This is a genomic window from Nocardia sp. CA-135398 (assembly GCF_050955845.1).
Lineage (GTDB): Bacteria > Actinomycetota > Actinomycetes > Mycobacteriales > Mycobacteriaceae > Nocardia.
This window is the reverse complement of sequence record NZ_CP192084.1, coordinates 5,225,931-5,281,423: the sequence shown is the minus strand read 5'-3', so window position 1 is coordinate 5,281,423 and position 55,493 is coordinate 5,225,931. Positions and strand designations below refer to the sequence as shown.

Annotated in this window: 56 protein-coding genes (2 of these 56 cut by a window edge); 32 read left to right on the top strand and 24 right to left on the bottom strand. The window is 66.5% G+C overall.

What is annotated here, in order from left to right; translation table 11 throughout:
- From ACQP1T_RS22905 to ACQP1T_RS22890, 4 genes are all read right to left on the bottom strand, one after another.
- Positions 1-330 carry the 5' portion of a BlaI/MecI/CopY family transcriptional regulator gene (locus ACQP1T_RS22905; RefSeq protein ID WP_040689937.1) on the bottom strand. 63 nt of this gene lie to the left of the window's left edge, so only the first 330 of its 393 coding nucleotides appear in the window; its start codon is at positions 328-330; its stop codon lies off the left edge, out of view.
- A gap of 72 nt (positions 331-402) precedes the next feature.
- Positions 403-1,218: an ABC transporter ATP-binding protein gene (locus ACQP1T_RS22900; RefSeq protein WP_433755081.1), complete on the bottom strand. Its 816-nt coding sequence runs from the start codon at positions 1,216-1,218 to the stop codon at positions 403-405.
- Positions 1,215-2,366 (bottom strand): FecCD family ABC transporter permease, encoded by a 1,152-nt coding sequence (locus ACQP1T_RS22895; RefSeq protein WP_433755080.1) that lies wholly within the window; start codon positions 2,364-2,366, stop codon positions 1,215-1,217. The genes ACQP1T_RS22900 and ACQP1T_RS22895 overlap by 4 nt, the downstream gene beginning before the upstream one ends.
- Before the next feature lie 43 nt (positions 2,367-2,409).
- Complete coding sequence (locus tag ACQP1T_RS22890; RefSeq protein ID WP_433755079.1) at positions 2,410-3,483, bottom strand: FecCD family ABC transporter permease; 1,074 nt, start codon at positions 3,481-3,483, stop codon at positions 2,410-2,412.
- 108 nt (positions 3,484-3,591) lie between these two features.
- Here ACQP1T_RS22890 and ACQP1T_RS22885 point away from each other — a divergent pair, with 108 nt between their 5' ends.
- The 6 genes from ACQP1T_RS22885 (at position 3,592) to ACQP1T_RS22860 (ending at position 8,346) form a co-directional block, all read left to right on the top strand.
- The gene (locus ACQP1T_RS22885) at positions 3,592-4,305 is read left to right on the top strand and encodes a hypothetical protein (protein ID WP_433755078.1); all 714 of its coding nucleotides are present in this window, start codon (positions 3,592-3,594) and stop codon (positions 4,303-4,305) included.
- A gap of 387 nt (positions 4,306-4,692) precedes the next feature.
- Positions 4,693-5,091 carry a PaaI family thioesterase gene (locus ACQP1T_RS22880; RefSeq protein WP_062993890.1) on the top strand — a complete coding sequence of 133 codons (399 nt, stop codon included), beginning with the start codon at positions 4,693-4,695 and terminating at the stop codon, positions 5,089-5,091.
- Between the two features lie 67 nt (positions 5,092-5,158).
- Positions 5,159-5,461: an urease subunit gamma gene (locus ACQP1T_RS22875; RefSeq protein ID WP_433755077.1), complete on the top strand. Its 303-nt coding sequence runs from the start codon at positions 5,159-5,161 to the stop codon at positions 5,459-5,461.
- 7 nt (positions 5,462-5,468) lie between these two features.
- Positions 5,469-5,786 (top strand): urease subunit beta, encoded by a 318-nt coding sequence (locus ACQP1T_RS22870; RefSeq protein ID WP_433755076.1) that lies wholly within the window; start codon positions 5,469-5,471, stop codon positions 5,784-5,786.
- A complete protein-coding gene (locus tag ACQP1T_RS22865; RefSeq protein WP_433755075.1) occupies positions 5,783-7,504 on the top strand; it encodes an urease subunit alpha in 1,722 nt (573 codons plus the stop codon). The genes ACQP1T_RS22870 and ACQP1T_RS22865 overlap by 4 nt, the downstream gene beginning before the upstream one ends.
- 161 nt (positions 7,505-7,665) lie before the next feature.
- On the top strand, positions 7,666-8,346 hold the full coding sequence (locus ACQP1T_RS22860) for an O-methyltransferase (protein WP_433755074.1): 681 nt from the start codon (positions 7,666-7,668) through the stop codon (positions 8,344-8,346).
- 24 nt (positions 8,347-8,370) lie between these two features.
- On the opposite strand, the gene ACQP1T_RS22855 is transcribed toward ACQP1T_RS22860, so the two are convergent.
- Together ACQP1T_RS22855 and ACQP1T_RS22850 are read right to left on the bottom strand one after the other, a co-directional pair.
- Positions 8,371-9,351, bottom strand: a complete 981-nt coding sequence (locus ACQP1T_RS22855) for a zinc-binding dehydrogenase (RefSeq protein WP_433755073.1) — start codon at positions 9,349-9,351, stop codon at positions 8,371-8,373.
- Between the two features lie 57 nt (positions 9,352-9,408).
- Entirely contained in the window at positions 9,409-10,086 is a 678-nt protein-coding gene (locus tag ACQP1T_RS22850) for a TetR/AcrR family transcriptional regulator (RefSeq protein ID WP_433755072.1), read from the bottom strand.
- Between the two features lie 90 nt (positions 10,087-10,176).
- Between ACQP1T_RS22850 and ACQP1T_RS22845 the strand changes: the two genes are divergently transcribed.
- The 3 genes from ACQP1T_RS22845 to ACQP1T_RS22835 are packed head-to-tail and all read left to right on the top strand — an operon-like array spanning position 10,177 to position 13,005.
- A complete protein-coding gene (locus ACQP1T_RS22845) occupies positions 10,177-11,637 on the top strand; it encodes an MFS transporter (RefSeq protein WP_433755071.1) in 1,461 nt (486 codons plus the stop codon).
- 50 nt (positions 11,638-11,687) lie between these two features.
- A complete protein-coding gene (locus ACQP1T_RS22840) occupies positions 11,688-12,107 on the top strand; it encodes a hypothetical protein (protein WP_433755070.1) in 420 nt (139 codons plus the stop codon).
- 28 nt (positions 12,108-12,135) lie between these two features.
- Entirely contained in the window at positions 12,136-13,005 is an 870-nt protein-coding gene (locus tag ACQP1T_RS22835) for an SDR family NAD(P)-dependent oxidoreductase (RefSeq protein ID WP_433755069.1), read from the top strand.
- Between the two features lie 3 nt (positions 13,006-13,008).
- Here the strand turns inward: ACQP1T_RS22835 and ACQP1T_RS22830 are convergent, their stop codons facing one another.
- Together ACQP1T_RS22830 and ACQP1T_RS22825 are read right to left on the bottom strand one after the other, a co-directional pair.
- Positions 13,009-14,106: an epoxyqueuosine reductase gene (locus ACQP1T_RS22830; protein WP_433755068.1), complete on the bottom strand. Its 1,098-nt coding sequence runs from the start codon at positions 14,104-14,106 to the stop codon at positions 13,009-13,011.
- 69 nt (positions 14,107-14,175) lie between these two features.
- Complete coding sequence (locus ACQP1T_RS22825; protein WP_433755067.1) at positions 14,176-14,760, bottom strand: phosphatase PAP2 family protein; 585 nt, start codon at positions 14,758-14,760, stop codon at positions 14,176-14,178.
- Positions 14,761-14,883: 123 nt separating this feature from the next.
- On the opposite strand from ACQP1T_RS22825, the gene ACQP1T_RS22820 reads away from it, so the two are divergent.
- The 3 genes from ACQP1T_RS22820 to ACQP1T_RS22810 are packed head-to-tail and all read left to right on the top strand — an operon-like array spanning position 14,884 to position 16,937.
- The gene (locus ACQP1T_RS22820) at positions 14,884-15,540 is read left to right on the top strand and encodes an urease accessory protein UreF (RefSeq protein ID WP_433755066.1); all 657 of its coding nucleotides are present in this window, start codon (positions 14,884-14,886) and stop codon (positions 15,538-15,540) included.
- A 40-nt stretch (positions 15,541-15,580) separates the two neighbouring features.
- Positions 15,581-16,297, top strand: a complete 717-nt coding sequence (ureG, locus tag ACQP1T_RS22815; RefSeq protein ID WP_433755065.1) for an urease accessory protein UreG — start codon at positions 15,581-15,583, stop codon at positions 16,295-16,297.
- A complete protein-coding gene (locus ACQP1T_RS22810; protein ID WP_433755064.1) occupies positions 16,287-16,937 on the top strand; it encodes an urease accessory protein UreD in 651 nt (216 codons plus the stop codon). The genes ureG and ACQP1T_RS22810 overlap by 11 nt, the downstream gene beginning before the upstream one ends.
- A gap of 145 nt (positions 16,938-17,082) precedes the next feature.
- On the opposite strand, the gene ACQP1T_RS22805 is transcribed toward ACQP1T_RS22810, so the two are convergent.
- Together ACQP1T_RS22805 and ACQP1T_RS22800 are read right to left on the bottom strand one after the other, a co-directional pair.
- Entirely contained in the window at positions 17,083-17,799 is a 717-nt protein-coding gene (locus ACQP1T_RS22805) for a hypothetical protein (RefSeq protein ID WP_433755063.1), read from the bottom strand.
- Between the two features lie 165 nt (positions 17,800-17,964).
- Complete coding sequence (locus ACQP1T_RS22800; protein ID WP_433755062.1) at positions 17,965-19,404, bottom strand: NAD(P)/FAD-dependent oxidoreductase; 1,440 nt, start codon at positions 19,402-19,404, stop codon at positions 17,965-17,967.
- Positions 19,405-19,769: 365 nt separating this feature from the next.
- On the opposite strand from ACQP1T_RS22800, the gene ACQP1T_RS22795 reads away from it, so the two are divergent.
- Both ACQP1T_RS22795 and ACQP1T_RS22790 read left to right on the top strand, forming a co-directional pair.
- Complete coding sequence (locus tag ACQP1T_RS22795; protein ID WP_433762321.1) at positions 19,770-19,982, top strand: hypothetical protein; 213 nt, start codon at positions 19,770-19,772, stop codon at positions 19,980-19,982.
- Positions 19,922-20,131, top strand: coding sequence for a cytochrome P450 (locus ACQP1T_RS22790; RefSeq protein ID WP_433755061.1), 210 nt, complete (start codon positions 19,922-19,924; stop codon positions 20,129-20,131). The genes ACQP1T_RS22795 and ACQP1T_RS22790 overlap by 61 nt, the downstream gene beginning before the upstream one ends.
- An 8-nt stretch (positions 20,132-20,139) precedes the next feature.
- Here the strand turns inward: ACQP1T_RS22790 and ACQP1T_RS22785 are convergent, their stop codons facing one another.
- Both ACQP1T_RS22785 and ACQP1T_RS22780 read right to left on the bottom strand, forming a co-directional pair.
- Complete coding sequence (locus tag ACQP1T_RS22785) at positions 20,140-20,856, bottom strand: tat pathway signal sequence (protein WP_433755059.1); 717 nt, start codon at positions 20,854-20,856, stop codon at positions 20,140-20,142.
- A 233-nt stretch (positions 20,857-21,089) separates the two neighbouring features.
- On the bottom strand, positions 21,090-21,287 hold the full coding sequence (locus ACQP1T_RS22780) for a hypothetical protein (protein WP_245567223.1): 198 nt from the start codon (positions 21,285-21,287) through the stop codon (positions 21,090-21,092).
- Positions 21,288-21,550: 263 nt separating this feature from the next.
- Between ACQP1T_RS22780 and recC the strand changes: the two genes are divergently transcribed.
- From recC to ACQP1T_RS22735, 9 genes are all read left to right on the top strand, one after another.
- A complete protein-coding gene (gene recC, locus ACQP1T_RS22775; RefSeq protein WP_433755058.1) occupies positions 21,551-24,898 on the top strand; it encodes an exodeoxyribonuclease V subunit gamma in 3,348 nt (1,115 codons plus the stop codon).
- 154 nt (positions 24,899-25,052) lie between these two features.
- Positions 25,053-28,403: a UvrD-helicase domain-containing protein gene (locus ACQP1T_RS22770; protein ID WP_433755057.1), complete on the top strand. Its 3,351-nt coding sequence runs from the start codon at positions 25,053-25,055 to the stop codon at positions 28,401-28,403.
- Positions 28,400-30,292 (top strand): exodeoxyribonuclease V subunit alpha, encoded by a 1,893-nt coding sequence (gene recD / locus ACQP1T_RS22765; RefSeq protein ID WP_433755056.1) that lies wholly within the window; start codon positions 28,400-28,402, stop codon positions 30,290-30,292. Before ACQP1T_RS22770 ends, recD begins: the two co-directional genes overlap by 4 nt.
- Before the next feature lie 49 nt (positions 30,293-30,341).
- A complete protein-coding gene (locus ACQP1T_RS22760; protein ID WP_174555261.1) occupies positions 30,342-30,821 on the top strand; it encodes an RNA polymerase sigma factor in 480 nt (159 codons plus the stop codon).
- A complete protein-coding gene (locus ACQP1T_RS22755; RefSeq protein ID WP_433762320.1) occupies positions 30,821-31,435 on the top strand; it encodes a methylated-DNA--[protein]-cysteine S-methyltransferase in 615 nt (204 codons plus the stop codon). The genes ACQP1T_RS22760 and ACQP1T_RS22755 overlap by 1 nt, the downstream gene beginning before the upstream one ends.
- A 10-nt stretch (positions 31,436-31,445) precedes the next feature.
- Positions 31,446-32,165, top strand: a complete 720-nt coding sequence (locus tag ACQP1T_RS22750; RefSeq protein WP_433755055.1) for a 2OG-Fe(II) oxygenase — start codon at positions 31,446-31,448, stop codon at positions 32,163-32,165.
- Position 32,166: 1 nt separating this feature from the next.
- Positions 32,167-32,421, top strand: a complete 255-nt coding sequence (locus ACQP1T_RS22745; RefSeq protein ID WP_433755054.1) for an Ada metal-binding domain-containing protein — start codon at positions 32,167-32,169, stop codon at positions 32,419-32,421.
- Positions 32,422-32,485: 64 nt separating this feature from the next.
- Complete coding sequence (locus ACQP1T_RS22740) at positions 32,486-32,998, top strand: methylated-DNA--[protein]-cysteine S-methyltransferase (RefSeq protein ID WP_433755053.1); 513 nt, start codon at positions 32,486-32,488, stop codon at positions 32,996-32,998.
- A gap of 47 nt (positions 32,999-33,045) precedes the next feature.
- Complete coding sequence (locus tag ACQP1T_RS22735) at positions 33,046-33,558, top strand: mycothiol transferase (protein ID WP_433755052.1); 513 nt, start codon at positions 33,046-33,048, stop codon at positions 33,556-33,558.
- 107 nt (positions 33,559-33,665) lie between these two features.
- On the opposite strand, the gene ACQP1T_RS22730 is transcribed toward ACQP1T_RS22735, so the two are convergent.
- Positions 33,666-34,055 (bottom strand): hypothetical protein, encoded by a 390-nt coding sequence (locus tag ACQP1T_RS22730; RefSeq protein WP_433755051.1) that lies wholly within the window; start codon positions 34,053-34,055, stop codon positions 33,666-33,668.
- A gap of 176 nt (positions 34,056-34,231) precedes the next feature.
- On the opposite strand from ACQP1T_RS22730, the gene ACQP1T_RS22725 reads away from it, so the two are divergent.
- Positions 34,232-35,725, top strand: a complete 1,494-nt coding sequence (locus tag ACQP1T_RS22725) for a flavin-containing monooxygenase (protein ID WP_433755050.1) — start codon at positions 34,232-34,234, stop codon at positions 35,723-35,725.
- A 7-nt stretch (positions 35,726-35,732) separates the two neighbouring features.
- Here the strand turns inward: ACQP1T_RS22725 and ACQP1T_RS22720 are convergent, their stop codons facing one another.
- Complete coding sequence (locus ACQP1T_RS22720; RefSeq protein ID WP_433755049.1) at positions 35,733-36,407, bottom strand: TetR/AcrR family transcriptional regulator; 675 nt, start codon at positions 36,405-36,407, stop codon at positions 35,733-35,735.
- Positions 36,408-36,511: 104 nt separating this feature from the next.
- Here ACQP1T_RS22720 and ACQP1T_RS22715 point away from each other — a divergent pair, with 104 nt between their 5' ends.
- Together ACQP1T_RS22715 and ACQP1T_RS22710 are read left to right on the top strand one after the other, a co-directional pair.
- On the top strand, positions 36,512-37,384 hold the full coding sequence (locus ACQP1T_RS22715) for a metal-dependent hydrolase (protein ID WP_433755048.1): 873 nt from the start codon (positions 36,512-36,514) through the stop codon (positions 37,382-37,384).
- Complete coding sequence (locus tag ACQP1T_RS22710; protein ID WP_433755047.1) at positions 37,381-38,451, top strand: PDR/VanB family oxidoreductase; 1,071 nt, start codon at positions 37,381-37,383, stop codon at positions 38,449-38,451. Before ACQP1T_RS22715 ends, ACQP1T_RS22710 begins: the two co-directional genes overlap by 4 nt.
- Before the next feature lie 2 nt (positions 38,452-38,453).
- On the opposite strand, the gene ACQP1T_RS22705 is transcribed toward ACQP1T_RS22710, so the two are convergent.
- Positions 38,454-39,149 carry a TetR/AcrR family transcriptional regulator gene (locus ACQP1T_RS22705; RefSeq protein ID WP_433755046.1) on the bottom strand — a complete coding sequence of 232 codons (696 nt, stop codon included), beginning with the start codon at positions 39,147-39,149 and terminating at the stop codon, positions 38,454-38,456.
- A gap of 165 nt (positions 39,150-39,314) precedes the next feature.
- On the opposite strand from ACQP1T_RS22705, the gene ACQP1T_RS22700 reads away from it, so the two are divergent.
- Both ACQP1T_RS22700 and ACQP1T_RS22695 read left to right on the top strand, forming a co-directional pair.
- Positions 39,315-40,886 carry a succinic semialdehyde dehydrogenase gene (locus ACQP1T_RS22700; RefSeq protein WP_433755045.1) on the top strand — a complete coding sequence of 524 codons (1,572 nt, stop codon included), beginning with the start codon at positions 39,315-39,317 and terminating at the stop codon, positions 40,884-40,886.
- Positions 40,887-40,945: 59 nt separating this feature from the next.
- The gene (locus tag ACQP1T_RS22695; RefSeq protein ID WP_433755044.1) at positions 40,946-41,776 is read left to right on the top strand and encodes an SDR family oxidoreductase; all 831 of its coding nucleotides are present in this window, start codon (positions 40,946-40,948) and stop codon (positions 41,774-41,776) included.
- A gap of 74 nt (positions 41,777-41,850) precedes the next feature.
- Here ACQP1T_RS22695 and ACQP1T_RS22690 read toward each other — a convergent pair whose 3' ends face one another.
- Both ACQP1T_RS22690 and ACQP1T_RS22685 read right to left on the bottom strand, forming a co-directional pair.
- Positions 41,851-42,651 (bottom strand): putative protein N(5)-glutamine methyltransferase, encoded by an 801-nt coding sequence (locus ACQP1T_RS22690; protein WP_433755043.1) that lies wholly within the window; start codon positions 42,649-42,651, stop codon positions 41,851-41,853.
- 118 nt (positions 42,652-42,769) lie between these two features.
- Complete coding sequence (locus tag ACQP1T_RS22685) at positions 42,770-43,642, bottom strand: YdcF family protein (RefSeq protein WP_433755042.1); 873 nt, start codon at positions 43,640-43,642, stop codon at positions 42,770-42,772.
- Positions 43,643-43,847: 205 nt separating this feature from the next.
- Here ACQP1T_RS22685 and ACQP1T_RS22680 point away from each other — a divergent pair, with 205 nt between their 5' ends.
- The gene (locus ACQP1T_RS22680; RefSeq protein ID WP_433755041.1) at positions 43,848-44,702 is read left to right on the top strand and encodes a bifunctional 5,10-methylenetetrahydrofolate dehydrogenase/5,10-methenyltetrahydrofolate cyclohydrolase; all 855 of its coding nucleotides are present in this window, start codon (positions 43,848-43,850) and stop codon (positions 44,700-44,702) included.
- A gap of 103 nt (positions 44,703-44,805) precedes the next feature.
- On the opposite strand, the gene ACQP1T_RS22675 is transcribed toward ACQP1T_RS22680, so the two are convergent.
- A complete protein-coding gene (locus ACQP1T_RS22675; RefSeq protein WP_433755040.1) occupies positions 44,806-45,279 on the bottom strand; it encodes a MarR family winged helix-turn-helix transcriptional regulator in 474 nt (157 codons plus the stop codon).
- A gap of 81 nt (positions 45,280-45,360) precedes the next feature.
- On the opposite strand from ACQP1T_RS22675, the gene ACQP1T_RS22670 reads away from it, so the two are divergent.
- Positions 45,361-47,121: an ABC transporter ATP-binding protein gene (locus ACQP1T_RS22670; protein WP_433755039.1), complete on the top strand. Its 1,761-nt coding sequence runs from the start codon at positions 45,361-45,363 to the stop codon at positions 47,119-47,121.
- Between the two features lie 22 nt (positions 47,122-47,143).
- Here the strand turns inward: ACQP1T_RS22670 and ACQP1T_RS22665 are convergent, their stop codons facing one another.
- Positions 47,144-47,554, bottom strand: coding sequence for a winged helix-turn-helix transcriptional regulator (locus ACQP1T_RS22665; RefSeq protein WP_433755038.1), 411 nt, complete (start codon positions 47,552-47,554; stop codon positions 47,144-47,146).
- A 67-nt stretch (positions 47,555-47,621) separates the two neighbouring features.
- Here ACQP1T_RS22665 and ACQP1T_RS22660 point away from each other — a divergent pair, with 67 nt between their 5' ends.
- Entirely contained in the window at positions 47,622-48,530 is a 909-nt protein-coding gene (locus ACQP1T_RS22660) for an NADP-dependent oxidoreductase (protein ID WP_433755037.1), read from the top strand.
- Positions 48,531-48,533: 3 nt separating this feature from the next.
- Here ACQP1T_RS22660 and ACQP1T_RS22655 read toward each other — a convergent pair whose 3' ends face one another.
- The 3 genes from ACQP1T_RS22655 to ACQP1T_RS22645 all read right to left on the bottom strand — a co-directional run bounded on the left by ACQP1T_RS22655 (position 48,534) and on the right by ACQP1T_RS22645 (position 51,617).
- Positions 48,534-49,934, bottom strand: coding sequence for a hypothetical protein (locus tag ACQP1T_RS22655; protein WP_433755036.1), 1,401 nt, complete (start codon positions 49,932-49,934; stop codon positions 48,534-48,536).
- A gap of 133 nt (positions 49,935-50,067) precedes the next feature.
- Positions 50,068-50,820: a L,D-transpeptidase gene (locus ACQP1T_RS22650; RefSeq protein WP_433755035.1), complete on the bottom strand. Its 753-nt coding sequence runs from the start codon at positions 50,818-50,820 to the stop codon at positions 50,068-50,070.
- 164 nt (positions 50,821-50,984) lie between these two features.
- Positions 50,985-51,617, bottom strand: a complete 633-nt coding sequence (locus ACQP1T_RS22645; RefSeq protein WP_433755034.1) for a cyclodeaminase/cyclohydrolase family protein — start codon at positions 51,615-51,617, stop codon at positions 50,985-50,987.
- Between the two features lie 116 nt (positions 51,618-51,733).
- On the opposite strand from ACQP1T_RS22645, the gene ACQP1T_RS22640 reads away from it, so the two are divergent.
- Positions 51,734-52,774, top strand: coding sequence for an LLM class F420-dependent oxidoreductase (locus ACQP1T_RS22640; RefSeq protein WP_433755033.1), 1,041 nt, complete (start codon positions 51,734-51,736; stop codon positions 52,772-52,774).
- 238 nt (positions 52,775-53,012) lie between these two features.
- Here the strand turns inward: ACQP1T_RS22640 and ACQP1T_RS22635 are convergent, their stop codons facing one another.
- The gene (locus ACQP1T_RS22635; protein WP_433762318.1) at positions 53,013-53,345 is read right to left on the bottom strand and encodes an STAS domain-containing protein; all 333 of its coding nucleotides are present in this window, start codon (positions 53,343-53,345) and stop codon (positions 53,013-53,015) included.
- A gap of 85 nt (positions 53,346-53,430) precedes the next feature.
- On the bottom strand, positions 53,431-55,493 hold the 3' portion of the coding sequence (locus tag ACQP1T_RS22630; RefSeq protein WP_433755032.1) for a SpoIIE family protein phosphatase. The gene runs 265 nt beyond the window's last position; the window shows 2,063 of its 2,328 coding nt (coding positions 266-2,328); the start codon falls outside the window, past its right edge; the stop codon is at positions 53,431-53,433.

Here is a 55,493-nt window from a genome sequence, read left to right as displayed (position 1 = left end):
GTCCGTATCGTCCCTACCGACCTGTTCGACGAAGTGCACGAGTGCCGCCGCGCGGCTACCGGCCACATCGGCTTGCTGCAATGCGTCGACCATCAAGCTGGCCACCAGTTCGTCGCGGGTGTGCACCGGCGCGTAGCGGTGGGCGCGGTCGTCACGGCGCTGAACCACCAGGTTCTTCTTCGCCAGTCGTTGCAGCACCGTCATCACCGTGGTGTACGCGAGCTCACGGCGGGCGGCCAAAGCCTCGTGTACCTGCCGTACGGTCTGCGGCTCGTCGCTGGACCACAGCTGGTCCATGACCGCCTTCTCGAGTTCACCAAGTCCTGCCATTCCTCCAAGTTTACGGACTCAACGACACAATTGCGTACTACACCCCGTCGTAACTACCTGATAGCTGGTGTGTCATTTGTCATACTCCGGCAAAACGTGCCGAGTTCCGATGGGCACGACCATCGGACGACCGGAGACCGGATCCTCGAGCACCGAGGCCTCGAGATCGAAGACCGCGCGCAGCAGCGCGACATCGATGACGTCGGCGGGCGCGCCCTGGGCGACGGTGCGCCCGTCGCGCATCACGATGAGTTGGTCGCTGTAGCGAATGGCCAGGTTGAGATCGTGCAGCACCATCACCACGGTGCGGCCGAGGTCGTCGTGCAGCCGGTCGATCAGGTCCAGCACATCGACCGAATGGGCCAGGTCGAGGTAGGTGGTCGGCTCGTCGAGCAGCAGGATATCGGTGCCCTGGGCCAGTGCCATCGAGATCCAGGCGCGCTGGCGCTGACCGCCGGACAACTCGTCGAGTGCGCGATCGGCCAGCTCGGCGATGCCCGTCGCCGCGAGTGCGGACATGACCTCGGCCTCGTCGGTGGCCGACCACTGCCGGATCCAGGACTGATGCGGATGACGCCCGCGCGCAACGAGATCCGCGACGGTGAGCCCCTCGGGTGCGACCGGCGACTGCGGGAGCATGCCGATGATGCGTGCCACATCCTTGGTCCTCATCGTCGAAATCGCCTTGCCGTCCAACAGGATTCGGCCCTGACGTGGACGCAGCAGGCGGCCGAGCGAGCGCAGCATGGTCGACTTGCCACAGCCGTTCGGGCCGATGACAGTGGTGACGACGCCGGGCGCGATATCGATATCGAGTCCGTCGACGATGATGCGGTCGCCGTAGCCGAGGGTGACTTCCTGTGCGGAGAGCCGCGTATCGCTGGTCATGACAGGGTCGCCTTCCGATTCATGCGCACGAGCAGGTAGAGCAGGAACGGTCCGCCAAGGGCGGCGGTCACGACACCGACCGGCAGGTCGACCGGAAACAGCGTGCGCGAGGCCACATCCGCGCCGATTACCAGGATGGCGCCGATGAGCGCCGAGCCGATGAGCGGTTCGCCGGGAGTTCGCAGCAGTCGGCGCGCGATCTGCGGTGCGGCGAGCGCCACAAAGGTGATCGGACCGACGGCCGCGGTGGCGACGGCCGAGGCCACGACGGCCGCGCCGATCAATAGCGTCTGCTGCGTCTGGATCCGCACACCGAGCGCCCGGGTGGTATCGGTGCCGAGACGCAGTGCGGCAAGGGTTCTCGCGGAGCCGAGCGCGACCACGACGACGACGGCCAGTGCCACCGCGGCCGGGACGAGTTCGGTCCGGTCCGCGCTGTTGAGTGAGCCATTGAGCCAGAGTTGCGCGCGGGCCGCGTCCTGCAGGCTGGCGCGGGTGAGTAGAAAGCTGATGCCGGACAACAGCAATGCGTTCATACCGATGCCGATCAGCACCAGCCGCATCGGCGTGACGCCGGGGTCACCGGTCACGCCGCGGCCCCAAGCGAGCAGGTAGATCACTATCGCGGTGAGCAGGCCACCGGTCAGCGCTGCCAGTGGCGCACCGACGCTCGCGGCGAGTCCTGTTGTCGCGCCGCCGGTTCCGACCAGCACAGCGACCGCGCCGAGGCTGGAGCCGGTGGTGATGCCGAGCATATCCGGCGCGGCGAGCGGGTTGTGCAGGATCGATTGGGTGATCGCGCCCGCGATGCCGAGTGCCGCACCGACGACCGCGGCGGTGAGGGCGCGCGGCAATCGGGACTCCAGCACGATGAAGCGCTGGGAACGGGTGCCACCGCCGCTGAGCACGTCGAGTACCCGGCCGATCGGAATGTGGGTGTCGCCGAAGGCGATATCGAGGCAGAACAGTGTGAGTACGGTCGCGGCCAGCGCCACGACCATGAGCGCCATGGTGGGGCGCAGCACGATCGATATGGGGCCGAGGCGCAAGGCGGGGCGGAGCCAGTCTGAAGGTGCCGCTGTTGCCGCTGGAGTGCGGCCGGTCGCGGTGTTGTCGGGGCAGATTTCGTCCATAATTCGTTCGCTCATGAATGCTTCCTGGCGGCCCGATGCGATCGCTGTGCCATCTCCCTCACAGGCTCACCAACTTCTTACGACGCACGAGCAGAATGAAGAATGGTGCACCAAAGGCCGAGATCATCACGCCGACCTGTAATTCACCCGGTCGCGCCACAATTCGCCCGACCACGTCGGCGACGACCAGCAGCAATGCACCGAGCAGTCCGGAGTACGGGATCAGCCAGCGATGGTCGGGACCGGTGAAAACCCGTGCGACGTGCGGCACTATCAATCCGATGAAGGCGATCGGACCGACGGCCGCTGTCGCCGCGCCGCACAGCAGCACGATCGCGGCCAACCCGAGCGCCCGGCTGCGTCCGATATGCACGCCGAGTCCGCGCGCGACCTCGTCACCCAGGCTCAGCAAATTGAGACCCGGCGCGGCCGCCACGGCCAGCACCACGCCGGTCGCCGAGAACGGCAACACCTGCCAGAACACCTCGGCATCGCGGCCGTTCACCGTGCCGACCACCCAGAATCGATAGGTGTCCAGCGCCGCATTGTCCATGAGCACAATGGCATTCGTCATCGCCTGCAGGAATGCGGTCACCGCGGCACCGGCCAGCACCAGGCTGAGCGGACTCGCCTTGCCACTGCCGATCGCGGACACCCCGAACACCACCAGCCCGGCGATCAGCGCCCCTGCGAAGGCGAACCAGATGTACTGCTCGGGCGCGGTCAGCGCGAACAGGTAAATGCTCAGTGTCGCAAGGAAGGCCGCGCCCGCATTCAAGCCGAGCAGGCCAGCGTCGGCGAGTGGGTTGCGGGTATAGCCCTGGATCAGCGCACCCGCGATACCCAGCGCGAGTCCGGTGACCAGCCCAAGCGCGGTGCGCGGCAAGCGAAGTCCGCGCACGATCTGCTCCGCGGTCGACCCCGCGGGACAGGTGAACGGCCCGCCCGGGCAGGTGAGGGCATTGTGTACGGCGTCGTAGACGGTGCCGGGAGACAGCGAGCGAGTGCCGACGGCGATGCTGGCCGCGCTGGCGACTAGGAGTAGTGCGGTCAGCGCGACGAGTCCGAGCCGACGACGGCGCGCCGTATTCGTTCGTCGCGCCGCCGGCGCGATGGTGCTTGATGCCGTCACGGCGACGAACTACTCCTGACTCGATACCTGGTGTCCGGTTGCTAGGTCTGGTAAGCCTAACCTATCTTTTCGATCCGACCCATCACGGAGCCGACCCGAGGAGGTTCGATGTCCGAGCCGATCACGACCTACATGCCTCGCCAGTCCCAGGTGGCATTCGGTAGGACCTGTGCCCGGTTGCGCTCATTGCAACCCGAACATCCGCGGGTATATGCGGTGGCCGCAATGTCCGAGCAGGGCAAACGACGCTGGTGGCGACTGGCGGACGGATTGCGCGAGGGACGGATCGAACTGATGTACCGGCGGCACGCCGCGGAGATGATCAGCGCCGATACCGCCGCCGAAGTGGTGGCGACCGCATTGATCCACGCGGTGATCGGTCGGGTGGTCGCGCTGTTGGTTGCCGATGGACGAGTCTGGGACCCGGGTCTCGAGAATCTGTGGCTGCATACCGACAACGACGGCGGCATCGACTGGGCGGGCCTGGCGGACACCACGATTCGCGTGCTCGACGGTGATCGCCTGGCTGGGCAGGCCGGGGTGGTCACGTTGCCGTGTGAGCAGGCCATGTATGTCTGGCTCGTGCATCGGTGTGAGCCGTCGCTGCGGTTGATCCAGCGGACATTGGCCGGGTGCGCGGGGCTCGGCGAGCGCCGGTTCTGGTCGCTGGTCGGTGAATCCATTGTCGGCGCGGCCACTTACGTCCCGGATCTGGCGCGGGCGGATTCGTTGGTCGGTGCGCGCCGAGGTGAGGGGTTGCTGTCGGTGTTGGAAGAACGTGGTCTGCCCGTGCGCCGGGTTGTGGGTTGCCCGGCTCGCTAGTTTCCGCCGGTCGAGCTCGGGTGCCGAGTCCGTACTCATCGAGCGTGGAATGGGTTCCGACAGAAAGTGTCTGGAGTCCGCACGGTCTTGATCGAATGCGGCACCGCGCGCGGTGTGTGATTCGACGCGAGTTGCTTACTTAGGTAAGCCTGACCTATACTGGATGCGGCGTTGGGATCGGCCGAGTGTTCCGGAGGGCTGCCGTGAACCCCCGATCCACTGCCGCGGCGGGCTCCACCTACGTGTGGAGCCCGCCGCTCCGTCTCGGTGGCGAACGCCGCGGAGTAGCCGTCGTGCGAGTGCCGAGGCGCCCTGTGTCAAGGTGAATGCATGACACAGCAGGAAGTGGACCGGATCCAGTCGCTGGCCGACGTGACGCCCGAGCTGATGACCGAGCTCAGCAAGAACACCTTCACCGATCTGATCGGCCTCGAATTCACCGAGGTCACGCCGGATCGGGTGCGTGGTCAACTGACCGCGGGGCCGCAGTTGCTGCAGTTGGCGGGCATTGTCAACGGCGGTGTGTACTGCACGATCGTCGAAACGCTGGCCAGCGTCGGCGGCGGGGTCTGGTACAACGCTCAGGGCACCAACGGCACCGTGGTCGGGGTGAACAACAACACCGACTTCCTGCGCTCGGTCCGCGAGGGCAAGGTCTTCGGTGAGGCGACGCCGCTGCACCGCGGCCGCCTGCAGCAGCTGTGGCAGGTCGTGCTCACCGATGACGAGGGACGCACCGTGGCGCGCGGCCAGGTGCGGCTGCAGAACCTGCCCGCCCGGGATTGATCGGCACTCCCGGAACGGGCGTGCCAGAATTACCGTCACTCTGATCCACGAGCGCTGAGGAGCCCGGATGCGACTGTCGCCGCACGAACAGGAACGGTTGCTGCTGAGCTACGCGGCCGAACTGGCGCGGCGCAGGCAGGCGCGCGGGCTTAAGCTGAACCACCCGGAGGCAGTCGCGCTGATCACCGATCACGTGCTCGAGGGTGCGCGCGACGGGCGCACCGTCGCGGAGCTGATGTCTTCGGGTCGAACGGTTCTCACGTGTGCCGATGTGATGGAGGGGGTGCCGGAGATGATCCACGACGTGCAGGTCGAGGCCACCTTCCCGGATGGCACCAAGCTCGTCACCGTCCACCACCCGATCGGTTAGGGCGACCATGATTCCGGGTGAATACTTCTGTGCCGAGGGCACTATCGAGTTGAATGCGGGCGCGGACCGCATCGAGGTCGATGTCGTGAATACCGGCGACCGGCCGGTGCAGGTCGGCAGCCATGTGCATTTCCCGCAGGCCAATGCCGCGCTGCGTTTCGATCGGGAGGCCGCGCACGGACGGCGGCTCGATATTCCTGCCGGTACCGCGGTGCGCTTCGAACCCGGTCTCGGCCAACGGGTTTCGCTGGTTCCGCTCGGCGGCGCCCGCGAGGTCCACGGCATCAGCCTGAATCCCCCCGGACGTTTGGATGGTGCGTCATGAGTGAGTTGAGCCGCGCGCGCTACGCCGAGCTGTTCGGGCCGACCACCGGCGACCGAATTCGCCTGGCGGATACCGATCTGCTCATCGAGATCACCGAAGATCGCAGCGGCGGACCGGGACTCGCGGGTGATGAGGCGGTCTTCGGCGGCGGCAAGGTGCTGCGCGAATCCATGGGCCAGGCGCGCGCGACCCGTGCCGACGGTACCCCCGACACCGTGATCACCGGCGTGGTCATCATCGATCACTGGGGAATCGTCAAGGCCGACGTGGGAATTCGCGACGGCCGCATCAGTGCGATCGGCAAGGCGGGCAATCCGGACACCATGAACGGGGTGCATCCGGATCTGGTGGTCGGCCCGAATACCGAGATCATCGCGGGCAACGGCCGCATCCTCACCGCTGGCGCCATCGACTGTCATGTGCACTTCATCTGTCCGCAGCTGATGGACGAGGCGCTCGGCGGCGGCATCACCACATTGATCGGTGGCGGCACCGGTCCGGCCGAGGGCAGTAAAGCGACCACCGTGACGCCCGGATCCTGGCATCTGGCCCGGATGTTGGAGGCCACCGACGCGTGGCCGCTGAATATCGTATTGCTCGGCAAGGGCAATACCGTCAGCGCCGAATCCATGTGGGAGCAATTGCGCGGTGGCGCAGCGGGTTTCAAGCTACACGAGGATTGGGGCTCCACCCCCGCCGCGATCGATGCGTGCCTCACCGTCGCCGATGCGGCGGGCGTACAGGTGGCGCTGCACTCGGACACCTTGAACGAGGCCGGATTCGTCGAGGACACGCTCGGCGCCATCGCGGGCCGCGGCATCCACGCCTATCACACCGAGGGTGCGGGCGGCGGGCACGCACCCGACATCATCACCGTCGCTTCGCATCGCAATGTGCTGCCCAGCTCGACCAACCCGACCCGCCCGCATACCGTCAATACCCTGGACGAGCACCTGGACATGCTCATGGTGTGCCACCACCTCAGCGCGTCCATCCCGGAGGATCTCGCCTTCGCGGAGAGTCGAATTCGGCCCTCCACCATTGCCGCCGAGGATCTGCTGCACGATCTCGGCGCGATTTCCATGATCGGCAGCGATTCCCAGGCCATGGGCCGCATCGGTGAAGTCGTCATGCGCACCTGGCAGACCGCGCACGTCATGAAGCGCCGCCGCGGCGCGCTGGCCGGTGACGGCGCCGCCGATAACGCTCGCGTGCGGCGCTATATCGCGAAGTACACCATCTGCCCGGCCATCGCCCACGGGCTCGACCACGAAATCGGTTCGGTGGAGGTCGGCAAGCTCGCCGACCTCGTGCTGTGGGATCCCGCGTTCTTCGGTGTCCGCCCGCATGCCGTCCTCAAGGGCGGCGCGATCGCCTGGGCCGCCATGGGCGACGCCAATGCCTCCATCCCCACCCCGCAGCCGGTGCTGCCGCGCCCCATGTTCGGTGCAGCACCGCTGGCGGCCGCCGCGACCTCGCTGCACTTCGTCTCCGAACAGGCCATCGAGGACGGCCTCGCCGACCGTTTGGGTCTGCGCCGAAAATTGGCCCCGGTCAAGAACGTTCGTCGCGTCTCCAAGACGGATATGCCGAACAATGACGCCATGCCACGGATCGAAGTCGATCCGGATACCTTCACTGTGCGCATCGACGGCGAGGTCTGGACCGAGCAGCCCGCCACCGAGCTGCCCATGGCCCAGCGCTATTTCCTGTTCTGATTCTCGGCGGTTGCCGGGCGACGGCGAAATCATGTCCTGCGTGCGGCGCGCGCAGGCGAAACCTCGAAATCAGGTCCGGAGCACGGTGCACGACGCGGGGGCGCAGGTGTCGGCCGCTCAGTTTCGGCGGTATCCGGGCACCCGGTGGCAGACTTCATGGCATGACGACGTTCGAGTGGGCCGACGTGGACAGCTATATCGTGGACTCTCTGGTGGGAGGCGAGGATTCGACCGCGACGGCATTGGCCGCCAATGCGGCGGCGGGGCTGCCCGCCATCGATGTATCGCCAGCGCAGGGGAAGTTTCTGCATTTGATCGCGCGGTCGATCGGGGCGCGGCGGGTGCTCGAGATCGGCACGCTCGGCGGCTACAGCACGATCTGGTTGGCCCGGGCGGTGGGGAAGGACGGCCAGGTCATCACCTTGGAATTCGAGCCGCGGCACGCACGGGTGGCGCGGGAGAATCTGGATCGCGCCGAGGTCGGGGATCGGGTCGAGATCCGAGTGGGTGCGGCGCTGGACAGTCTGCCGGTGCTCGCGGAAGAGGATCCGGAGCCGTTCGATCTGGTGTTCATCGATGCCGACAAGGTCAACAATTCGAACTATGTGCTCTGGGCGCTGCGCCTGACCCGCCCCGGCTCGGTGATCATCGTCGACAATGTCGTGCGCAATGGCGCTGTCGCCGATGATCATTCGGACGATCCGGCGGTTCAGGCCAGCCGCGAGCTGGTCGAGTTGTTAGCCGCCGAACCGAGCCTCGATGCCACCGTCGTGCAAACCGTGGGCAGCAAGGGGTGGGACGGTTTCGCTTACGCCGTGGTGAATGGTGAATTCAACGACTGAGCCGACGCACGTGATCCGCTATCGCTACGCCTGAAGCACCACCTTGCCGACGGTGCCGCGCGTCTCCAGCGCGCGGTGCGCCTCGGCCGCCTCGGCAAGCGCGAAACGCTGGATCGCGGGCCGCAGTCGACCGGCTGCGGCCTCGGCCATGGCCTTGTCCTCCAGCGGGCGCAGATCGCCGCCGGCGCGCTGGAGCATGCGCGGTCCGACGACCATCTCGGAGGTGATCCCGCGGGTGGCCGACTCCTCCTCCGAAAGCGATGGCGGCGCACTGTCGGCCGCGCCGTAGATCAGATGCTGACCGCCCTTGCCCAGCAGATCGACTGCGGCGCGGCTTATTTCGCCACCGACACCGTCGAACAGCACAGTGGCCCTGCGGTCGCCGAGCCGGGTACGCACCTGCTCGGGCCAATCGCGACGTAGGTAGTCGATCGCGATATCCGCGCCATTGCGTTGCACCAGTTCGACTTTCGCGGGCCCACCGGCCAGTCCGACCACCGTCGCCCCGACATTCTTGGCATGCTGAACCAGCAGTGTCCCGATGCCACCCGCGGCGGCGGTTATCACCACAACGCTGTCGGGGCCGAGCTCGGTGAACAACAGAATCCCCATGGTCGTTCGCCCGGTGCCGACGATCGCGACCGCCTCCGCCGGATCGAGATCGGCCGGAATCTCATGCAGCCGAGCGGTTTCCGTCACGGCCAACTCGGCATAGCCACCCGGGGCCTGACCGAGATGAGCGACAACCCGTTTTCCGAGCCAGGCGGCATCGACGTCCGGCCCGATTCGTCGCACAGTCCCGGCGACTTCGCGACCCGGGATGGTCGGCAGCGTGGGCGGCGGATAGGGACCGGCCGCACCGCGACGCAACGCCGTATCGATGAAATGCACGCCGGCAACCGCGACTCGGATGAGCACCTGCCCCTGCCCGGGTACCGGATCGGGAACCGTTTCGTAGCGCAGATTTTCGGCTGGTCCGAAGGTATGCAGTCGGATGGCGTGCACGGTTGCTCCTGATCGTCGGCGGACCAGCCAACCCTGCAACCTGAACCGCCGTTCAGGTCAAGAGGTGGTGGACCTCGCGCACCGTGCCTCGAATCCGTCGCAGAGCGCGGACAATCCGATATACAGCAGATCCTCCGAGGTCAGATCGCTGACACCACTGCCGTTCAGATCCGCAAGCGCGGGCGGAATGGGCAGCTGTGATTTTCCTTCCAGCAGTGCCCGCAGTCCGTTCGAGCCCTCCGGATTCATGCCCTTGCGCGCGACGAGCGCACCGCTGATATGCGGCAGCGTGGCCCCGGAGATGTAGTTCCACACCGCGAAGGCCATGGTGGACGCCTCGCGGGTCGAGACATTCAGCTCGCGCAGCCCCTCGACCAGCCATGCGAAACAGGCCAGACCTTGCGGGCCGAAGCTGTAGCGGGGCATCGCGAAGGTGAGCAGCACCCACGGATGCTTCTGGTAGAGCGCCCAATCGATCTCGGCGGCGATGCGCACTCGGTCACGCCAGGTCCAGTTCTTGCCCTCCGGCGACGGATACGGATTGCGTGCCGAGATCTCGTCCGTCATCAATGCGAGCAGTTCGTCCTTGTTCGCGACGTGCCGGTACAGCGACATCGCGCCGACACCGAGCTGCTCGGCGATATGTCGCATGGACAATCCGTCCAGTCCCGCCTCGTCGGCAAGGGCGATCGCGGTGTCGACAATGGCCGCTCGGGTGAGCTTCGGCTCGGTCATCCCATGACTCGCTTCCAGTTTTGGGACCGCATGCGTACACTGTACCCGGACTGGTGCGTACGCCGTACGCGACACGGGAGAGGAATCGACATGACACAGGTGGAGGTCGCGCAGGCGGCGCCGAGCGGTTCGCGGCGTGCTCGGCTCGGTCTCGCGGTATTGCTGCTGCCGGTGCTGCTGGTGTCGATGGACATCTCGGTGCTGTTCCTGGCCATGCCGACGCTCACCCTCGATCTCGACCCGTCGGCCGCGCAGCAGCTGTGGATTCTCGATATCTACGGCTTCCTCATCGCGGGCCTGCTGATCACCATGGGCAATCTCGGGGACCGGATCGGGCGGCGCAATATTCTGCTCGCCGGTGCGTCGGTGTTCGGTATCGCCTCGATCATGGCGGCTTTCGCGCCGAGCGCCGTGGTGCTGATCATCGCGCGGGCGCTGATGGGTTTGGGCGGCGCGACCCTGTTGCCGTCGAGTCTGGCGCTGATCTCCAGCCTGTTCCCGAACGCCCGCGAACGCGCCGCGGCGATCGGTGTGTGGACCGCATTCTTCGCGGGCGGATCCGCGGTCGGCCCGATCCTCGGTGGGCTGCTGCTGCACCACTTCTGGTGGGGCTCGGTATTTCTGATCAATATTCCGGTGCTGCTGATCCTGCTCGCCTTCGGTCCGTTCGTACTGCCGGAACATCGCGCCGGTGTGGTCGGTCCGCTGGATATCCCGAGCGTGCTGCTGTCGATCGGCGGCATTCTGCCGGTCGTCTACGCGGTGAAACAGATCGCCGCCGAGGGGTTCGATGTGGAACCGCTCGTCATCGGACTCATCGGTGCCGTGCTGCTCGCTGTCTTCGTGCGGCGGCAGCGGCGGCTGGCCGAACCGCTGCTGGATCTGCGCCTGTTCCAGCGCGCGCAGTTCTCGGTCGCGATCGGCTCCAGCCTGGTCGGCATGATGTCGCTGGCCGCCATGAGCTACCTGACCAGCGTCTACCTGCAATCGGTGACCGGACGTGACCCGCTGGCGGCCGCGCTGCTCGGGATCCCGATGGCGATCGCGGTGTTCGTGTGCTCGATGGGTGGTGCGCGAGTCGGGCACCAGCTCGGGGTACGTCCCACCTTCGTGCTGGCGCTACTGGCCGCGGCCGTCGGCAATGTGATGCTGATCGGTGTCGGGGTGGACGGTGGAATCGCCTGGTACCTCGCGGGATCCACGATCGCGGGCATCGGCTACGGCCTGGCGTTCACCCTGGTATCGGATGTGGCGGTGTCCTCGGTGCCGCCGGAGCGGGCCGGATCCGCGGTCGGGATCTCCGAGACCAGTTTCGAATTGGGCAATGCGCTGGGTCTTGCGCTGCTGGGTTCGGTTGCGGCACTGGTCTTCCGGTCCGGTGGCGACTATGCGGACACGCTCGGCGAGACCATCCAGCATGCGGGCGGCAACTCCGCGCTGATCGATGCCGCGCGCGAATCCTTTGTCTCCGGAATGCATGTGGCGACCTCGGTCGGTGCGGTGCTGTTGGTGGTGATGGCGGCGATCGCCGCATTCGCACCCCGGCGCTGACCGGCGCGCCTCCCCGGATTCGGCTGCGATTCGCGATATAATCAGGTGTCATGATTTCGCATGACATCACCTCGATCGAGGGTTTCATCCGCAGCTACGACGAGATCGTCGCGGCATCGGATTTCGCCGCACTGCCAAGCCTTTTCGAACCGGTGATCCTGGTGACCACGCCGACATCGAGTCGCTGTGTGAGCCGAGAGGAATTCGTGGCCGCCGCGCGAGCGCGGGCCGACCAGTTCGATACGGGGTCGGCGCCGAACACCAGGCTGGTCGAGCAAACCACCTTCGAATTGGGCGGACACTGCTGGCTGACCTCGGCAAAGTGGGCGCTGTCGCTCGGCGAGCGTTCCCTCGACGTCTACAGCGACTTCCTGGTGCGCCGCGCCGAAGACGGATTGCGGATCGCGGCCTACCTGCCCCGACAGGATCTGCCCGAGCTCCTGCGTGCCTCGGCGAATGATCGCGAATAGCGGAGTTCCGGCGCATACAGTCGAGAGGGTGAACGACACTCCGGCTTCGAGCAATGGCCGCCCGCTCGCCGAGCGGGTGGCGTCCTGGCTGCTGTACCCGACCTACCGGCCGCGCGAGAAATCCCTGCGCGGGCAGGTTGCGGGCCGGATCGTACTGGTGACCGGCGCATCGCACGGCATCGGCAAGGCGAGTGCGCGCAAACTGGCCGCGGCCGGTGGGGTAGTGCTGCTGGTGGCGCGCTCGGGCGACGCACTGGAGCAGGTGGCGGCCGAGATCATCGCCGAGGGCGGCGTCGCGCACGTGTACCCGACGGATATGACCGATATGGAGGCCGTCGAGAAACTCGGGCGCGATCTGCTAGCCGAGCACGGCCATATCGATGTGCTGATCAATAACGCGGGCAAGTCGATTCGCCGTTCGATCGACGAATCCTACGATCGCTTCCACGATTTCACGCGCACCATCGATGTGAACTATCTCGGTCCGGTCCGGTTGCTGCTCACATTGCTGCCGAGTATGCGCGATCGCAAACAGGGCCATATCGTCAATATCTCCACCTGGGGTGTACGCATGCCGCCCGCGCCGCGGTGGGCTGCCTACGGTGCTTCCAAATCCGCCTTCGACGTCTGGTTACGCAGTGCCGCAGCGGAAATCGCCGCCGACAAGGTGACGACGACCTCCATCTACATGCCGCTCGTGCACACCAGGATGAGCGCGCCGACCGACTTCAGCCGGGTGCCCGGGCTGACCGTCGATGAAGCATCTGATCTGGTCTGTCACGCCGTGACCGCCAAACCACGCGAGATCGCGCCCTGGTGGTCGCCGGGTGTTCAGGCCTGGTCCGATCTGACCCGTGGGCAGGCGCAGCGCTTCATGGAACGGGCATTCCGTCGCTGATCGTCATGCGCCCGGTGTCCGGCGTGGGCGCGGACCGATCTGATCGAGCAGCACGTTGACCTCGTCCGGGAAGCCATTGGTCACCGCCTTCGGCGACTTGTTCGGGAACCGGCGCGTGACGTGTTCTTCCGCGGCCGATCCCGGAAGCACGTAGACGGGTTCGGCTTTGTTCTGCAGCGGACGCACGACATCGTCGAGGTGGGTTTTGCGATCGTCGAGGTATGCGCCGATCACATCCTCCCCGGCCGGGCAGACGGCCATGCAGTACCCGGCTTTGTAGTTGGGTTTGAACGACAGGCTTTGCCACATCGAGAACGATTCACCGGTGGTGACGCGCTCGCGGTACTCGTCGGCGCTATCACTGTCGGCGACGGTTTCGGCCCAATCGGTGAACCCGCCCATGAACTCTCGGTAGTTGTGGGTATAGCAGGCCTGGAAATCGAAGCCGCCGTCGTTGGTGATCGCGCCGACCGGACAGGCCGATACGCACAGCTTGCATTCCAGACACGGATTGAAATCGAGTGCGGTGCTCGGCTCATCGATCACCGCATCGGTGACCACCGTGCCGAGCAGAATGAAATTGCCGAACTTCGGGTGAATCACGTTGCGGTGGATACCCATAACGCCCAATCCGGCGGCCTCGGCCACCACCTTGTGCGCGATCACCCAGATCCGACCCGGGAACTTGTCGACCTCCATCGGATATCCGGGCGCGGGGTATACGGCGCGGTACCCGGCATCCTGCAGTGCCCTGGTAATGCGGCGCGACACCTCATTGGTCTCGTCGTCGGCGTGATTGAATTCGGTATTGGCCAGGCTGCGCATGGTGCTGCGCAGGTTGTCCCGGTTCATCCGGACACAGAAGGCCACGAATGTGCGTGCGGAGGGCAGGATTTCGCGCGCGTGCTCGAGTTCGACCGCCACCCTCGGATCATCGACCGGTACGAAGCCCACATCGTCGGCTCCGGCCGCGAGGCACAGCTCGCGCAGCCGCGCCGCACTCAGCACCGGATCCGGTGTCGTGCGCGCCATTTCGGTGACCCGCTTGACGGTCGGATGCTCCGCCAATCGTCCCTGCCCCGTTGGTTCATTTTCCGACATCGGCCCTCCTCGTAACGGCGAGACCGACACGGCCTCGGTAATATAGACTGCGCCGATCCCCGAAATTCATCACACTCCGGGCGTGTCGCGCGCATCCGACGATAAGTCGTTGGCGGAAATGCGGTTCGGACGCAATTTTCCCGCCGTCCATGCGACCGCGGCGCCGATGCCCGCGCCCAGCAACCAACCGGCTAGCACATCGGTCGGCCAGTGCGCACCGAGATACACCATGCACCCCCCGACGAGCACCACCGCGGTGGCGAGCGCGGTGCCCGCCGCACGGCGCATACGGCCCGATCGCCACTGCACTGCCAGGAATACGGCCATCGCCAGCGCCGAGGTGGCGGCGGCATGAGTGGAAGGCATTGCCCAGCTGTGGATTTCGGGCCACAGGGTCAGGTCTCCAGCAGGCCGCGGCCGCCTGACCACCTGCTTCAACCAATGCGCTACGAGATCGCCCGACAACAGACTCGCCGCCGCGATACCGCCGACCCGCCAACTCCGCGTCGCGACCACCGCCAACACCGCTGCGAGCGCGACGACTTCGAGTACCTCGATGCGCATTCCGGCATTGCCGATGCCCTGGATCACCTGCGTCACCGCATCGGCGCGCCCGGCCGAGACAGCGCGCATGATGCCTTCATCGAACCCCATCACCCCGATGCTTCCAGACCTCCAACGGTGGCAGGAGTCATCCCGACCCCGCCTCGGTCCGAAGATCATGTGTGGCCCGGTCGGGGTGAGGGAGCCCGACCGTGTCACGCATAGGATCGACGGGTGCACGGATCGGATGCGGGGACCACGGGGTTGGCGACATTGTTCGCCTTGGCGGACTCGCGCCTGCCGATCGGGGGGCATGTGCACTCCGGGGGAGTGGAGGAGGCGGTGGCATCCGGGGTGGTGCGGGATGTCGCGACCGTCGAGCTGTATCTGCGGCGGCGGATCCAGACGTCCGGACTGGTGGCGGCGTCGTTGGCGGCGGCGGTATGTGCGGGGAAGTTGACCGCGCAGCGCGCCGAAGCCGAAGCCGATGCGCGGACACCGGCCCCGGCCGCGCGGGCGGCGTCGCGAGCTCAGGGGCGTGGCTTGGTGCGGTTGGCGAAACAGGTTTGGCCAGAGGAGGATTGGGCCGTACTCGGTCTGCGGCCGCATCTGTCCACGGCCTTCGGTGTCGCCGGGCAGGTCTGTGGCGCGAGTCCCGAGCAGGCCGCCGCGGTTGTCGTCTACACGACCATGACGGGCGCGGCGACCGCGGCACAGCGGTTGCTGGCATTGGATCCTGCCGCGGTCGCGGCCTGCACGATCCGCCTCGGCGAACTCTGCGACCGGACCGCCGCGGCGGCCGCGACCGAACTCGCCGCGCTCTCGGATCCGCTACAGGACGTACTCGCACAGCGACACCTCCTCCGCGATATGCCCCTGTTCGCGTCCTAGGCGCGCAATCGGCAAGGATGGAAGTGGAAAGGAGCACGATATGCCACCCCACCTGATCGACGGCGAACCGCACGATCACGCGCACGACCGCCCCAAGCGCGAGCGCACACCTGGCGAGGCGCTGCGCATCGGTATCGGCGGACCGGTCGGCTCGGGCAAGACCGCCCTGGTGGCCGCCCTGTGTCGACAGCTGCGTGACGAACTTTCGCTCGCGGTGCTGACCAACGACATCTACACCACCGAGGACGCCGACTTCTTGCGCCGCCACGCGGTGCTGCCGGATGAGCGGATCACCGCCGTGCAAACCGGTGGCTGCCCGCATACCGCCATTCGCGACGACATCACCGCGAACCTCGACGCCATCGATGATCTGATCGCGGCCAACCCGCCGCTGGATCTGATCCTGGTCGAATCCGGCGGCGACAATCTCACCGCCACGTTCTCTTCGGGACTCATCGACGTACAGATCTTCGTCATCGACGTCGCGGGCGGTGACAAGGTGCCGCGCAAGGGCGGTCCCGGCGTGACTTTCTCGGATCTACTGGTGATCAACAAGACCGATCTGGCCCCGCTGGTCGGCGCGGACCTCGCCGTCATGGCACGCGATGCCGCCAAGGTGCGCGAAGGCCGTCGCACGGCGATGATCTCGCTGACCGAGGATCCGGCCGCCACCGCGGTGCTCGCCTGGGTGCGCGAACAGCTGCGGGCAATCGCCGAACAGGATAAATCCGGCACCGAATCCGCTGTTGCGCACTGAGGTTCGCATTGTCGCGGCCGTCGGCACGCTGCCCGAGATCCACGCGAGCGGCGGCCTGGCGGCCCGGCGCACCGGTCCGGACACCGTCCATCTGATCGGCACCGCGGCCACGCCGCTCGGTGGCGATGAACTCGATATCGAGATCGTTGTCGGCGCGGGCGCGCGTCTCGTGCTGCGCTCGGTCGCGGCCACCATCGCGCTACCGAGCACCCGGACGCCATTGTCGTTGGCGCACTGGCATTTCGACGTCGCGGGCGAGCTGGATTTCGATCCGGAGCCGATGATCGTGGCGGGCGGAGCGCATCACCACGCGATCACCGAGGTGCGCTTGACACCCGACGCTCGGCTACGGTTGCGCGAACGCATACAGATCGGGCGCACCGGCGAGCACAGCGGCGGTTGGCGCGGTGAGCTGACCGCCGATATCGGCGACCTGCCGCTGCTGCGGCATCGACTCGAACTCGGCTCGGGCGGTGCCACCGATGACAATCTCGCTGCGCCAAGGGCATTGGACAGCGAACTCGTCTATCCGGACGACCGGCCGGCGGAAACCGACGGCCTGGCCGCGGCCCGCCTCCCGCTCGCTCTGGGCGGGACCCTGTGCACCCGATCGGGACCGCTTCTGGTCAGCACGCGCTAGCTCCGGATTCGCCCCGGAATGTGTCATCTATCACAGCCGGGTGTTTGCCCGGGCCGACCCGGTGTGGCGATGCACCTGGCGGGGGAATGAAAAGAGGTGGGAACCCGACAACGTCGTCAGGTTCCCACCCCGGTTCGGCGCTCGATCAGTCGCCGATGACCCGCGAGGGCGCGTTGAACGCATTGACCGCGCCGACGGCCGCACCGGCCGCCGCCCCGATGGCGGCCGCGGGGACCGTGATCACGGCCGCACCAACCGCCGCCCCGAGTGCCGGACCCGCGACAAGCCCGATAGGCACGAGCGGTAGTCCGATGACCAGTCCCAGCGCACCGCCGACCAGCGCGGAGCTTGCCGTGATCGGGACCGCTGCCCCCGCCCCCGCCATCGCACCCATCGCGGCGGTGCCGATGGTCTGTCCGGCGATCCGGTCCGAGCGGCTGCGCTCCATGCCGATCGAATCGAGGAATGTCGCCAGGCTGGCCTCGGCCATCGCCGAGTTGTCGTTGATCTGGATCGCCTGCTCCTGGTTGATCCAATCGGGTGCGTCGACGGTGACGTCACCGAAGCGGAACTTGCCGGGTGGCGGGGCGATCGGCGGCACCGGTGCCACGGGGCCGGGCGGGTGCAGCACACCGACGGGCGCGAGGTACTTCTTGTCCGGCGCAGGACGCGACCATTGCAACGAGCTCTTGGTGTTGTCCGGGATGTTCAGACCCTCGTACGGCATCGCGTTCGGGACGTCGGCCGCGGGCCACTGCGGCTTCTGCTCCTGCGTGACCGTATTCGACTGTGCGGGCTCGGCATTCGCGGTGCCGGTTCCCACCAGCGCCAGAACGATCGGTACTGCACCCGCCGCGACCATCGTCCCCATCTTCTGCCGCTGCGGGTTAGGAGCTCTGTGCTTGCCTGTCCCCATACATCGCCTTTCATCCGGAGAAATGTCATCCCACATTCGGATTCGAGGCGCGCTCGGATGGGTGAAAATTTATCAGGCGGCGATGTTGCCAACGATTAGCCGACTGGGCGGCTAGCCCACCTTGCGGTCGGCGGCCTTCTCGGCGCGCGCGGCCTTCCCGTTCTCCGCGGGCGGCGCACCGAGCGCGGCCGCGAGTTCGTCGGCCTCCTCCTGATCGGCCTGCACCGCCTCCACCGCGAGCCGGGCGAAGACCCACTGCTCGGTGGCCGCCATCTGGCCGCGGGTGCGGCCGAGGAAGGTCACGAACCACTGAATGACGGTGATGATCCGGCTGCGATATCCGACGAGGTAGTACAGATGCAGCGCGAGCCAGGCCAGCCAGGCGATGAATCCGCCGAACTCCAGCTTGCCGACCTGGCAGACGGCGCTGAACCGTGACACCGTCGCCATACTGCCCTTGTTGAAGTACTTGAACGGCTTACGGTCCTGCGGCGCTTGGCCTTTCAGCCCGGCCTTGATCTGCTTGGCCGCGTAGGTCGCACCCTGGATCGCGCCCTGCGCCTGACCGGGCACATTCGGCACCGACATCAGGTCGCCGACCACGAAGACGTTCGGGTGGCCCTTGATGGTCAGATCGGGCTCGACGATCACCCGCCCGGCGCGGTCGGTTTCGGTGCCGTCGGAGCGTTCGGCGAGCATCTTGCCCAGCGGGCTGGCCTGCACACCGGCCGACCACACCTTGCACGAGGATTCGATGCGGCGCACCGTGCCGTCGGCATCCTTGACCGTGACACCGTGTGCGTCGACATTGGTGACCATGGCGTTGAGCTGGATCTCCACGCCCATCTTCTCCAGCCGCCGCTTGGCCTTACCGCCCAGCTTCGGACCCATCGGGCCGAGTACCGCACCCGCGCCCTCGACCAGGATCACCCTGGCATCGCGCGGATCGATGTTGTGGAAGGTGCCCTCCAGGGTGCGATCGGCCAGTTCGGCGATCTGACCGGCCAATTCGACACCGGTGGGTCCGGCGCCGATCACCACGAAGGTGAGCAGCCGGTCCCGCACTTCCTGGGTCGTGGCCAGTTCGGCCCCTTCGAATGAGCCGAGGATGCGCGCGCGTAGCTCCAGCGCGTCGTCGATGGTCTTCATGCCGGGGGCGTAGGTGGCGAACTGGTCGTTACCGAAGTAGGACTGCTGCGCACCGGTCGCCACGATCAGGCTGTCGAAAGAGGTGACGGTGTTCTGGTTGAGCAGCTGCGAGGTGACCGTGTTGTGCTCGAGGTCGATATCGATGACATCGCCGAGCAGCACTTGGGCGTTCTTCTGCTTGCGCAGGACGAGTCGGGTCGCGGGGGCGATCTCGCCGACCGACAGGATGCCGGTGGCGACCTGGTAGAGCAGCGGCTGGAACAGGTGGGTCGAGGTCTTGGAGATCAAGGTGACGTCTACGTCGGCATGCTTGAGGTGCTTGGTACCGAACAAGCCGCCGAATCCGGAGCCGATCACCACCACCCGGTGGCGATGGTTCTCCTCGACAGACTGAGTGCTCATCGTCGGTGCTCCTCAAACCTGGGGTGCGGCCCCTCGAACGCTGTTGACCCGACTTACGGTAGTCGGCGCTGTCCTGGCCGTCACGGCGAGATCCCGGTTGCTGATGTGCCGATTCTTTTCGAGCGAACGAATGTGAAAAAGAGAATACGATAGATCCTGTCGTTCAGGGAGGTTTCTCCTGGTCGGCGGGGGTCGACCGGCGGCAAGTGGCGAGCCGGGCTGCGCGGGCGCAAGGTTCTCGAGCAATACTTCACCGACATGCTGCCGCGCAAGCGCCGGACCGAGTCGGCGGACTTCTTCTCCGGCCTGTGTCATGCCCGCACCGAGGACGGCGCCGAATTCAGTGACGCGCACGCGACACCGAAATCCTCGGGCACTACATTCCGGCGGGCACGCCGGTCGACTGCGCGTATACGGTCGATCATTTCCTGCCGGAGCTGTGGACCCGGCCGGAGCTATTCGATCCGGAACGCTTCGGCGAAGCCCGGCGCAGGACAAATCGCATCGACTCGCGTGGATGCCCTTCGGCGCGGGTGCGCACAAGTGCATCGGGATGCACTTCGGGACACTCGAGGTGAAGACGATAATTGCCGCGCTGGTGCGCGATTACGAGTGGGAAATCCCGGGGGATTATCGAATGCCGTGGGGATTCACGACAATTCCGTTCCCCCGGGACGGTGCGCCCGTATCGTTGCGCCGCAGCGATCGCTTGCGGGTCGCTCGATAAGGATCCGCTCAGCGGCCGCTGAAAAGCAGTTCGGCCACCTTGGTGTCGGTCGCGGCGCCTTCGGTGTAGCCGCCGTCGCCGCCGAGCGAGCTCATGATGGCGAGGGTGTAGCGTTCGCCGGGCCCGGCGAAACCGACCGAGTTCACCACCCAGCCGCCCTGCTCCTCGGACCAGCCGTTCTTGAGCCCGGGCCGCATGGCGGCGCCCGCGCCCCACACGCCCCAGTGCTGGTTGCTGTCGACCGCGCGCATCCGGTCGAACAGGTAGTTCCGGTCGTCGGGGTGCATATTGTTGAAGATCGAGTCCATCAGCCGATCCAGATCGGCGGGGGTGCACTTCTGGAACGACCAGTCCGGGAACATCGCGGTATTCGTCGGCTGCGGAACCAGATTCACCATGCCGCTGGCGCGGAAGGCGTTGTTATAGGCCATCCGATCGAGGCCCGCGTACTTGTTCCAGAGGATGTCGGCGGCCTGGTCATTGGAGGTGGCGAGCATCGATTCCATCAGCCCGCGGTCCTCCGGACTCAGACCGATCACACCCGCTCGCGCGCGGTTGAGCAGGTCGGCGGCGATCGCCAGCTTGATGGTGGAGGCGGTCCAGACCGAGTTCTCCGCATTCTCGTTCGCGTACACCCCACCGCTGACTCGATCGCGGACCACATAGCCGGTCACGCCGGGCCGATTCTTCAAATACGCGTCGACAGCGGCGATTCGGCTGCTCATATCGCAATCGAAACCGGCCATGCAGCCCTGCGTATGGGCCGGAGGGGCGGCGTATGCCGACGGAATCAGCGCGGTGGTAGTGGGGACCAGGATCGCCGCAGCGGCGAGGACAGAGACGGAGGCGTGACGCACGAGGCAACACGATCGCACATCGGCGGGCCGGACGCACGTCTTGAGCTCTGCGCGACGCTGTGGTAGAGGCGTTGCGCACTTGTACCGCAGCGCTTTTCGGCCTAGCGGAATGCGGCGTGCAATTCCTCGACGGTTCGACCGTTGAGGCGGTAGCAGTGGGCGAAGGCCTCGGCATGCTGATCGCGCGGCCAGGAGTGTAGAACGACGGTGCGACCGTAGGAGCGCGAGTTGACCAGCTCCCATCTGTCACCGACCCGGCGGACCGTGAATCCGCCTCTCGGCATCAGGGGAATCACCATCGCCATCATGAACGCGAACCAGCCTTTCGTGCAGCTATCCCGTTCCTCCCCGGTTGAGCACTGTTGCACATCGACGGCCGCGATCCGACGTGACACGACGAAGTAAATCGTTCGCGTGTGGCTTATTTCACTCCCGCGCGAATGGGGCCGGGAGGTTGCGTGCTGGTCGCTGGGCGTATAAACGTGCGGAAGCGCCGAGCCGTGCGGATAGCCGACTTGACGCGCAGTGCGGACATACCGGACCAACCGACGAGAGGGCGCAGATGCCGCTGCACATCCATCGTGCCGAGCGCGCCGATGCGTTGGCGGAGGCGTTGGCCGCACTGCTTGCCGAACCGTTGCCGGATGCCTTCGCGACCGAGGTGGTCGCGGTGCCCGCGAAGGGTGTCGAGCGGTGGTTGACGCAGCGGCTGTCGACGGTGCTCGGCGTGTCGGGGCGCTCGGACGGTGTCGCCGCGAATATCGAATTCCCGTCTCCCGGTGCGTTGGTCGCCGAAGTATCGGCAGCGGCGAGTGGGGTGCGGCCCGAGGCGGATCCCTGGGCGTCGGAGCGGGTCGTGTGGACGTTGCTGCGGGTGATCGACGCGTCGCTCGGCGAGCCGTGGAGTGCGGTGCTCGCGCGGCATCTCGGGGTCGGCGAGCCCGCCGGGCATCGGGTCGGTCGCCGGTATGCGACTGCCGCGCATCTGGCGGCGCTGTTCGACAGCTATGCGGCGCAGCGCCCCGAGCTCATCGAGGAGTGGGCGGCGGGTTCGGATACCGACGGCGCCGGGCGCGCGGTGCCGGACGATCTGCTCTGGCAACCGGAATTGTGGCGGCGGTTGCGGGCCGAGGTCGGGGCGCCGAGTCCGGCCGAGCGGTTGGACGCGGCCTGTGCTCGATTGCGGGATGAGCCGGATCTGGTGGATCTGCCTGCGCGTTTGTCATTGTTCGGGGTGACGCGATTGCCGAGCGATCAACTCGCGGTGTTATCGGCGCTGGCGCAGCGGCGGGAGGTACATCTGTGGCTCGCGCATCCGAGTCCGGCGATGTGGACGAAGTTGAGTGGGCTGCCTGCCGTGGTGGCGCGGGCTGATGATGTCAGTGCGACGGCAGTGCGGCATCCGTTGCTCGCGGGGCTCGGCAGGGATGTGCGGGAGCTCCAGCAGCGGTTGGTCGATGCCGTGGACCACCATCATGCCGCCATCTGGTCGAATGACGCTGGCGGGCAGGGGGATTCGGCTGCGACACTGTTGACCGCGCTGCAGTCCGGTATCCGGGATGATGTGTGGCCGCCCGATCCCGCGCGCTTCGATGACCGGACCGTTCAGGTGCATTCGTGTCATGGACCGGCACGACAGGTCGAAGTGCTGCGCGAATGTCTGCTCGGCTTGTTCGCGGCCGATCACACGCTGGAACCGCGGGATGTGTTGATCATGTGTCCCGAGGTGGAGGCGTATGCGCCGCTGGTGCGTGCGGCCTTCGGTCAGAAGATGGTGGGATCGGTCGAGTCGGTGGGGGATTCGGCGCATCCGGCGCATCTGCTGCGGGTGCGGCTCGCCGATCGGGGGCGCGCGGTGACCAACCCGATGCTCGCGGTGATCGCGGTATTGCTCGAACTCGCCGATGGTCGGGTGACCGTAACCCAGGTGCTGGATCTGGCGGCGTCCGAAACCGTCCGTCGCCGTTGCGGTTTCGATGACGACGATATCGAGCGGTTGCGCGAATGGGCGGCCGAATCCGGCGCGCGCTGGGGTATCGGGCAACGCCAGCGGCAGGCATTCGGGCTGGCCGACTTCGCGCAGAACACGCTCAATAGCGCGGTGGACCGCATCCTGCTCGGTGTCACCGCGGACGAATCTTCCGAGGACTGGCTGGATCTCGCCCTGCCGCTGGACGATGTGGACAGCAATGATGTAGATCTGGCGGGCCGGTTCGCGGAATTCATCGACCGCCTCGCGGTTTGCCTGCGTGACCTGCGTGGACCGCGTCCGGCGCAGGAGTGGGCGGCAGTGCTGGGTCGCTGCCTCGAACTGCTCACCGATGTGCCCGACAGTCAGGCCTGGGTGCGCACCGAGGCCCGCCGTGAGCTGGCCGCCGCCACCGAACATGCCGGTGATGTGCCCTTGCGGCTGGCGGATGTCGGTGTGCTGCTGTCGAGTCGGCTCGCGGCACAACCGACCAGGGCGAATTTTCGGACCGGCGAACTGACCGTGTGCACGATGGTGCCGATGCGTTCGGTGCCGCATCGTGTGGTGGTGTTGCTCGGCCTCGACGACGAGGTCTTCCCGCGAACCAGCGGCGTGGACGGTGACGATGTGCTCGCACGCAATCCGCTGCTCGGCGAACGGGATGCGCGCAGTGAGGATCGCCAGCTGCTGTTGGATGCGGTGCTCGCGGCGACGGAGCAATTGCTGATCTTCCACACCGGAGCCGACCCGGTGACCGGCGCGCACCGCCCACCCGCCATCCCGGTCGCCGAACTGCTCGATGCACTGCGCGCACACGTCGGCGCGGCGGGTATGGACACGGTGGTGACCCGACATCCGTTGCAGGGCTTCGACCGTCGCAATTTCGCGGCCGAGCGCCCGTTCAGCTTCGATACCGTCGCATTCGCCGGAGCGCAGGCCGCCGGACAACCCGCACAGCCACGCCCCGCGTTCCTGCCCGAACCGCTGCCCGCCCTCGAACCCGCGGATGTCGCACTGGCCGACCTGATTTCGTTCGTCGAACACCCGGTGCGCGCCTTCCTGTGGCAGCGCCTCGGACTGCGCGTCCCCGAACACGAAGACGACATTGCCGACCGGCTGCCCATCGAACTCGACGGCCTCGCGAAATGGGAGCTGGGCGAACGACTGCTGTCCGCGCGGCTCACCGGTGCGGACCCATCGACGCTGCGCGCGGCGGAGTGGCGGCGCGGGACATTGCCACCGTTCGGCTTCGGCGGTGCGGTGCTCGACGAGGTCGAATCGACGGTGGACAAGCTGGTGCGCGCTGCGCTGCCGGAGTACGAGGGCGCACCGCGTGCGGTCGATATCGCGGTGGACCTCGGTCATGGCCGTCGGCTCACCGGCACGGTGCCCGAGGTGCGCGGCGAATCCCTGGTTCGCACCACGTTCTCTCGGCTGGCACCGAAACACCGCATCGCCGCTTGGGTTTCGCTGCTTGCCCTGGCGGTCACCGAGGATCGCTCCTGGCGTGCGGTCACTATCGGACGCGGCCAATTCGGCCGTCCCGCATGGCGTTCCGAGCTCATGGCACCGGAATCGCCTGCCGCACTGGCGATGCTGCGTGAGCTGGTACGGCTGCGTGATGCCGGTCTGACGGAACCGCTGCCGATCGCCCCCGCCGCTACCGCCGTTTACGCCGAACGTCGCTTCCGCGGCTCGAACGCCGACGAAGCGGTGAGCGCCGCGGAACGCGAATTCAATGGCGGGCCCAACGGTCCCGGGCCGTTCGGTGACCACACCGACCGTCATCTCCGCTACATCTGGGGGCCTGCGCCTCGCCTGGAACACCTCATGGCCGCCCCGGCGCCCGCGGGCGAGCCCGGGGAAACGACCCGCTTCGGGTCCCTGGCTCGTCGCATGTGGGCACCGCTGTTGGCCGCCGAGAATCAGGGCCAGCCGTGAGCGGCGCGGATTCGTCGAGTGCGATAACCAGCGCGGCGCGCCTCCCGCATCCAGGCGAGGGTCGGGTGGACGGTGGAGGTATCGGTCGGCGAGGGAAGATCTTGCTGATGCGCAGTGCGAGCACCGGATCGGCCAGGCACGGAGAGGGGCGGGGATGACCATCGAGGACACCACATTCGCCGCGCCCTCGGTGGACGCCGACCGATTCGATCCCAACGGGCCGCTGCCGACCGGAACCACCGTGCTCGAGGCGAGTGCGGGCACCGGTAAGACGCATGCGATCGTCGGGCTGGCGGTGCGGTATGTCGCCGAAATCGGGATCGATATTTCGCAGCTGTTGCTGGTGACGTTCAGTCGGGCCGCCACACAGGAACTGCGGGAACGGACGCGGGACCGGTTCGTCGCCGTGGCGGCGGCATTGGCCGATCCGGAGACGGCTCGGGCCCACGCCGACGAGCTGATTCGGCTGATGGCGCAGGCGGATTCGGCCGAAGTGCTGCGGCGGCGTCGGCGATTGCTCACCGCGCTTTCGGATTTCGATGCCGGAACCATCGCGACGACGCACAGTTTCTGCCAGCGAATGCTCGATGAACTCGGTTTGGCCGGCGAACATGATCCCGGGTCGCGGTTGGTCGAGACGATCGATGATCTGATCGGCACGGTCGCCGATGACCTGTACCTGAACCGGTATGCCCGTGCGGAGCCGCCGTTTTCGCTGAAGGAGGCGCATACGCTCGCACTGGCGGCGGTGCAGGATCGGCACGCGGTATTGGTGCCGAAGGGGGAGGGACCGGCGGGGGAGCGGGTCGCCTTCGCCGCCGCGGTGCGCGCGGAAACCGAGCGCCGCAAACGCCTTGCCGGACTGCGTGATTTCGATGATCTGCTGGTGCTGCTGCACGATGTGCTCGCCGATCCGGAGCACGGGCCGCGGGCCTGCCGCCGCATCCGGGACCGGTACCGGGTCGCCCTGGTCGACGAATTCCAGGACACCGATCCACTGCAGTGGGACATCTTGCGGCTGGCTTTTCACGGTCATTCGACCTTGGTGCTCGTCGGGGATCCGAAGCAGGCGATCTATGCCTTCCGCGGCGCGGAGGTGCTCAGCTATCTCGATGCCGTCGCGCACGCCGATACCCGCAAGGAGCTCACCGATAACTGGCGCAGCGATGCGGGTCTGCTCGCGGCGCTGGATCATCTGCAGGGCGGTGCGGCACTGGGGCACAAGGAGATCACGGTCTATCCGGTCAGCGCGACACGCGGCTGGTCGCGATTGTCCGGCCCGCAGGACCTGACGACGCCGCTGCGGATGCGGTGTCTGCCGCGCACCGGAGCCGGGCCGTTGAACAAATCGGGATTCCCGGCGGTCGGGCGGATGCGGTCGAAGGTCGCCGAGGATCTCGCGGCGGATATCGTGCGGCTGCTCGAATCCGGTGTGCTCTTCGAGGCGAAGACCGGACCGCGGCCGATCGGGCCCGGTGATATCGCGGTACTGGTGCGGACTCGATCCCAAATCGATGTGGTGCGAACCGCTTTGGATCGGGTCGGGGTCGCCTCGGTACTCGCCGGTGGCACCAGCGTCTTCGCCACCAGCAGTGCGACGGATTGGCTCTGGCTGCTGCGCGCGCTCGAACAGCCGCACCGCTCCGATCGCGTCCGTCTTGCCGCCTGCACCCCACTGCTCGGCGTGACCGCGATCGAAATCGATAGTGGCGGTGCGGATCTGGTCGGTCGCATTTCCGCCCAGCTGCGGGAAGCGGCCCGGCTGTTCGCCCGCGCTGGTTTCGCCGCGGTCTTCGAAAAGATCTCCGCCGAAGCGAATCTGGCCCAGCGGCTGCTCTCGGTCGAGAACGGTGAACGCGAACTGACCGATCTGCGGCATATCGCGCAGCTGCTGGATCAGGTCGCGCTGACCGAAGGGCTCGGCCTCACCGCGCTGACCCGCTGGCTCGCCGACCGGGTGCGCGACCCCGCCTCCGGATCGGTCGCCGACCGCAGCCGTCGCCTCGATCGCGATGCCGCGGCCGTACAGATCGCCACCGTGCATGCCAGCAAGGGACTCGAATTCCCCATCGTCTACTTGCCTTTCGCGTGGGACAACGCGAAGAATCCGTATCCGCAGACGCTGCTGTTCCACACCGACGACGGCGCTCGGGTACTCGATGTCGGCGGTCAGGACGCGTCCGGTTACGGCGAGCGCAAGCTGCGCAGTGAAACCGAGGAGGCGGGCGAGGAACTGCGCCTGCTGTACGTCGCACTCACCCGCGCGATGTGTCAGATCGTCGCCTGGTGGGCACCGGCGATCACCACCGCCAACGCGCCGCTGCATCGGATGGTGCTCGGCCGCCCGGACGGCGGGGATCTGGTGCCGAGCAAGGCGGCGGTACCGGCGGATGCCGTTGCGGTGTCGATGCTTTCGGCCTGGGCGGCCGGTGCGCCGGAGGCCATTGCGGTGGAAGGCGTCGAGCACACCGATACCGTCGAGATCCGCCGCGTGCGCACCGAACTCCCGACCGGTGCCATCGCCGCGGCGCACTTCACACGCACCATGGACCTGCAGTGGCGGCGCACCTCCTATTCGGCACTGACGGCAGGTGCGCACGATGCCGCGATACCCGAGGCCGAACCCGAGGACGACCGCGGCCCGTCCGATGAACCGGGTACGCCGCTTCTCGCCGAATCCGAACCCGCAGTCTGCGATGCGGCCCCGTCCCTGATGAACGCGCTGCCCTACGGCGCCGAATTCGGCACCCTGGTGCACGGCGTACTCGAGCGAATCGATACCGACGCAACCGATCTGGCCACCGAGGTACACACTCGCTGCCGCGCCGCCACCGAAGAACTGATGGCCGAGGCCGATCCGGTGGTACTCGGCTCCGCCCTGCTCGCCGTGCTGCACACGCCACTCGGATTCGGTTGTCTCGCCGACATTTCCACCCGCGACCGGCTCAACGAACTCGACTTCGAGCTCCCGCTCGCCGGTGGTGACATCCCCGGTGCGCATACGGTCACGCTGCGCCGAATCGCCGATCTGCTGCGCACCCATCTTCCGGCCGACGATTCTTTGTCCAGCTATGCGGACCAACTCGCGTCCCTGGACGACACGCCGCTGCGCGGCTACCTCACCGGAAGTATCGATGCGGTACTGCGCATTACCGAAAATCCGGGCGCGCAGCCGCGATTCGTCATCGTCGACTACAAGACCAATCGCCTCGGCACCGGCGATCTCACCGTCGACCACTACACCCACGAGCGCATGGCCGCCGAAATGTTGCGCTCGCACTACCCGCTGCAGGCCCTGCTCTACGCGGTCGCCCTGCACCGCTACCTGCGCTGGCGGCTGCCCGGCTACGATCCGGCGCGTCACCTCGGCGGTGCCCGCTACCTGTTCGTTCGCGGCATGATCGGTCCCGAAACTCCTTCGGGCTGTGGTGTTTTCGACTGGAATCCACCGGCCGCGCTCATCGTCGCACTTTCGGAGCTGCTGGCGGGGGAGGCGGCCCGATGACGTCGATTCAGTTGGCGCAACGGGGAACCGGGCTGCTGCGCATATTCAACGAGGCCGGTGTGCTCTCCGCCGCCGACGTGCATGTCGCTCTTCGATTGGGCCGGATGGGCCGCGAATCCTCGGAAGAGGTGTTGTTCGCGGCGGCCCTCGCGGTGCGGGCGGTGCGCTCCGGTTCGGTCTGCCTGGAACTGCACCGCATGCGCGAAATCGGCATCGATGCCGACGAAACCTGGGATGCGGGTGCGGGTATCGATCCTGCGACGTTGCCGTGGCCGGATATCGATGCAGTGGTCGCCGCGCTGCGGGTGAGCCCGTTGGTGTGCGGAGGACCGGCTGGTCCGTTGCAGCCGTTGCGTCTGGTCGACGCGCAGGCCACGGGACCGTTGCTCTATCTGGATCGCTACTACCAGCAGGAGCAGACGATCCGCCGGGTGCTCACCGAGCGCTCCGGACACCATCCGAAGGTGGATCCGGTCATCGTGCGCCGTGAACTCGACCGGCTCTTCGACGCCCAGGTGGGTGCGGCCCCCGACCGCCAGCGGATCGCCGCCGCACTCGCCGCGACGCACTGGACCACGGTGGTGGCGGGCGGGCCGGGTACCGGCAAGACCCACACCATCGCCCGCATCCTGGCCCTGCTCGACGCCCACCAGCAGGCGCATCCGAAGCTGCCCGCACTGCGCATCGCCATGGCCGCGCCCACCGGAAAGGCGGCCGCACGACTGCAGGAAGCCGTGCGCGAACAGGCCGAATCGCTCGCCCTGCCGGAGCTCACCGCCGCCACGCTGCACCGCCTGCTCGGCTGGCAGCGCGGCCGGGCGACCCGGTTCCGGTATCACGAATTCAACCGGCTGCCCTATGACGTGATCGTGGTCGACGAAACCTCCATGGTGTCGCTGACCATGATGAGCAGCCTGCTGGCCGCGTTGCGGCCGGATACCCGCCTGGTGCTCGTCGGCGATCCGGATCAGCTCGCCTCGGTGGATGCCGGTGCGGTGCTCGCCGACCTCGTTGCCGGACCCGTTGTCGGCGAACCGAATCCGGTTCTCGAACAGGTGCTCGGTGCGGAATCGGTTGCGGCCGACGGTAATCCGGACGCGCTGACCGATCTCGAACGGATGCGACTGCGCGGCGGCATCGTCCGCCTGACCCGTGGCCGCCGCTTCGGCGGCAAGATCGCCGAACTCGCCGTGGCGGTCCGCGCGGGTGACGCCGACACCGCACTCGCATTACTGCGGGCGGGCGGTGCAGAACTCTCGCTCTGCACGCCGGAGGACACCGCACCTGTTCGCACCGACGTCGTGCGTGCCGCCCGTGAGGTCACCACGGCCGCCCTCGATGGCGATGCCGCGGCCGCACTGACCGCCCTCGAATCCCATCGCCTGCTGTGTGCGCACCGCCAAGGTCCCTTCGGCGTCGAACGCTGGGACCGCATGGCCGGTGAATGGGCCGCGGCCGGTGGCGCGGGGACGGATTCGCATCAGGCGCCGTGGTATCCGGGCCAGCCGCTGCTGGTCACCGCCAATGACCACGAGGCGCGCATCTACAACGGCGATACCGGCGTGATCGTGCGGATGCCCGATGGTTCACTGCGCGCGGCCCTGCAGCGCGGCAGTGAGCCCTATCTGGTGCACCCGACCCAATTTCCGGCCGTGGTCACCGTTTTCGCCATGACCATCCACCGCAGCCAGGGCAGCCAGTACGACACCGTCTCGGTCGTCCTGCCCGAACCCGAATCCACCCTGCTCACCAGGGAACTGCTGTACACGGCCATCACCCGCGCCCGTCGCCATGTGCGCATCATCGGCACCGCCGACTCGATCCGCGCCGCCATCGACAGGCGTGTGCTGCGTGCCAGCGGGTTGTCGCGCACCCCGGAGTCGCCGTGAGCCGGATCCCGGAATCTCACGTTTTCCGCGCCCCCGACGTCTACATAGCGTGAGATTGCCTCCGTTCGAGGAAGTGGTGGCCGAATACGGCCCGATGGTGCTGCGCGTGTGCCGGGCGGTGCTCGGTCCGACGGATGCCGCCGATGCGTGGTCGGAGACCTTTCTATCGGCGCTACGGGCCTATCCCGACCTCGACCCGAAGACGAATATCGAGGCATGGCTGGTCACCATCGCGCACCGGCGCGCGATCGATGTGGGGCGCGCACTGACCCGCGCACCCGTTCCCGCCGAAACCCTGCCCGAACGCCGGGCACCCGACGCCGACCCGGCCGATTACGACCCCGATCTGTGGGACGCGCTCGCCGCGCTGCCGACCAAACAGCGCCAAGCGGTGGCCTACCACTACCTGGCCGGTCTGCCACACGCCGAAATCGCTCAGCTGCTGGGCAATTCGACCGATGCCGCCCGCCGTGCCGCCGCCGACGGCCTCAAAACATTGCGCAAGCTCTATCCGAAGGATCGAACATGATGGCCACTATCGACCGGGATCCGGACGGCCTCTTCGACGGCCTGACCCCGAACTCCGCCGAGATACTGTCCCGCTTGCGTCGACGGCTGGCTGCCGACGCCCAGGCCGCGGGCCTGCTCGACGTCGCCTACCGCACGCTGGACACTCCCGTCGGCACCCTGCTGCTCGCGGCCACCCCCGCCGGTCTGGTACGGGTCGCCTACCCCAACGAGAACCACGACACCGTACTCGCCACCCTCGCCGAGCGGATCAGCCCGCGCATTCTGGCCGTCCCTGGCCGCCTCGACGCCGCGGCACGCGAGATCGAGGAGTATTTCGCCGGTGCGCGAACACAATTCGATCTGCCACTCGATCTGCGGTTGACCGTCGGATTCCGGCGGCAGGTGATCGAGCATCTGAGCGATATCGGCTACGGACATCGCGAGAGCTACGCCGATGTCGCTGCGGCGGTCGGCAATCCGCGCGCGGTACGCGCGGTCGGCTCGGCGTGTGCGCACAATCCGCTGCCGGTGGTCATCCCGTGCCACCGCGTGGTGCGCAGCGACGGTTCGATCGGCCAGTACGTCGGCGGCGTCATCGCGAAAAGCACTCTGCTCACGCTCGAAGCGGCGTAAAGGAGAAGCCATGAAAACCCTTGTCGCACTGGAAGAACGAGTCGAGTCACAGCAATGGAGTGCACTGACCGAGGAGATCGACGCCTACGGCTGTGCCCAGACCGGCCCGCTCTTGACGCCGGACGAATGTGCCGAATTCATCGCGATGTGGGACGATCTGGGCCGCTTTCGATCGACCATCGATATGGCCCGCTACCGATTCGGTCAGGGCAACTACCGGTACTTCGCCGATCCGGTCCCCGCACCGATCATGCGGCTGCGCAGGGCCTTCTACCGCAGATTGCTGCCCATCGCCCGCACATGGGCCGACCGGCTCGGCGACCCGATGCCGTGGCCCGACGATTTCGACGCTTGGCTCGACGCCTGCCACGCCGCCGGTCAAAGCAAGCCGACGCCAATCCTGTTGCGCTACACCGAAGGTGACTGGAACGCCCTGCACCGCGATCTTTATGGCGAGCTCGTCTTCCCGCTGCAGGTCGTGATCGGCCTGGATCGCCCCGGCATCGACCACACCGGCGGGGAATTCCTCCTGGTCGAACAACGCCCCCGCGCCCAATCCAAGCCGACGGTCACCATCCTGGAACAGGGCCACGCGCTCGTCTTCACCACCCGAGACCGGCCGACGCCATCGGCGCGCGGTTGGTCTCGCGCACCGATCCGCCACGGCGTCAGTCGAATTCGCAGCGGCCACCGACACACGCTGGGACTGGTCCTGCACGACGCCGAATGAGATGTACACCCTGACCGACGCCAACGGCCACCCGTATGCCAGCCATACTCCGGGTCGATACGGCGGTCACCGGCGCGGCAAACTCTACGGCCGCCTCGACTGCCCATCGGCCCTGCGTGCCTTGGCGCGCGGCCACTACCGCGCCCACCGTGTTTTCTTCGCCGACGAACAAATCGCCATCGCCGCCGGTTACCGACCGTGCGCGGTCTGTCTGCCTACCGCATACGCCGCATGGAAAGACCACTCCGGCAGGTGATCTCACGTTTCGGCACCGGGGAGCGTCTACCCGATAAAGCTCGATATGGAGAGGGAGCGACATCATGTCCGATACCGCCACCGCACGACTGGTGCACGGCTCGACACTGGGCAACCTGCTGATAGAAGCAAACCGGACCGGTGTCACCTCGGTCGCGTTCACCGACGAGCTGCCCACCGGGCCGACCGGCGAAAACGCCACGGCGCGTGAGCATCTCGAGACCGCCGCCGACCAGCTCGACGAATACCTCATCGGCGAACGTCAGGAGTTCACGGTACCGATGGATCCGACGGACATGAGCGCGTTCGATCGGGAGGTCCTGCAGATGCTCGACGCGACCACGGGATACGGCCGAACAACCACATACGGGGCCCTCACTCGACGACTGGGTCGCGGCCCCGCCGACGCTCGCAAGATCGGCGGCGCGCTGGCTCGCAACCGCCTGCTGATCCTGCTCCCGTGCCACCGGGTACTCGGGACCGACGGATCCCTGACCGGATACGCGGGTGGACTGCCCGCCAAACGAGCACTGCTCGACCTCGAATCGGCCGAGCTCCTGCTGCCGCTGGACCGATAACGGCGCGATCGGGAATATCGACGGTCACTGTGTGCTTGCATGAGGTCATGACGAGCGCTGAGTTGTTGGTCGATGCCTTCGGACGGGTGCGGGAGAATGTGCACGGCGCGGTCGCGGACCTCGGACAGGACGAGCTGGCGGCTCGGATCGATCCGGACGCCAACTCCATCTCCTGGTTGATCTGGCATCTGACCCGCGTGCAGGACGACCACGTCGCGGACGTGGCAAATCTGGAACAGGTGTGGACGGCGGCGGGCTGGGCCAAGCGGTTCGACCTGCCGTTCGCCGACGAGGCAACCGGCTACGGGCACGGCGCCGCGGAGGTCGCCGAACTCGGCGGGATTTCCGCCGAACTGCTGCTGGGCTACTACGACGCGGTGCACGCTCAGACGATCGACTACGTCTCCGAACTCACCGATGCCGATCTGCCCCGTATCGTCGACACCCGCTGGGATCCGCCGGTCACCCTGGGAGTACGGCTGATCAGCGTCGTGGACGACGATATCCAGCACGCCGGACAGGCCGCCTTCATTCGTGGAGTTCTGCTGCGTCGCAGGTAGTTTCAGTCTTCCGGCGCATCGCCGAACAGAGCGTTGCGGTCGGCGAAGTGCCCGTAAAAGCCCCCTTCGTGACACCGAGCGCCTGCGCGAGGCTCTCGATGGCTGGCTCATACCCGGATCTGGCGAAGCTGACGGGCGAACTCGGCGTCGGTTTGCTCGTAGGTGTCGCGGATGGTCTTGAACAGGCTCTGAATCTCAGTAGCGATCGCTATGTAGTCGCCGATGGTGTCGTATGCATTGTTCGGACCACCGAAGGCCTTCTCCCGGAAAAGCTTCACCAGTTCGATGGCGGAAGTGAGCCGGGGATTGTTCTCGCCGAGGCCCCAGGACTCCTTCTCGCCGAGCGACCGGGCCTCGTACTGCGCGACCGTGAGGTCGTCGATGAGGGTCTGGCAGGCCGCGTCGATATCCAGAAACGCCTGCGGTTCCATCCGCACCTTCAGCGCGCCGGTCTTCGCATCCTCGATATACCCGCCGAACGAACTGTCAACAGCCATCGCGGTCGCCCTTCCACTGGTCTCGTCTGATTCATAGAGACGCACAGGCCGACGAAACGGTTCCATCGAAACGCAGATCGGTGACACCGGAGACCGGGGGCCTCGACCGAACGCAACGGATAGGCTGGAGGTGAAGCGGTGCGAATCGCGCCGCCGAATATCGGAGGACGAGGTCGATGCGGATCGCTGGCGAGCACGTCGATGTGCTCATTGTCGGTGCCGGACTGTCCGGCATAGGCGCGGCGTATCACCTGCGGCGGGCCTTTCCCGGAAAGAGCTATGCGATTCTGGAGAGCCGCGACGCGATCGGCGGCACTTGGGCTCTGTTCCGCTACCCGGGAATTCGCTCCGATTCCGATATGTATACCCTCGGCTACCGCTTCCGTCCGTGGCTGGGGGACAAGTCGATCGCCGACGGGGCGGACATTCTCGACTATGTGCGCGCCACCGCCGCCGAGAACGGGATCGACCGCAAAATCCGCTTCAATCACCGAGTCATCGGTGCCGACTGGTCGTCGCGAGACAACCGGTGGACGGTGCGCGCCGAACGCACCGATTCCGGCGAAACCATCACTCTCACAGCGGGATTCCTGTTCTGCTGCTCCGGTTATTACCGCTACGACGAGGGCTACACCCCGGATTTCGCCGGTACCGAGCGTTTCGCCGGGCCGATCATCCATCCGCAGCACTGGCCGCGCGATCTCGATGTCGCCGGCAAACGCGTGGTGCTGATCGGCAGCGGCGCAACCGCGGTGACGTTGGGCCCGGCACTGACCGACCAGGGTGCGCACGTGACGATGCTGCAACGCTCACCGAGCTACATCATCTCCGCACCCGCGCGCGACGACCTCGCCGTCAAGGCGCGCAAATTCCTGCCGACCCGCGCCGCCTACGCGGTGGCCAGGGCCAAGAATGTGGCGCTGGCCACCGCGATTTATCAGCTGAGCCAACGGTATCCGCAATCCATGCGCAAGCGGATCAAGGGTTGGCAGCGGCGCTGGCTGCCCGAGGGCTACGACATCGATACGCATTTCACCCCGACCTACAATCCATGGGATCAGCGACTGTGCTTGGCGCCCAATGGCGATTTCTTTCGCGCGATCCGCAAGGGGCAGTTGGATATCGTGACCGATAAGGTCGAGACGTTCACCGAAACCGGGCTGTCACTGGCCTCCGGCGCGACCCTCGATGCCGACATCATCATTACCGCAACGGGTTTGAATCTGCTCGCCTTCGGCGGCATGGAACTCGCCGTCGACGGACAGCCGGTGCACCTCTCGGATCACATGGCCTACAAGGCCATGATGCTCTCGGATGTGCCGAATTTCGCGTACATCATCGGATACACCAATGCCTCGTGGACGCTGAAGGCGGATCTGGTGTGTGAGTACGTCGTTCGGTTACTACGCCACATGTACGACAATGGATACGACCGTTGCACACCGGTGCGCGATCCGTCCGTCGGGGCGGCCTCGCTATTCCTGAATTTCAATCCGGGCTATGTCCAGCGCGCCGCGAGTCAATTCCCGATCCAGGGCACCAAGGCGCCGTGGCGCCTGCGCATGAATTACCTACGCGATCTGTTCACGCTGCGCCACGGCAAGATCACCGATCGCGCGATGGTTTTCGAACCGGCGCGGGATCGGGACCCGGTATCCACGCAGGGATAACGGCAGGTCAGTGCGCCTCCTGCGGTTCGGAGGACCGCGCGGCCGCGATATTGCGCAGCACGCTGGTCGCGTGATCGTCGAACCGTTCGCGCGGAATATCGATGGTGCCGTCCAGCCATGGACGGTACATATATGCCATCGCGCCGAAGATGGCGTTCGAGTTGAGGCTGTTCTCGTACTGGTCCGGCGGGGTTTGCGGCCCATCCTCACCCAACCCGATCGTGAACGCGATCGGGGCGGTGAACAATTCGATGAGCTCATTGCCTCGGTCGCCGAGTACCCGGGTGGCCTGCGATTCGACGAACATGATCTGGCCGCGGCGGCGATCCTCGATCAGGTAATCGGTGAATGCCGAAATGGCGTGGCGAAATAGTTTCGCCGGTTCGGGCGGTGCGGTGGCCAGCGCCGCCAGCAGGCGCTCCTGCGCACCGAGAACGACCGTTTCCAATGCCGCGGTGAGCAGTTTGTCCAGGCTCGGGAAGCTTTCGTAGAAATAGCGCTCGGTGAGTCCGGCCTGTCTGCAGACCCCGCGCATGGAGATATCGGAGGCGCCGATCGTGGCCATCAACTCGATGGCGGCCTCGACGAGCTGTTCGCGGCGCGCGGCGATTCGGTCGGCCGGGGGCGTGCCGCGCCAGCGGCGCATCCCCGGTATCGATCCATCGGAAACGGCGTCGTTCATGGCTCGATCCTCCCATAGCCGGGAAGTTGACATCATGTGATGTTGACAGCATTTGATGTCGGCAATACATTGATCGTCCAGGGACCAGACGTGAGGACCATCAGATGGGCACTGCTTACGCCGATCAGGCTCATGCCATCAACGCGCGGGACGTCAGCTTCGATTTCGACTCGGTGCCGATGCACTACATCCCCGGCGAAGTCATGGCCACCCACATCATCAATGTGATGCACCTGGTGCTCCCCGAGGGCGAGCGGGCCATGGCGCAGGCGCTGGCCGAGGCGCTGCCGCTGATCGATGACGAGCGATTGCGGGAAGAGGTCCGCGGCTTCATCGGTCAGGAGACGATGCACGCCGGTTCGCATGAAAAGGCCCGCCACCAATTGGAACGCCTCGGACTCGAGGTCGGCCCGATGGTGGATCGGGTCGCCTGGCTGATCGATCGGCTGCTCGGCGACCACGGACTGTCCGGTCGGGCCAAACACGAATGGCTCTGTGAGCGACTGGCCCTGTTCGCGGGGATGGAGCACTACACCGCAGTCATCGGCGAATGGCTGCTCACGAACGACAAATTGGCGGCCAAGGGGATGCATCCGGCAATGCTGGATCTGATCCGCTGGCACGGTGCCGAGGAGGTCGAACACCGCAGCGTTGTCTACGACGCCTACATGCATCTCGACGGCGGCTATGCCCGCAAGGCGCGTCAGGCGCTGATCGCCAGTTCGGGACTGCTCGCTCTGTTCGTGATTTCGGGCGCGTACCTGTTTCAACGGGACCCATCGCCGAATAAGGGCCGGTGGTGGCCGCTGCAGCTGGCCAGCGCGTCATTGCGCGGAGTGGTGCCGAACTTCACCACCTTCTTGACCGAGATTCCGCGGTACCTGCGGCCGGGATTCCATCCCTCCCAACTCGGTCCGATGGATAACGCACTGCGCTACCTCGCGCAGTCGCCGGCGGCACGGGCGAGCCTGTCATGACCGCCGTGGAGGAGCAGTTCCGGCCGGGGACCGGGCTGCGGATGATCGCGTCGGCGGTGGACACCTACAAGCGGGTATTCACCGAAGGGAAAGCGGCGCAGCTGCTTTCGCGGCCACAGCCGGTGCGGCGCACCGGCTACGATTTCGAGCTGGCGATCATGGGAATCGAGGCCGAGGCCGACGAGGTGGTCAGCCTGACCCTGTGCGATCCCGGCGGCGCGGACCTGCCCGCCTGGACGCCGGGCGCCCATATCGATGTATTCCTGCCCTCGGGTCGGCAGCGGCAGTATTCGCTGAACAGCGATCCGGAGGATCGCAGCTGCTACCGAATCGCGGTGCGCTACATTGCGGATGGGGACGGTGGTTCCCGCGAGATCCACCAGCAACTGCGCGTCGGCGACCGACTGTGGGTGCGGGGCCCGCGCAATGCGTTCCCGCTCATCGACGCGCCGGAGTATTTCTTCGTGGCGGGCGGTATCGGGATCACTCCGATTCTGCCGATGGTCACCGCCGCCGAACGTGCCGGAATACCGTGGCGGCTCATGTATTTCGGGCGCTCACGGGCGCGGATGCCGTTCCTCTACGAGCTCGCCCATTTCACCGGTGGCGATGTGGTGGTGCGACCCGATGACGAGTACGGGGTGCCGGATCCACGGATGATCTTCGAACAGACGCCGTCCGGTGCCGCGGTATATGTCTGCGGTCCACCGGCATTGGCCGAAGCCGCGCGCAAGGTGCTGCTGTTGCACGATCCGACGGCCTCGCTGCATACCGAGCGCTTCTCGGCGGTGCCGGTCAGCGATGGTGCGCCGTTCCGTATTCGATTGCGCCGCAGTGGAACCGAGGTGGATGTCGCGGCCGATGAGTCCGCGCTGACCGCGATCCGGCGGGCGGTGCCCGGTGTCGCCTACTCGTGCCAGCAGGGTTTCTGCGGGACGTGTCGGGCGAGTGTGCTCGCCGGGGAGGTCGAGCACCGGGACCGGGCGCTACTGCCCGGTGAGCGCAGCAATGCGATGCTCACTTGCGTATCGCGTGCTCGCGGTGGCGAACTCGAGCTCGATCTGTAGATTCACCGCGCGGCCGGGAAGATGCCCGGCAGCGTCATGGCGTATTCGAGATCGGCTCGGGTGCCGAGTGTGGTGAGCAGCACGCGGATCATGGTGAGCCGCGCGGCGGCAACGGTTTCCGTGTCCGGCTCGGCGCCGGGCGCGGTACCCGCCGAGATGCGATAGACCACGTACTCGCAAACATGCAGGGCCGCATCGAGATCCAGCGGCGAGGGGACCGGGCGGCCCAATTCCGTGAACGTTTCGCGCACCAGCGCGCGGATATCGTCCAGTGCCCGTTCGCGATAGGCCGATACCGGTGAGGCCGGATCGTGCAGTTCGGCGAACAGCGGGCGCAGCATCGCACCGTGCCCGCGGGCCCAGCCGAGGTAGGCGTCGATGAGGCGGATGCCGAGTTCGACGGGCTCGTCCGGGCCGGTCAGCGCCGTGCGGATGCCGTCGACGAGGCCGTCGTTGGATGCCTCCAATACGACATGCAGCGGTTCGGTGGCGTTGCCGAAGTAGCGGTAGAAGGTGGGGCGGGCCAGTCCGGCCTGTTCGATGATCTGGGCGACGCTGAGTCCGCGCGAGCCGCCGCGGGTGAATACCGCCGCGGTGGCGAGCACGATGCGGGCGCGGACCTCCTCTGCCTGCTCCTGGGTCTGCGGTGGTCGGCCCCGGCGGGCCGCGCCATTGGTCCGGGAAGTGTCAGTGGACATGGTGATGCCTCACAACTCGAAGCCTGCCCCGTCTGTGTGCCACACCCGACAGCTTGACACGAGGTGTGACACCGGCATTAATCTAACACTAGTGTTCAGCAAAATGGCCGAACCCGGCTTACCGCCTCGTCCAGCACAGGCGCCCGACCCAGGAGAGGGCCGACAATGACGACCGCCCGCCAGCTGATCGAACCGACGGCCCTGCCCGCGGTCCTGGTGCATCCCCTGCTAGATCGCGCGATCGCGGGCGGCGCCCCCTCGGTCGAGGTGTTCGCGCCCGCGACCGGGCGCAAGATCGCGGATCTGCCGCAGTCCTCGACCGGCGATATCGAGACCGCCTTCGCGACCGCGCGCACCGCGCAGCGGGAGTGGGCGCGCCGCTCGGTCCGCGAGCGGGTAGCCGTGCTGCGGAAATTCCACGACATCGTGCTGGCCGAACAGGACACCATCCTCGATATCGTGCAGACCGAGACCGGTAAGTCGCGGGCGCACGCGTTCGACGAGGTCGGGGATGTCGCAGTCAACGCCAGGTACTACGCGTCGGTCGCGAACAAACTGTTGGCCACCCGCAAGCCGCGCGGTGTGCTGCCGGTTTTGACCCAGGTCGATGTGCGGCATCGGCCGAAGGGCGTGGTCGCGGTGATCTCGCCGTGGAACTATCCGCTGGCCCTGGCCGTCTCCGATGCACTGCCCGCATTGGTCGCCGGAAATGCCGTGGTCGCGCGCCCGGATAACCAGACCGCGCTGACAGCACTATGGGCCATCGATGCCGCCGAACGCGCCGGGCTGCCGCGCGGACTCTGGCAGGCGGTGCTCGGCCGTGGTTCGGTGATCGGCGGCGAGGTGATCGCGCGCGCCGACTATGTCGACTACACCGGGTCCAGTGCGACCGGCCGGACCATCGCGCAGCAGGCCGGGGAGCGGCTCATCGGCTATTCGCTCGAACTCGGCGGCAAGAATCCGCTGCTGGTGCTCGCCGATGCGGATGTGTCCAGGGCCGCCAAGATCGCGATTCGGGCCTGCTTCGCCTCGGCGGGACAGCTGTGCGAGTCGATGGAGCGAATCTATGTGCACGACAAGGTCTATGACCAGTTCGTCGGCGAATTCATCGAGCATGTGCGGGCGATCGAATTGGGCGGTGCGCTCGATTACGCCGCTGATATGGGCTCTTTGACGTTCCAGCGCCAGTTGGACACCGTCACCGCGCATGTCGACGATGCCGTCGCGAAGGGTGCGAAGGTGCTGGCGGGTGGTAAGGCTCGTCCCGATCTCGGACCGTACTTCTACGAGCCGACCGTGCTGGCCGGAGTGCGGCCCGGGATGACGGTGTATCGCGAGGAGACCTTCGGACCCGTGGTGTCGATCTATCGGGTCGGCAGCGACGACGAGGCGGTCGAGCAGGCCAATGACACCGCGTACGGACTCAATGCGAGTGTCTGGACCAAGGATGTCGATCGAGGCCGTCGGATAGCCGCGCGCATCAATGCGGGTTCGGTGAATGTCAACGAAGGTTTCATCGCGGCCTGGGGTAGCGCGGACGCACCATCGGGTGGGCTCGGCATTTCCGGTACCGGGCGTCGGCACGGTCCAGAGGGCTTGTTGAAGTACATCGACACCCAGACGATCGCGGTGCAGCGGATACTCCCGATCGCGCCGCTGCCCGGCATGTCCGAGGAACTGTGGGCGAAGACGATGACGCTGTACTTCGGCGTCATGAAGGCGCTGCGTCAAAAGTAGTCGGGGTCAAAAGTAATTGCGCCAGCAGCTATTTCACGAAGAAATCAAGATGAGGATGAATGAAACTGGACACGGTATCCGATAAGAAGGTCCTGGTCACGGGCGCGGCAATGGGCCTGGGCAAGCGGTTCGCCGAGCGTGCGGTGCGTGAGGGCGCGGCTGCGGTGGTGCTGTGGGATATCAACGAATCCGCGCTGAAGGAGACCGCGGTCGAATTGTCCGGTCGCGGTGTCGCCATTCATCACTATGTGGTCGACGTATCCGCACAAGAGGCCATCAGCGAGGCCGCGGCGGCGGTGCGGGCCGACGTCGGCGATATCGACATCCTGATCAACAATGCGGGCATCGTGCGCGGGAACACCTACTTCTGGGAAACCGCCGATCGCGCCGATATCGACAAGACGATGGCGATCAATTCCCTCGCGCCGATGTACATTACGCTCGAATTCCTGCCCGCCATGGTGCGCGGCACGGGTGCCGCGCGCGTCCTGACCATCGCATCCTCGGCGGGTCTGGTATCCAATCCGCGCATGAGCGTGTACGCGGCCTCGAAATGGGCGGCGCTGGGCTGGTCGGATTCGGTGCGCATCGAGCTGGAACAGGCGGGTCACGACCACGTGCGGGTCACCACGGTCTGTCCGACCTACATCAACACCGGAATGTTCGATGGCGCAAAGGGTTTCCTGTTCACGCCGATTCTGGAACAGGACGATGTCGTCGATACCTCGTGGCGGGAAATGAAGGCGGGCACTCCGTTGGTGATCCTGCCGTGGACCTCCCGGCTCAACAAGGCGATCTCCGGGCTGCTGCCGATCAAGCTGCGCGATCTGTTCCTGAATTCGGTTGGTGTGTACCACTCGATGGACCAGTTCACCGGGCGCAAGAAGTAGCGGCCTCACGGCGACGTCGTCCGGATAGACCGACCGGCGGTGTCCAGTTCATCGGTGCTGCTTGGTGATTAGGGTCATGTATTCGGCTTGGTGCCGATGACGACAGTGGAATAGAGCTCGTCCGATTCGGCGATGCGCCCGATGAAGCCGTGCGCGGTGAGGACGCCGATCGATGGTCGGGCCTGGGCTTCGGTGGATTCGACCAGCAGATGGCCGCCCGGCGCGAGCCAGCTGCGGGCGGCCGCGACGACGCGGCGGAAGATGTCGAGGCCGTCCGGTCCGCCGTCGAGGGCGGTGCGCGGTTCGTAATCGCGTGCCTCGGGCGGCATTCTGGCGATCATCTGCGAGGGCACGTACGGGGTGTTGGCGAGCAGGATATTGATCCGGCCGCACAATTCACGGGGAAGCGGCTCGAAGAGGTCGCCTTGGTAGACGGGCGCGCCGATCGGAGTGAGGTTGCGACGGGCGCATTCGACCGCCGTGGCTTCGATATCGGCGGCGGCGAGTTCGATCGGGCGGCCTTCGGCGGCAAGGGTTTTTGCCAGCGCCAGACCCAATGCGCCTGAGCCGCAACATATATCGACGACGACAGGACGCGCGGGCATAGCGCGGGCGAGTTCGGCGGCCTCGTCGACGAGGAAGGCAGTGCGCTGGCGCGGCACGAACACGCCAGGGACGACCGCGACCCGGATGCCATGGAATTCTGTCCAGCCCAGCAGGTATTCCAGCGGTGTTCCAGATACCCGTTGCGCGACCAACTCCGAGAGATCGGCACCCGTCTCCGTCGCGGCGGCGATGAGCAACCGCGCCTCGTCCTCGGCGAATACACAGCCCGCTGCGCGCAGTTGCGCGACCACATCTCCGGTTGATGCCATCGGAATATCGTGCCGTGTCGGCGGGGTCCGGTGGGTCTGAGCGTGCACTTTTTGTGCCGGATTCGGCGAATTTTCCGCCCATTTCGGGTCCGAAAGCGCACGCTCAGACCATCCTCGCTCAGCGTGCGGTGGCGAGCTGGAATGTTCGGGTGGCGTCCAAGTAGATGCCGCGCTGTGCCTGCCTGGTGGGCGGCGGCAATTGCGATACCAGCTGCTCGAGTGAGGTTGTCGCCCCGACCACCTGGGTGCCCGCGACTATGAAATCGGCGACAGCGCGCCGGATGTGGTTCGGCGAGGTGACCACGACCGCGCTGTTCGCGCCGATATCGCGCAGCATCTTGGTGCTGAACAGTGCGTTCTGCACCGTCGATCCGGCCCGGCTCTCGACATTGATCCGGGATGCGGGCAGTCCCTTGCCGACCAGCCAGGCCCGCATGGCCTCGGCCTCGGTGATTCCGTTCTGTGGATTACCGCCGGTGACGACGATCGGTGACAGTGGTGAGGCGACCGCCTGCAACCAGGCCGCGGTCAGCCGGTTCACCAGTTCGGGGCGCAGCGAACCGTCCGGGAGCAGGCCGTAGCCGAGTACCACGATGCCGGTCTGCGGTCCGACGAGCGCGGGCAGCGGATTCGGCAGGGTGCCGACCGCGGCGCCGATCGCGCCGAGCACATTATTGGTGCCCTGGGCCATTGCCGGGTCGACGGCGGCGAGGCGGGCCAGCGCCTCGGCCATGGCGGGCAGGTCATCGGCGTAATGCGACCAGATCGCCTGCAGCGAAAGGGCCTCGGCATCGGCCGGGTCGGCGGCGATCAGCTGTCGGAGCTCAGCGCGTCCGGCGGCATCGTCGCCGTCGGTGAAGGCGCGCTGGGCGGAGTTGTAGAGTGCGTCGGTTTCCGGCACCGCGATGGCGGGTGCGCCGGATAGTCCGGTAATGGTCGCGGCCGCGAACGCGGTCGCGACCCATAGCTTCCAATGCCTCGAGATCTTCACTACAGTCGACACCTTTCCACGCGTGAAACGGGGTTTCGGTAGGTCAGCTGGCAGTTAGCCGTGGGCAAGCACAATCACGATACGACTGGTAACAGCCATATTCTGGTAATTGCTGGGCGTCGTTTCCGGCATCAGGGCAAACCGGGCGCCGCGCGGGGCGACCAGCGGAACCGGCCGCGCGGTGCAGCCGATAAGGTGTGACAACGTGGATACCGTTTCGCTGTCCGGCAAGGAACTCGCCGCCGCCATCAACGCCGACACCAAGCAGCGCGCGGCCGCGCTCACCGCGAGCGGAACCGCGCCGCGCCTGGCCCTGATCGTGGCCAATGACGATCCGGCCAGCGCGTGGTACGTGAACTCGCTGCGCAAGGCCGCCGAACGTCTCGGAATCGCCTGCGACACCATCGAACTCGGCGCCGACGCGAGCATCGAGCGGATCCGCGACGAACTCACCGCCCGCAGCGCGGACACCACCATCGACGCGATCATGCTGCAGACCCCGCTGCCCGCCGGTATCACCCTCGACGATGTCAGCTCCGCCATCGTCGCCAGCAAGGACGTCGACGGCGTCAGCCCGCTCTCACTCGGCCTGCTCGCCTCCGGCCTCGACGGTTTCGTCCCCGCCACCGCCGAGGCCGTCGTCGAACTACTGAAGCATCACGAAATCCCGCTCGCCGGTCGGCATGTCGCTGTCGTCGGCCGGTCCAATATCGTCGGCAAGCCTCTTGCCCAACTCCTGCTCGCCGAAAACGCCACCGTCACCATCTGCCATTCCCGGACCACCGACCTCCCCGCCGTCACCTCCGCCGCCGATATCGTCGTCGCCGCGGCGGGCCGCATCGACCTGGTCACCGGCAAACATGTCGGCGAGGGCGCCACCGTCATCGACGTAGGCACCAACGAAGCCCCCGACGGCAAAATCGTCGGCGACGTAGCCGCGGAAACCGTCCGAGGCAAAGCCGCCGCCCTCAGCCCCGTCCCCGGCGGCATAGGCCCGGTAACCACCGCCCTCCTCATGCGCCACGTAGTAACCGCCGCCGAAAACCCCCACCCCGCCTGATATTTCGGACGCTGCCGGGTCCGAAATGCGAAACACAGGTCGGTGCGAAGCCTGAATCCGTTGTCGTATCGATGATTTCGGCGGGCGAGTCCAGCATGTCCCCTCAGCTCTGGGAAGTCGACGAGGTGTTCGTCCCGGTGGACGCGCCGATCGATGCCTCTGTCTCGAGTGCGGCGAGTAGATCGCGGAGCGTTGTGCGCTGTGCGGCGCTCAGGCTGGCGAAGACCTGCTCGGCGGCCGCGCGCCGGGCCGCCGCCATCTGCGAGAGCGCGGCCCTGCCGGAGTCGGTCAGCGTCACCAGGGTCGAGCGGCGGTTGGCCGGGTCGGGCGCGCGCGAGACCAAATCCGCAGTCTCGAGCGCATCGACCACGGTGGTTGCCGAGCGCGGCACGATACCGAGATGCTCGGCGAGCGCGGCCATCCGCAGGGGCCCGTCGTGGTGGCCGATAATGCGAAGTGCGCGGGCCTGACCTGGGGTAATACCGAGCGGAGCGAGCCGAGCGACCTGGTCGCGGCGGATGCGTTTCGCGGTGCGCAGGAACAGCTCGGGAAGATCGGGATCGAGCGCGCCATCCATTTGTTGAGCATAACTCATTGTTTCGGGAACAATTATGAGTCATGCTCAGTTTCATGACGTAGTCCTCGGAAGGAGGCGCCTATGCAGCCCCCACATCAACTTCGCCGGATCGTCCGGCTGTTTCGCCCGTATCGCGCACGCCTGGCACTGGTCGCCGCGCTCGTCGGTCTGTCGTCATTGGTCGCGCTGGCGTCGCCGTTCATGTTGCGTGGCATCCTCGATGACGCGCTGCCACACGGCCGCACCGGTCTGTTGACCGCCCTCGCGGCGGGCATGGTCGCGGTCGCCGCACTCACGAGCATCTTCGGTGTGCTCCAGACCTACATCTCGACCGCGGTCGGCCAAGAGGTCATGCACGATCTGCGCGCCGCGGTGTATGCGCAATTGCAGCGAATGCCCTTGTCGTTCTTCACGACTACCCGTACCGGTGAGGTGCAGTCGCGGATCGCCAACGATATCGGCGGCATGCAATCGACGGTCACTTCGACCGCGACCTCGCTGGTCTCGAATTTCACCACTGTGACCGCCTCGGTGATCGCCATGATCGCCCTGGACTGGCGGCTGACCGTGGTCTCACTGATCATGCTGCCGTTCTTCGTCTGGATCAGTCGGCGCGTCGGCGACGAACGCAGGAAGATCACCGCGCAGCGGCAGCAGAAACTGGCGGGCATGTCGGCGATCGTGGAGGAATCGCTGTCGGTGAGCGGCATTCTGCTCGGTCGCACGATGGGCCGCTCACCCGCGCTGGTCGATGATTTCGCGAAGGAGTCGCGCGAGCTGGTGGACCTGGAGATCCGATCCGGTATGGCCGGTCGATGGCGGCAGTCGACGATTCAGATCGTCATGGCGGCCATGCCCGCGATCGTCTACTGGGCGGCGGGATCGACCGTGGCGGCCGGACATCCGCTGGTGTCGATCGGCACCCTGGTCGCCTTCACGACCTTGCAGACGAGCCTGCTGCGGCCGATGGTGCAGCTGCTGTACACCGGTGTCGAGGTGCAGAGTTCCATGTCGCTGTTCGGCCGGATCTTCGAATACCTGGATCTGAAGCCGGATATCGAGGAGCCGATAACGCCTGTGCCGGTGCCGGATTCGGGCATAAAGGGTGTGGTTCGCTTCGACCACGTCGGCTTCACCTACGGCTCCGGTACGCGGGATGTTTTGCAGGACATCGACATCACCGTGCCTGCCGGGTCCAGTCTGGCCATCGTCGGCGAAACCGGTTCGGGCAAAACCACACTCGGCTACCTGGTGGCGCGACTCTACGATGTGACATCCGGACGGGTCGAGATCGATGGAATCGATGTGCGGGACTTGTCATTTGCCGATCTGGCCGCCGCCGTCGGTGTGGTCTCGCAGGAGACTTACCTGTTCCATGCTTCGGTCGCGGACAATCTACGCTTCGCCAAACCCGATGCGACCGAAGAGGAGTTGTACGCCGCGGCGCGGGCCGCGCAGATCCACGACCATATCGCGAGTCTGCCGGACGGCTACGACACGCTGGTCGGCGAGCGCGGCTATCGGTTCTCCGGCGGTGAGAAGCAGCGTCTGGCGGTGGCGCGGGTGATCCTGCGCAATCCGCCGATCCTGGTGCTCGACGAGGCCACCAGCGCGCTGGACAACCGGACCGAGCAGGAGGTGCAGGCCGCCATCGACGCGCTCTCCGAAGGTCGAACCACCATCACCATCGCGCACCGGCTCTCCACCATCCGCGACGCCGACCAGATCGTCGTACTCGACCGCGGCCACATCATCGAACGCGGCACCCACCGCGAGCTCATGGACTCCGACGGCCGCTACGCCGCCCTGGCATCCGGCGGCGACCTCCTGCACGCCGCCTGAGCCGCGCCCCGGCCAAGAGCATTCAGATGGGCTCCGGTTCGGGGCGCGTGTCGAATTCCGCGCGGGCGGTGAGGATTTCGCTGTGGTGCCGGACCGACCAGACTCCCATCGCATGACTGAGCTCGCCGAGGCTGGCACCCAGATCGGTCAGCGAGTACTCCACACGGGGCGGGACGGTCGGGTAGACGGCACGGCGGACCAGTCCGTCGCGCTCGAGGTTGCGCAGGGTGCGGGTGAGCATTTTCTGGGTGATGCCGTCGAGTCGACGTCGCAGATCGTTGAAGCGCACCGGCCCGCCCGCCATGCGCAGTACACCCAGGACCAGCAGCACCCATTTGTCGGCGAGCACCGTCAGCACTTCGCGGGCCGGGCAGTTCGTCAGATAGCTCTTGACCAGGTTGTCGGAGCCGGACCAGTCGACAACGGTATCCATCGGGTACCTCGGGATCATTGAAGTGCCTTCTTTCCCTCGGATACTAGGGGACCGCAGAATCGGTGGCATGCTCGCAATCACGCAACAACGTTTCGGTGGTCCCGAGGTTCTGGAAATCGTCGAGGTCGATCGGCCGAGCGCCGGACCTGGCGAGGTGCTGGTGCGGGTCGCCGCCACCGGTATGAATGCGGCCGACTGGAAGCTGCGGTCCGGACTGGTGCGCAAACTCGGGGATCCGCCGTTCACCCTCGGATTCGATGTATCCGGGATCGTCGACCAGGTCGGCGCCGGTGTCGAGCGATTCCGGGTCGGCGACGAGGTCTACGGCATGCTGCTCAGCCGGTCCGGCGGCTACGCGGAATACGTTGTGGCGCGGGCGGATTTCCTCGCGCCGAAACCGGCGATCCTCGATCACATCCACGCCGCGGGTGTGCCGACGGCGGCACTGACCGCATGGCAGGGGCTCACCGAAGTCGTTGCCGGACAACGCGTGCTGGTACATGCGGCGGCAGGTGGTGTCGGACATTTCGCGGTGCAGATCGCGAAGGACCGCGGCGCGTATGTGATCGGCACGGCCCGCGCCGCCAACCACGAGTTCCTGCGGGAAATCGGCGCGGATGAGGTGATCGATTACACGACAAGCGATTTCACCGAGGCAGTGCGTGCGGTCGACGTCGTGTTCGATCTCGTCGGCGGTGACTACGGGTCACGTTCGCTGCGGGTGCTCGCCGCGAATGGTCGCCTGATCGACGCCCAGGGCAATGATGCCGAGAACGACCCGCGGTACGAGCGACTGTATGTCGATCCGTCCGGGCGCGATCTAGGTGAGCTGGCCGCGCTGTTCGAGGCGGGCCGGTTGCGTGTGCAGATCGATCAGGTGCTGCCGATGGCCGAGGTGGTCAAGGCCCATCACCTGAGCGAATCCGGGCGCGTCCGCGGGAAAATCGTACTGGTGCCGTGGAATTCGCCGGTGTGACGGTCAGGCCGCGCCGATTCCGGTGATGAGCGTCTGGTTGCCCACGCGCGCCGTCGTGACGATCTGGGGTTTGTAGGTGATCGATGTCGAATCGGGCCGATGCTCGGTCACCTGCACCAGGTACTGGCCGACGGACGTCCCAGGCGTAATGCTGATGCAGTGGGTGGTACCGGCCGGAATGCCATCGATGCCCTGTTGAATCGTCCCGGCGGGGGAGACGGATGCGTTGGGCGCCACGAACTCTCGGGTCGCCACACCGGATCGGGTGACGTAATACGCGTACTGGAACGCGAAGATGACGCCCGGTCCGGAATCCAGCCCGCCCGCACCGTTACCGGTAATGGTGTCCCCGACCCGCTCGGCCGGGCACTCCGCCGCGACCGTGGACCCGGATACCGCGACCTGGCTGGGCGTGGACGAGGCCACCGTCGCCGGTTGCGGGTCCGGCAGAATCTGCACGAACGCCACCACCAGCAGTCCGGCCGCCGCGACCGATCCGACCAGGACGGGCATCCAGCGGCGCTTCGACCGATTCCGTCCGGACCGATCGATCATGGCCGCCAAGGCCTCCTCATGCCGGAAGTAGTCCGGCGCAGGCGGTTTCGGCTCCTCGGCAGGTTCCTCGACCCACTCGGACCATTCATCTCGATAGTCGAGTTCCGGCCCCGGGAATTCGCTGTCGATCCGGTTCTGCTCGTATGTCCCTGGTGCGTAATGGTTCGGATCGTGCCGGGCGGCTTCGGCATGGAAGGCCGCGGGGTGAATCGGATTCTGGCGCATCGGATCTCGCGGGAGCGGCGGCCGCAGGGGTGGCTCGTGCGGAACAGGCGTATGCCAATTCGGATCCCGCGGGGCGGGCGGATGCGGTGCGGCGGGCACGGGCGGGCTCGGGTTCCGGGCGATCGGCGCCTGACGAACCGGTTCCGGCAACATCAGCGACTGCTGGCCGTCCTGCACGGTCGGCGCCTGGTGCATCGAGACGTGCGGAACCGGTGCCGGGCGCGCGGGAACTTGCTGGCTCGGAATCCGCGGTATCGGTCCGGTTTGCCTGGGGCCCTGCGGATTCGGAGCCTGCCCGCCGGGAACTTGTTGGCCGCGAATGCGCCGGAACGGGTCCGTATTCGTCGGCGCCCGGTCGACCGGAACTCGGGGCAGCGGGCCGGATTGCGGGGCGGCGCGATCGATCGGAACACGTCGTAGTGGACCGGTGTCGATGGGTTCGCCCTCGATCGGGATCCGCGGAATCGGCCCGGTCGGCGCATTGTCTTCGGTGAAGCCGATCCGGTGGAACGGGTTCGGCGGTGTCGGCGTCTGGTATGCCCTCGGCGCACCGAGCGGTTGTTGTGGCGCAGCGCCCGGCTGCGGGCCCGAATTCGCCCGCGAGGTCATATCCGGTCGATCCATCGCCCCACCTTCATCAGGTCATACGATCACGTGTGTCCCGCAGTTGTATCAACCCCGGCAGGATACTGCCAGGTTTGCTGCGCGTGACGAAAATGAGGCGAGGTGTCGCGAAGGAAAACCGATTGTCTACGGTTCACCAGTGCACGGTGACCGGATCGCCGACGCCGACGGTCTCGTAGTACCAGGCAGCGTCATCGGGGGCCAGGTTGATGCAGCCGTGGCTGACATTGGCATGGCCCTGCGAATCCACCGACCACGGTGCGGAGTGCACGAAAACGCCGCCCCACGTGAGGCGTTCGGCGTACTCGCCATTGATGACGTAGCCCTCGGGCGAGCTCAGCGGGATTCCGATGGTGCGCGAGTCGAAGACGACCGAACGGAACTTCTCCAGTATCGGGAAGGTACCGGTGGGTGTCTCGTAGCCGGGCTTGCCCATGGACGCGGGCACCGACCGCGCGACCGCACCGCCGATGCTCACGGTGAAGGTATGCGCCGACATGTCGGCGTCGGCCACCACGCCCGCATTGGTGCGGAACTCCGTGCGCGCGTTACCGACCTGCACCGAGATCGGCGCTCGGGCGGGCAGGAAACTCGTTGGCGTCCAAGTCAATTCACGATCACTCGACCAGGAGAAGGTGCCGGGCAGCGGCTCGGTGGCTCGGATATCGACCAGTCGTTCGGCTCGGTCGCGGTTGGCGATCGGGTTGGCGAATCGAATGGTCACCGGCGCCGCGATGCCGACTTCCTGGCCCGTCGACGGAGTAATCGTCGCGACCGTGTCGACACTGGGTTTGAGAATCGTTGTGGCGATCGCCGCTCCGGATCCGAACGCCGCCAATGCGACGACGGTGATCGCGAGAAATAGGTATCTGAGTGCGCTCCGCATGGTCCACCCCTTCACGCTGGTGTGGGACGCAGAAATCCATTCTAGGACTTCATGATCAACTAGACGTACCGGTTCTGTAACGGCCGTCCAAGTCCACATTTTTCGTATATAGGGGCGACATACCCGGCATAAAACCGAACAAACGATCCGACCGTTCGGTCGATTCAGCTGCGCACCGCGTGCAGCACGTCGGCGTGCAGTGCGTCCGCGCGTGCGGTGATCTCATCGATGCGGATCAGCACCGTCGCGAACTTATCGCCCTGTTCGGCGCTGAGTGAGCGGACATTGATTTCGATATTGAGCTGCGAACTGGTGGCCGCGGCCCGCGCCGCATCGGCGGCGGCGCCGATATCGGTGACCACATTGGGATTGCCGATCGGCAGCAGTTCGGCGGCGAGCGAGAGCACCTCATCGGCCTCGTCGACGACCGCGGCGGGCACCCGGGCCGCCTCGAGCAGCGCGGCGGTAATGGCATCGCCGCGCGCGGCGGCCCGCTCCGCAGAATCCTTCGGCAACTTGTAGGCGTTGCCGACGGCGGTGAATGCCGCGGCGTCGGCATCGGCCAATGCCAGTGCGCGCTCGCGGGAGGCATCCGCCGCCTCGATGATCCGGTCGATGACCGGCCGGTGCTCGGCATCCTTGGCCCGGGTGGTGTACCGCGCGACCATCGCGACCAGCGCGGCGCCCTGTGCGGCGTGCAGCGCGGCGACGGCGCCGCCGCCCGGTGCCGGCACCTTCGCGGCCAGGTCGGTCAGGTACTGCGCGAGGTTGCCCTCAGCGAAGGCGGGCTGCGACACGGCGGGTGGCCTTTCGTTTCCTGCGACGACAGTGGAGAACTACGGCGAATACGCTACCGCCCGCACCGGGGTGGCCGGTGCGCGGCCGGTGCGTAGCTGCGGTTATGTTGAGTGCTATGCGGATCGGATTGAGCATCAACTACTCGGGCGGCTTCAAAGAAGCGGCCGCCGAGGTGGCCGACCTCGAAAAGGCCGGACTCGACATCGTGTTCGTGCCGGAGGCCTACTCGTTCGACGCGGTGAGCGCGCTCGGATATCTGGCGGCCAAGACCACGCGGCTGCAGCTGGCCTCGGGCATCCTGCAGATCTACACCCGCACGCCCAGCCTGACCGCCATGACCGCCGCCGGTCTGGACTTCGTCTCCGACGGTCGCTATATCCTCGGCCTCGGAGCATCGGGCCCGCAGGTGATCGAGGGCTTCCACGGCGTCCCCTACGACGCACCCATTGGACGCACCCGGGAACTGGTGGAGATCTGCCGCAAGGTGTGGCGTCGCGAGCGGCTGGAGTACCAGGGCAAGTACTACCAGATCCCGTTGCCCGCCGATCGGGGCACCGGCCTGGGCAAACCGCTCAAGCTGATCAATCATCCGGTGCGCGAACGCATTCCGGTGCTGCTTGCCGCGCTCGGCCCGAAGAATGTGCAGCTGGCCGCGGAGATCGCCGAGGGCTGGCAGCCGATTTTCTTCGTGCCGGAGAAGGCCAAGGAGATCTGGGGCGAATCACTGGATGCCGGTCTGGCCAAGCGTGATCCGATCCTCGGCGAGCTGGACGTCTACGCCGGGCCCGCACTGGCCATCGGTGAGAATGTCACGCCGCTTCTGGAATTCGTGAAACCGCATCTGGCGCTCTACATCGGCGGCATGGGCGCCAAGGGCAAGAACTTCTATCACACGCTGGCCACCAAGTACGGCTACGGCGCCGAGGCGGACCGGATCCAGGAGCTGTATCTGGCGGGCAAGAAGGACGAGGCCGCCAAGGTAGTCCCGGACGATCTGGTTCGGGACATCTCGCTGGTCGGCCCGGCCGGATTCGTGAAGGAACGGGTCGCCGCATTCCGCGAGGCGGGTGTCACGGTGCTGAATGTGGTGCCGATGGCGGCGACCCCGGCCGAACGGGTCAACCTGATCGAGCAACTGCGCGAACTCTGTGTCTAATTTGCAGCGCCTGCGGCGCTGCGTGTTCGCGGCCCGGAATGTCGGCATCGCGTAGCGATTCGATGAGGGGTGGTGGTCGGGCGACGGGTGGGCCTCGCGGCCGAGCGGTCGAGACTCGCGCCTTCGGCGCATGCGCTTCGACCACTCGGCCGCGAGACGGGGCGCGAACTTCGCTCGTAAGACTCGCTCCGTAGTGGTTACTAGTGAGTCAGGAGCTGCGGTCAGATTGCGGGAGTCCCTACTGGAGCGCCGCCAGCGCCTCGGCCAGCGTGGTGTGCAGTGCGAACACCTGATCCAGACTCGTCATCTTGAGCTGCCGACTGGTGGCCGGACCGTCCGCGACCACCACGATGGTCGTCGTGTCGCCCGCGCGCTGATGCGCCGCGACCAGGGTCGCCATACCCGCCGATGCGAGGAAGCTGACACCGGTCAGGTCGATGATCAGGACCGCCGGTTTGCCGGTGAGGATGGCCTCGATGGTGTTCTCCAGCGCTGGCGCGGTCGCCAGATCGACCTCGCCGGAAACCGTGAGCACGGTCGCGCCATCGTGTGCCTCGACAGTGGTGGTCATCGTGTCCGCCAGGGGATACGCGTCTCCGGAGTTGTTTGTCACATCATCACAATCTGCCATGAACCCGCCTTTCGTGCTGCATTCCTCAGCCAGAAATCTGGCGGTTCGTGCCACGCAGTGGGTTCGCTACGGGGGATTTGATCGCGGGCAACGTTACCGACATGCGGACGCGGGTGCCCAGCCCGCTGTGGTCTATCTCCAATTCTTCCGTCAATGCCCGCATCATGTCGATGCCGCGTCCGCGCGGCCCCGGATCGGCGGAGCGTGGTTTCCACGTTCCGGTGTCGGCGACCAGAATGACGACCTTTTGGGTATCACATTCGGCGGTCAATTCGACGAGTCCAGGATCGGTGGCGGCCGCCGCGGAGCTGGTGGCGCGGCCGAGCAGTTCGGCCGTGGAGCTGATCGCGCGGGTCACCGGCCCGCCGCCGTTGCGGTAGGCGTGTTCGATGCTGTTGCTACATGCCTCGTTGGCCGCGGCGATGAGGTCGGAGGCGAGATCATGCGGTACCGCGGCGGCGGCGAGCCAGGCCTTGAGGCGCTTGCGCATGGCCGAGAGCTGATCCGGATTGGCCGGAATCTCCAGCCGCAGCGGTGCCGGGGGTTGCCGGTAGACGACCATGGCGACGTCATCGTCATAGCCCGCTGCCGGACGTAGTCGGGAGAGCACGGCATCGGCGACCTCACGCGGCAACCTGCCCGCGGTATCGGCGAGCACCCCCGAGATCTTCGCGAAACTGTCATCGATATCGATGCCGCGCTGTTCGACCAGGCCGTCGGTGAACAGCACCAGCGTCGAACCGGGCGTGAGCGCCGTAGTGGCCTCGGGACGTCGTGGCGTATCGAAGGTGGCCAGCGGTACCGCACGGCCGCCCTCGAGCAGTCGGCCCGGCTGACCGACATCGGCCAGAATCGGCGGCATATGTCCGGCACTGCTGTAGCGAACCAGTCCGCGCACCGGATCGAGGACGGCCGCGCAGACCGTCGTGCACATCGCGCCGGGAATCCGGCCCGCGACGGTATCGAGTTCCGCGAGCAGCTGCGCCGGGCCCGCGCCGCGCAGCAGCAGTGCCCGTGCGGCCGTACGCAACTGGCCCATCACGACGGCCGCGGACAGACCACGCCCGACACAATCGCCGACCACCACGCCGATGGTGCCGTCGCGCAGTGGCACCACGTCGTACCAGTCGCCGCCGATCTCCAGCGGCGGCAGCGCGGGCTCGTAATGCACCGAGAACCGCGGCGGCAGTTCGATCGGACCGAGCATGGCGCGCTGCAGCGTCAGCGAGGTCGAGCGCGCCTGATCGAAGTTGCGCGCCCGCTGCACCGCGAGACTCAGATGTCCGATGAGCAGCGAGAACAATGTCCAGTCGGCGGCGCTGATGGCGCGCGGCGCGGCGAAGCGCAGCCACAAGGCCGCGTCACCGGTCTCGCCGAGCGGGGCGACGATGCCCTCGGAACTCTCGGTGCCCTCCGGAATCGCGAACAGACTGCGCGCCGGACGACGTCGAGCCCGATCGAGCAGCGCCCGCGCACGGGCGTCGAGCACCGACCCCTCCGGAACACCCTCGGCCCCCGAGACATACGTCTCCGGCCCGGTATTGCGGTTGGGCCACACCATCACCACCGCGGTTTCCGCGCCGACCGTGCGTCGCAGTTCGTCCAGCCCGACGGCCAGTACCTCGACCACACTCGTCGCCGCGCCGACCGCGGTGGCCAGTCGCGACGCCGCCTGATCGCGGGCCTGCGCATCGTGTTCGGCGGTGACATCGCGGATGGTGCCGACGAAGATCTGCTCGTACTTCTCCGGTTCGACCATCGCGCTGGTGCTCACCGCGAGCCAGACCGTGCGGCCGTCGCGATGTTTGACCGGAATCACGAATCGCTGTGCCTCGCTACCCAGATCGGGATAGCGCGGACCTTCCGGCGCGGACCACGGATGCGGCAGCGGGAACGGAAGTTCCGATGCGCCGTACCCGGTCAACGCGCCGAAGGCGGAGTTGACCTCGATGATGGTGCCGCGCGCGTCGGCGACGAAGAAGCCGTCCTGCAACGACTCCACCAGGGCGGTGCGGAAGGCGTCGCGGCCGGCCAGATCGTCGATGCGCGAACGCTGTTGTTCGGCGCGGCGGGTGCCATCGATATATC

Bases quoted from the DNA above. Each gene is read 5' to 3' on its own strand.
- ACQP1T_RS22640 (WP_433755033.1), top strand. From the start codon at position 51,734: ATGCGGATCGGATTGAGCATCAACTACTCGGGCGGCTTCAAAGAAGCG.
- ACQP1T_RS22840 (WP_433755070.1), top strand. From the start codon at position 11,688: ATGATTTCGCATGACATCACCTCGATCGAGGGTTTCATCCGCAGCTAC.
- ACQP1T_RS22800 (WP_433755062.1), bottom strand. From the start codon at position 19,404: ATGAGCACTCAGTCTGTCGAGGAGAACCATCGCCACCGGGTGGTGGTG.
- recD (WP_433755056.1), top strand. From the start codon at position 28,400: ATGACGTCGATTCAGTTGGCGCAACGGGGAACCGGGCTGCTGCGCATA.
- ACQP1T_RS22895 (WP_433755080.1), bottom strand. From the start codon at position 2,366: ATGAGCGAACGAATTATGGACGAAATCTGCCCCGACAACACCGCGACC.
- ACQP1T_RS22665 (WP_433755038.1), bottom strand. From the start codon at position 47,554: ATGGATACCGTTGTCGACTGGTCCGGCTCCGACAACCTGGTCAAGAGC.
- recC (WP_433755058.1), top strand. From the start codon at position 21,551: ATGCCGCTGCACATCCATCGTGCCGAGCGCGCCGATGCGTTGGCGGAG.
- ACQP1T_RS22745 (WP_433755054.1), top strand. From the start codon at position 32,167: ATGTACACCCTGACCGACGCCAACGGCCACCCGTATGCCAGCCATACT.
- ACQP1T_RS22805 (WP_433755063.1), bottom strand. From the start codon at position 17,799: ATGGTCGCGGCGGGTGCAGTACCGATCGTTCTGGCGCTGGTGGGAACC.
- ACQP1T_RS22860 (WP_433755074.1), top strand. From the start codon at position 7,666: ATGACGACGTTCGAGTGGGCCGACGTGGACAGCTATATCGTGGACTCT.
- ACQP1T_RS22880 (WP_062993890.1), top strand. From the start codon at position 4,693: ATGACCGAGCTCAGCAAGAACACCTTCACCGATCTGATCGGCCTCGAA.
- ureG (WP_433755065.1), top strand. From the start codon at position 15,581: ATGCCACCCCACCTGATCGACGGCGAACCGCACGATCACGCGCACGAC.
- ACQP1T_RS22750 (WP_433755055.1), top strand. From the start codon at position 31,446: ATGAAAACCCTTGTCGCACTGGAAGAACGAGTCGAGTCACAGCAATGG.
- ACQP1T_RS22830 (WP_433755068.1), bottom strand. From the start codon at position 14,106: ATGTCGGAAAATGAACCAACGGGGCAGGGACGATTGGCGGAGCATCCG.
- ACQP1T_RS22755 (WP_433762320.1), top strand. From the start codon at position 30,821: ATGGCCACTATCGACCGGGATCCGGACGGCCTCTTCGACGGCCTGACC.
- ACQP1T_RS22850 (WP_433755072.1), bottom strand. From the start codon at position 10,086: ATGACCGAGCCGAAGCTCACCCGAGCGGCCATTGTCGACACCGCGATC.
- ACQP1T_RS22720 (WP_433755049.1), bottom strand. From the start codon at position 36,407: ATGAACGACGCCGTTTCCGATGGATCGATACCGGGGATGCGCCGCTGG.
- ACQP1T_RS22660 (WP_433755037.1), top strand. From the start codon at position 47,622: ATGCTCGCAATCACGCAACAACGTTTCGGTGGTCCCGAGGTTCTGGAA.
- ACQP1T_RS22785 (WP_433755059.1), bottom strand. From the start codon at position 20,856: ATGAGCAGCCGAATCGCCGCTGTCGACGCGTATTTGAAGAATCGGCCC.
- ACQP1T_RS22790 (WP_433755061.1), top strand. From the start codon at position 19,922: ATGCCCTTCGGCGCGGGTGCGCACAAGTGCATCGGGATGCACTTCGGG.
- ACQP1T_RS22730 (WP_433755051.1), bottom strand. From the start codon at position 34,055: ATGGCTGTTGACAGTTCGTTCGGCGGGTATATCGAGGATGCGAAGACC.
- ACQP1T_RS22870 (WP_433755076.1), top strand. From the start codon at position 5,469: ATGATTCCGGGTGAATACTTCTGTGCCGAGGGCACTATCGAGTTGAAT.
- ACQP1T_RS22735 (WP_433755052.1), top strand. From the start codon at position 33,046: ATGACGAGCGCTGAGTTGTTGGTCGATGCCTTCGGACGGGTGCGGGAG.
- ACQP1T_RS22825 (WP_433755067.1), bottom strand. From the start codon at position 14,760: ATGGGGTTCGATGAAGGCATCATGCGCGCTGTCTCGGCCGGGCGCGCC.
- ACQP1T_RS22715 (WP_433755048.1), top strand. From the start codon at position 36,512: ATGGGCACTGCTTACGCCGATCAGGCTCATGCCATCAACGCGCGGGAC.
- ACQP1T_RS22865 (WP_433755075.1), top strand. From the start codon at position 5,783: ATGAGTGAGTTGAGCCGCGCGCGCTACGCCGAGCTGTTCGGGCCGACC.
- ACQP1T_RS22705 (WP_433755046.1), bottom strand. From the start codon at position 39,149: ATGTCCACTGACACTTCCCGGACCAATGGCGCGGCCCGCCGGGGCCGA.
- ACQP1T_RS22690 (WP_433755043.1), bottom strand. From the start codon at position 42,651: ATGGCATCAACCGGAGATGTGGTCGCGCAACTGCGCGCAGCGGGCTGT.
- ACQP1T_RS22675 (WP_433755040.1), bottom strand. From the start codon at position 45,279: ATGGATGGCGCGCTCGATCCCGATCTTCCCGAGCTGTTCCTGCGCACC.
- ACQP1T_RS22710 (WP_433755047.1), top strand. From the start codon at position 37,381: ATGACCGCCGTGGAGGAGCAGTTCCGGCCGGGGACCGGGCTGCGGATG.
- ACQP1T_RS22725 (WP_433755050.1), top strand. From the start codon at position 34,232: ATGCGGATCGCTGGCGAGCACGTCGATGTGCTCATTGTCGGTGCCGGA.
- ACQP1T_RS22635 (WP_433762318.1), bottom strand. From the start codon at position 53,345: ATGACCACCACTGTCGAGGCACACGATGGCGCGACCGTGCTCACGGTT.
- ACQP1T_RS22740 (WP_433755053.1), top strand. From the start codon at position 32,486: ATGTCCGATACCGCCACCGCACGACTGGTGCACGGCTCGACACTGGGC.
- ACQP1T_RS22770 (WP_433755057.1), top strand. From the start codon at position 25,053: ATGACCATCGAGGACACCACATTCGCCGCGCCCTCGGTGGACGCCGAC.
- ACQP1T_RS22670 (WP_433755039.1), top strand. From the start codon at position 45,361: ATGCAGCCCCCACATCAACTTCGCCGGATCGTCCGGCTGTTTCGCCCG.
- ACQP1T_RS22900 (WP_433755081.1), bottom strand. From the start codon at position 1,218: ATGACCAGCGATACGCGGCTCTCCGCACAGGAAGTCACCCTCGGCTAC.
- ACQP1T_RS22845 (WP_433755071.1), top strand. From the start codon at position 10,177: ATGACACAGGTGGAGGTCGCGCAGGCGGCGCCGAGCGGTTCGCGGCGT.
- ACQP1T_RS22875 (WP_433755077.1), top strand. From the start codon at position 5,159: ATGCGACTGTCGCCGCACGAACAGGAACGGTTGCTGCTGAGCTACGCG.
- ACQP1T_RS22650 (WP_433755035.1), bottom strand. From the start codon at position 50,820: ATGCGGAGCGCACTCAGATACCTATTTCTCGCGATCACCGTCGTCGCA.
- ACQP1T_RS22700 (WP_433755045.1), top strand. From the start codon at position 39,315: ATGACGACCGCCCGCCAGCTGATCGAACCGACGGCCCTGCCCGCGGTC.
- ACQP1T_RS22695 (WP_433755044.1), top strand. From the start codon at position 40,946: ATGAAACTGGACACGGTATCCGATAAGAAGGTCCTGGTCACGGGCGCG.
- ACQP1T_RS22780 (WP_245567223.1), bottom strand. From the start codon at position 21,287: ATGGTGATTCCCCTGATGCCGAGAGGCGGATTCACGGTCCGCCGGGTC.
- ACQP1T_RS22885 (WP_433755078.1), top strand. From the start codon at position 3,592: ATGTCCGAGCCGATCACGACCTACATGCCTCGCCAGTCCCAGGTGGCA.
- ACQP1T_RS22655 (WP_433755036.1), bottom strand. From the start codon at position 49,934: ATGGATCGACCGGATATGACCTCGCGGGCGAATTCGGGCCCGCAGCCG.